Genomic DNA, 57,671 nt, shown 5'->3' on the forward strand with positions numbered 1-57,671 from the left:
ACGACAGCGCGGGATGTCGCTGTCGTTATTGTGCCTGTCATCCGGGAGCCGGAGAAGATGACAGTGGTGAAAAGAGTTGCAGGCGTTCACAGTATCTACCCGATCTGCCTCCCTCAGGCGCCGAGCCGGAAATCCCGGGTCGCGGCGTAAACGCCTTACCCGGGCTACTCTCCCCGCAGACGGCTGGAAACCCGTAGCCCCGGTAAGCGCAGCGCCACCGGGGAGAACGGCCGTTTACACTACCCGCGCGTACTGTAGCATCACCTGCAGCAGCACGTTCGCGCCGGCCTCAACGTGCTCCGGCGACGCATACTCGATTTCGTTGTGGCTGATCCCATCCTTGCAGGGGATAAAAATCATCCCGGTTGGCGCCAGGTAGCTCATATACACCGCGTCGTGTCCGGCGCCGGAGACAATCTCCCGCGCGGGATAGCCCAGACGCTGCGCGGCGTTGGCAATCGCCGCCTGGCAATTCGGGTGGAACGGCGCGGCCGGATAGTGGCTCACCTCTTTCAGCGCTATTTTCAGGCCGCTCTCCCGTTCAACGTCGGCGATAAACGCCCGCAGCTGACGGTCCATCTCATCCACCAGCGCATCGCTGAGATTGCGCATATCAATCGAAAAGGTTACCTCGCCCGGCACCACGTTGCGGCTGTTCGGATAGACCTGCACCATTCCTACCGTACCGCGCCCCTCGTCGCTGCGCCCGGCAATCGCCACCACCTCCTGCATAATACGGGTGGCGACCTGTAAGGCATCCTGGCGCAGGCGCATCGGCGTCGGTCCGGCGTGGGACTCCTGGCCGGTCACCACGCAGTCATACCAGCGGATCCCCAGCACGCCCTGCACGATACCGATCATTTTCTCTTCATCCTCCAGAATCGGCCCTTGTTCAATATGCGCTTCGAAGTAGGCGCCAATCGGATGATCGCCCGGCGTCTGGCTGCCGATATAGCCGATGCGCGCCAGCTCCTCGCCCACGGTTTTACCGTCCGCATCCTGAGCGGCATAAATAGTTTCCAGCGGGAAAACCCCGGCAAACACCCCGGAGCCCATCATCACCGGCACAAAACGCGATCCCTCTTCGTTAGTCCAGAACACCACTTCAATCGGCGCTTCGGTTTCGATATCCCGATCGTTCAGGGTGCGCACCACCTCCAGCGCCGCCAGCACGCCGTAGTTGCCATCAAATTTACCGCCGGTCGGCTGGGTATCAATATGGCTGCCGGAGACAATCGGCGGCAGCGCCGGATTACGCCCTTCGCGGCGCATAAAGACGTTGCCGATTTTGTCGACGGTGACGCGCATCCCCGCCGCCTGCGCCCAGCTAATCACCAAATCTCGTCCCTGACGGTCAAGATCGGTGAGCGTCAGACGACAGCAACCGCCCTTCGGCGTGGCGCCGATTTCCGCCAGCGTCATCAGCGAATTCCACAGGCGTTCGCCGTTAACCCGGCAGTCGGTGGTGTCGGTCATCGGGGTAAAAAGGACATCACTGCTCATTTCGGTCTCCTTGCATAAACGCGGCGGCCAGCTCGACCAGCAGACGATCGCTGCCGCGCGGCCCTAAAAATGAGATCCCCAGCGGCAGACCGCCCGTCTGGGCGACCGGCAGCGTCACCTGCGGACGTTGGGTCATCACGGAAATTAACAGCAGGTCATGGGACAGGCGGCGGACCGCCTCTATCTCCTCGGCCTGCGCCGTCAGCAGCGGCGCGCCGTCGGGAACGGTCGGCATCACCAGTACCGCATCGCCCAGCTGCGCGTCCCACCAGGCGGCAAAACGCACGCGCTGCTGGCAGGCGGCGTCAAACTGCGCGCGGGTAACCGCTTTGCCCCAGAAAAAGCGCTCGCGGACGTCCGGCCCTAGCTGCAGGCCGTAGCGCTCAATGGTTTCGCCCTGCGCCTGCCACGCTTCGTAGCCCTGAATCTGGCGAAAGGCGAGATAGATATCGTCCACGTCCGGCAGCGGCGCGGCGAGCGGGGTTACCGCGCCGAAAAAGCGCGCCAGCCGTTGGCGAACCGACTGCAGCGCCTGCTGGCTGCGCAGCGGCAGGCGGGAAAACAGCCCATCATGACAGGCCAGCCGAACGCCGCTCAGATCCGCGCGTTCATCGGCAAACAGGCAGGCGGCGACGGCGGAAAAGACCTCCGGCGAGCGGGCAAAGAAACCGCAGGTATCCATGGTGGCGCACAGCGGCTGGCAGCCGTCGAGGGAGAGACGGCCGTGGGTCGGACGCAGGCCGAACAGTCCGCAGTAGCTCGCCGGCGTCCGAACCGAGCCGCCGGTATCGGTACCGAGGGCAAAATCGCACACTTCGTTCGATACCGCTGACGCCGAACCGGACGAAGAGCCGCCGGGAATATGGTTCGGCGCGGCGCCGTTGCGCGGGGTGCCGTAATGGACGTTGTGCCCGCTCATCGAATACGCCAGCTCGCTGGTATGGGTTTTACCGATAAAGCGCGCGCCGTTATTTAACAACGTTTGCACCACCGGCGCGGTGCGGTTTTTAATCCCGGACAGCGCCAGCAGATGCGGATTGCCGCCGCCGGTCGGATAGCCCGCCACGTCGAACAGATCTTTGACCGCAAAGGTTAACCCGCTCAGCGGCCCGCTGAGCGCATGCGCCACCGGATGCGGCGGATAGGGCATAAAGGCGCGAAGGTCATCCTGCATCGTGTTTTCTCCTGGCTTCAGGCGTAAAGCGCCTGGTTTTCAACGGACGGGCTCAGCTCGCGCCAGCGATGGCAGCTCACCACGTGACGCGGCCCGGCCTGGTCGGTGGCCGGCTGGCTTTGCGTACAGGCGGGACGCGCGTGCGGACAGCGTTCGGCAAACGCGCAGCCCGGCGGCAGGCGCGAGAGATCCGGCGGCGAGCCGGGAATGCAGCGCAGCGCATCGCCCTTTTTCAACCCCTCTTTCGGACGGCTGCCCAGCAGCACCTGGGTATAAGGATGGCGCGGGCGATACAGAATCTCCTCAATCGACGCCTCTTCGACGATGCGCCCGGCGTACATCACCGCCACCCGGTCGGCGATCTCCACCGCCGCGCCAATATCGTGGGTCACAAATATAATCGACAGATCGCGCTGCTTTTGCTGCTCACGCAGCAGGATCAGGATCTGGATTTGCACCGTGGCGTCGAGGGCGGTGGTCGGCTCATCCGCCAACAGCAGCTGCGGGTTGCAGGAGAGCGCGAGGGCGATCATCGCCCGCTGGCGCATTCCGCCGGACATCTCGTGCGGGTAAGCATCCAGCCGCCGCTCGGGGCTCGGAATACGCACCTGGCGCAGCGCCTCCAGCGCCCGCTTCCGCGCCGCCTGCCGCGACAGGCCTTCATGACGACGCAGCCCTTCGACAATCTGTTGGCCCACGGTATAGACCGGGTCGAAGGCCAGCAGCGGCTCCTGGAAAATCATCGCGCAGCGCGCGCCGCGGTAGCGCCGCAGCTGCCCGGCGTTCATGGTCAGCACCTCTTCCTCACCGACCTTCAGGGTGCCGGAAAGCACGCTGCTTTTCGGCGGATGCAGCCGCATCAGGGCGCGCAGGGTCACGCTTTTCCCGGAGCCAGATTCGCCGATCAGCGCCATGACCTCGCCCTTTTGCACATCAAAGGAGACGCCGTTGACCGCGTTGACCGTCTGACCGTCGCGGCGGAACTCAACCCGCAGATCGCGGATATGGACGTAGGCTTCATGCGACATGGCTGACCTCCTGAATGGCGATATTTTGATGCCAGGGCGACGCGGGCTGCGCCATCAGACAAGCGCTCTGGTGCCCCTCGCCGACGCTTTGCAACGTCGGTTTCACCTCGGCGCACACCGCTCTGGCGTGCGGACAGCGGGTATGAAAGCGGCAGCCGGAAGGCGGCGAAATCGGGCTGGGCGGATCGCCGTTCAGCGCAGAGGTTAAGGTGCGATTATGCGGGTCCATCGACGGCATCGAGCTTAACAGCGCCCGGGTATAGGGGTGGGCCGAGGCGGTAAACAGCTGCTCCGCCGGGCCAATCTCCACCACCTCGCCGAGATACATCACCAGAATGCGGTCCGACAGCCAGCGCACCACGTGCAGATCGTGGCTGATAAACACATAGGTCAGCGCCAGCGTCCGCTTCAGTTCCTGCAGCAGCTGCAGTACCTGGGCTTCCACCGATTTATCCAGCGCCGAGACGGCCTCGTCGAGGATCACCAGCCGGGGCTTCATCGCCAGCGCGCGGGCGATATTCACGCGCTGGCGCTGGCCGCCGGAGAGCGCGTGCGGATAACGGTGGGCAAAACGTTCCGGTTCAAGGCCGACGTGCGCCAGCAGATAGCGGGCGTATTCGCTGGCCTCTTTGGCGCTGACGCCGTGTACCCGCTGGCCGAACGCGATGCTCTCTTCCATGGTCATACGCGGGTTGAGCGACGCGTAGCTATCCTGGAAGACCATCTGCACCTGGCGGCGATACGCTTTCATCGGCAGGCGCGATGAGCCCACCTCCAGGCCATCGAAGATCAGCTCCCCGCTATCCTGTTTGAGCAGCTGCATCAGCAGCCGCGCGGTGGTGGATTTACCGCAGCCCGACTCCCCCACCACGCCGAGGGTTTCGCCTTTAATCACCGCGAAGCTGACGTCGTCCACCGCCTGCACCACTTCGCGCGCTTTGCCGCCGCCGGCGGGAAAATGCTTCAGCAGGTTGTTGACCTTCAGCAGCGGCTGCGCCGGTCCGCCGAGATCGATATTGATAAAGGGTTGCATCGCTTACTCCTTAATCGCCATTGCCGCACGCAGGCGGTCCGCGAGGATATTGAACGAAATGGAGGTGATAAAAATCATCAGGCCGGGCAGCGCCGCTACCCACGGCTGGGTATAAATCGCCGTACGCAGGGTGTTCAGCATCAGTCCCCATTCCGGCTCCGGCGGGCGAACCCCGAGGCCGAGAAAAGAGAGCCCGGAGGCGAGGATCATGCACACCGAAATGAGCCCGGTGGAGAAGACGAAAATCGGCCCCAGTACGTTGCCCAGCACCTGCACGCGAATAATGGTGAACGCGCTGGCCCCGGTGGCCCGGGCGGCGTCGATGTAGTCCATATGCCGTACCTGCGCGGTGACGCTTTCGGCGATACGCGCCACCTGCGGCACGAACACCAGGGTCAGCGAGAGCAGCGCGTTACCGATGCCCGCCCCCAGCGCGCCGGAGAGCGCGATCGCCAGCAGCACCGAGGGAAAGGCGTAAAACACGTCCACGGTGCGCATAATCAGGGTATTGGTTTTACCGCCCGCATAGCCGGCGATAATGCCGATCGCCCCGCCGATAAAAAAAGCGAACACTACCGGGACAATCCCCATAAATAGCGACAGCCGGGTGCCGAGAATCAGCCTTGATAGCATGTCGCGCCCGAGCTCATCGGAGCCCAGCGGGAAGCCGTCGGTACCGATCGGCTTGAGGCGTAAAAACATCGACGTTTGGTACGGGTCTTTGACGATAAGCCAGGGGCCGAACAGCGCCAGCGTCAACAGCACGAGGATGATCGCGCCAACGAATACGCCGCCGGGGTCGCGCAGCAGGCGGCGAAACACGCCGCGCCAGTAGCCTTGTCTGGCGACCGTCGTGGCGGAGACGGCAATGCCTTTGGTCGTCACGGTATCCACCATCGTTAGCTCCTCTTAATTCGCGGGTCGAGACTGGTTTGCAGAATATCCACCAGCAGATTGAGCAGCACAAAGAACAGCGCCAGTACCCAGATGGTGCCCTGCAATAGCGGCAGGTCGCGCTGGAAAATGGCGGTGTTCAGCAGCAGGCCGGTGCCGGGCCAGGAAAAAACGGTTTCCACCAGAATCGAGCCGCCCATCAGATAGCCGACCTGCAGCCCCATCACCGCCAGCGCGGTCGGCGCGGCGTTTTTCACCACGTGCAGAAAGATCCGCGATTCGTTGAGCCCCCGGGCGCGCAGGCCGACGATAAACTCCTGGCTGAGAATATCCGCCACCTGAGAGCGAACGGTGCGGGCGATGATGCCGGTCGGGATCACCGACAGCGTGAAGGCCGGCAGCAGCATAAACTGCAGGTGTTCCCAGTCCCACTGCCAGCCCACTTCGCCGATTGGCCCGCCGCCGGTCGCCGGCAGCAGCGCGAATTTGACGCTAAAAACGATCACCAGCAGCATCCCCAGCCAGTAGTGCGGCACGCTGACGCCGAACACCGACAGCACCGAGGCCAGACGGTCAATAATGCTGTTACGAAAGTAACCGGCGACAAAACCAAACAGGCTGCCCAGAACAAAGCCGATCGCCGTCGCCAGCAGCGCCAGACGCAGAGAGTAAGTGACCGCCGTCATCACCTCATCGATGACCGGACGCCCGGTGGCGACCGACATCCCCAGATCGCCGTGCAGCGCCCGCCATAGCCAGTGCACAAACTGCAGCGGCAGCGGTTTATCAAAGCCGTAGGCCTGCATTAAGGTCTGACGCAGCGATTCCGAGGCGTCCGGCGGCATCACCGACACCAGCGGGTCGCCCGGCGCTATCTGCACCAGCATAAAACAGATCACCGCCACCCCGAGCATGGTGGGGACGGCCAGCAGGATGCGATATAGCAGGGTATTGATCATCTCTTGCTCCCGTGTCGATTACTCTTTTTTGCTCACCAGACTGAGATCGATAAACCAGCTTTGCGGCTGTACCACTCCGGTGACGGCTGGCGATATCGCCCGTGGTCCGACATCGTGGGCAACGAACAGGAACGGCACCTGATCGACCAGCGCGGCGTGCAGTTCGCCGGCGGCTTTATCCATTTCGGCCGGGGTAAACGCGTGCTTCACCGCCGCCGCCAGCTTTTCGGTTTCCGGGGTCGAGAAGTAGCCCCAGTTGGTCGCCACCGGCGGGAAGGCCTTCGCGGTAGAGAAGCGGATCATGCCGAAATAGGGATCGTTAACCGCGGCGCTAACATTGATCGCGTCGATCCCTTTCGCGGAGGGATCTTTCGCCCCGAGGCGCCAGTTAGTGAACAGGGTGTTCCATTCGTTGACTTTAATATCGACGTTAAAGAAGCAGCTTTTCAGGCTCTGCTGGATGTACTCGTTCATCGGCAGCGGCTGCATCTGCCCGGAGCCGGAGGCCGAGGTGGCGACCGTGACGTGCAGCGGTTTCCCGGCGCTATACCCGGCTTCGGTCATCAGCTTGCGGGCGGTATCCGGGTCATATTTGATCTGGAAGGTAGGTTTACCGCGCCACGGACTGCCGGCCTCGTAGACGCCGGTCGCTTCGGTCATATAGCCGCCGAGATAGCTTTTAAGCTCCGCGCGGTTCAGGCACAGGTTGGCGGCTTTGCGCACGCGAATATCTTTCCACGGCGAGCCCTCTTCGAAGGAGAACTGCCACGGCCACAGGTGCGGCTGGGTGTTGGCGTAGATTTTAAAGCCCTGGGCTTTAATCTGATCGACCGCATCCGGGGCCGGGGCTTCGATCCAGTCCACCTGCTTCGAGAGCAGCGCCGCGGTGCGGGCGTTGGCTTCCGGCAGCGGGATCAGCACCACTTTATCCACCCGCGGAATGCGATCTTTGTTCCAGTAGTCGGGGTTTTTATCGAGGATCAGCTGCTGGCGGGGAACCAGTTTTTCCATTTTGAACGGACCGCTGCCCACCGCGTGGGCGGCGAATTCGGTCCACGCCTGCTTACTGCGCGCGGCGGTATCGCCGGTGCCCGACGGCACCGCGTCGTACAGCTTCTGCCACGCGGTCGGCGACACGATAAACAGGTTAGTGAGGTTATATGGCAGCAGCGCGTCCGGTTCGGAGGTGGTCAGCGCCACGGTGTGGTCGTCAATCTTTTCCGCGCCGGTGAGAGTCGGCATGCGCGACAGCGTGTTGCCGATCTGGCCGGGCGCATACTGCGGCGCGGCTTTATTCAGCACCTTATCCACGTTCCAGACGATGGCGTCGGCGTTGACCGCAGAACCATCGTGAAATTTAACCCCCGGGCGCAGGGTGAAAATCCAGCGGCTTTGATTTTGCGGGTCAACGTGCCACTCGGTCGCCAGCCCCGGCACCAGGCCGCTGGGTTTCTCTCCCTGCGACAGATCCCATTCAACCAGGGCGTCGTAAAGCGGAATGCCGGTAAAGCGGTTGCCCTCAAAACCCTGATCGGGCTGTCCGAGGGTCAACGGGATATCGGCGGCGGTCATGGCGATCCGCAGGGTTGAGGCCTGAGTCGGCACAGAGGCAAACAGCGCCAATGCCCCGCTAACAGCAACGGCGAGATGGCGTTTACGCGAAAGTAATTTTGTTTTCAGCATCACATTGTCCCTGTTAAATAAAAGTCGCTATTTAACAGGCAAGATACATACCAGTTCTGAACGCGCGGAAAATAAGTGTGAAATGGCTTATAAAATAAGAATGACTTATAACATCCCTATGATTTTACTTGAAAAATAAAATCACCTTATCTTTTTGCACCGCCAGCGGGAATTCTGTTGCAGGATTGCACCAGCCTAACTTTTTACGCAAAGGAATCATCACGTGACGTCACTTTTTATAAAATAAATTCATAATCTTCGGCAAATCATCAGTTTGAGGCGTTGTCTTCTATACTTCTTGATAAAGAGAAAGAGGGAGTCGCCATGCCGTTACCTGATTTTCACCGCTCCGAGCCGTTTACCCTCGGCATCGAGCTGGAGCTCCAGGTCGTCAACCCGCCGGGCTTTGATTTAAGCCAGGACTCTTCCGCGCTGATTGACGAGATCCAGGGCACGCTGAAAGCGGGCGAGGCCAAGCATGACATTACCGAAAGCATGCTGGAGATCGCCACCGGCGTCTGCCGCGACATCCACCAGGCGACGGCGCAGCTGAGCGCGGTTCAGCAGGCGGTGCTTCGTGCCGCCGCCCGCCATCACGTACAAATCTGCGGCGGCGGAACGCATCCGTTTCAAAGCTGGCAGCGCCAGCAGATCAGCGATAGTCCGCGCTACCGGAAAACCGTCGAGCACTTTGGTTATCTGGCGAAGCAGGCGACGATCTTCGGTCAGCACGTGCACGTGGGGTGTCAAAACGGCGATGATGCCATTTATCTTCTGCACGGCCTGTCGCGCTTCGTGCCGCATTTTATCGCGCTGAACGCGGCATCGCCCTGGCTCGACGGGACCGATAGCGGCTTTGCCTGCTCGCGGCTTAACCTTTTCGCCGCCTATCCCGATAACGGTCCGATGCCGTGGGTCAATAACTGGCAGGCTTTCATCGGCCTGTTTCGGCGCCTTAGCTATACCAGCATGATCGACAGCATGAAGGATCTGCACTGGGATATTCGCCCCAGCCCGCGCTTTGGCACCGTCGAAGTCCGGGTCATGGATACCCCGCTGACGATTAGCCAGGCGGTGAATATCGCCGGTTTTATCCAGATCATCGCCTGCTGGCTGCTGACGGAGCGGCCGTTTAAGCATCAGCCCGAGGATTATCTGCTCTACCCCTTCAACCGCTATCAGGCCTGCCGCTATGGGCTCGACGGGATCAATACCGATGTGAACAGCGGCGAACAGCGAACATTGCGCGAAGAGATTTTACAGCTGGCGGATAAGCTGGCGCCCAGCGCCCATAAGCTCAATGCCGACAGCGCGCTGGAGGCGATGGTACGCCAGGCGAAGCAGCATCGCAGCGAGCCGCAACAGATGCGCGAGTTTGTCGCCAACGGCGGTTCATTGATCGGGCTGGTGCAAAAGCATTGCGAGATCTGGACGGCGTAGCGGCGATAAAAGGCTATACTGCACGCTCTCGTTGGTTGTCTGGAACCCTGCCGTGCGCTTGCCATCGCTTCTGCCGCTGTTGCTGTTATCTCTGCCCGCCTTCGCCAGCGGGACATGCTCGCTGACCGACCCGTCCCTGACGCTGCAAAGCTATACCGTCGATCCGCAGCGCGAACGCATTGTGATGTACTGGCAGAAAGAGGACGGTAAAGCCTGGGGATCGCTGCGCTCGCTGCTGGGGGATATCAACCGCGACGGGCAGGTGCAGATGGCGATGAACGGCGGAATTTATGATAAAGCCTACGCGCCGCTGGGGCTGTATATCGAGAAAGGTCGGCAGTTGACCCCGCTTAACCGCGCCTCCGGCGGCGGCAACTTTTTTATTCGTCCCGGCGGGGTGTTTTATCTGCGCGGGCAAAACGCGGGGATTGTCAGCATCAATAAATTCAGGCCGTCGCCGGCCATCCGCTACGCCGTGCAGTCGGGCCCAATGCTGATTGAAAACGGCAAGATCAACTGGCGACTGAAGCCATCCGCCAGCTCGCGCAAGCTGCGTAACGGCGTGGGCATCACCGGCGATGGCAAGGTGGTGTTTATGCTCAGCGCGCGTGAAACCAATTTCTACGATTTCGCCTGCTACGCGCAGGCGAAGCTCAACGTGCGCCAGATGCTCTATCTCGACGGCACCATTTCGAAGATGTACCAGAAAGGCGATAGCGTGCCGTGGCAGTATCATCCGTTCGTCACCATGATCGCGGTGGAGAGTAGATAGTCGACAAAACATCGTCTGCGGGGGTGTTTCGCAACCCGGCAATATTCTGCACCGATTTCCCCGGTGGCGCTGCGCTTACCGGGGCTACGGGTTTCCAGCCGTCTGCGGAGGAGTAGCCCGGGTAAGGCGTTTACGCCGCGACCCGGGATTTCCGGGCACCGTGCCCGAGGCATCTACATCCGGCGATGCCCCCACTCGCGCAGGCGCTGGAACAGCACGTACAGCGACGGAATAAACAAAATGCCGATGACCGTCGCCACCAGCATGCCGCTGAACACCGTGGTGCCGATAATCTGCCGACTCTGCGCCCCGGCGCCGGTGGCGAGCATCATCGGCACAATCCCGATGATAAAAGAAACCGCCGTCATCATCACCGCGCGGAAGCGGCGGGTGGCCCCTTCGCGGGCGGCGTCGACGATCGACATTCCCTCTTCGCGCTTCGCCCTGGCAAACTCGACGATCAAAATCGCGTTTTTCGCCGCCAGCGCGATCAATAGCACCAGCCCTATCTGCACGTACACATCGTTGGCGTACCCGGCCCACCAGAGCCACAGCAGCGACCCGCCGATGGCGAACAGCACCGACAGCATTACGCTCGCCGGCAGCGTCCAGCTCTCATACTGGGCGACGAGGAACAGCCACGCCATCGCTACCGCCGCCAGCACAATCCACACCGCCTGGTTACCGGTCTGCTGCTCCTGCCAGGAGATGCCGCTCCAGGCGTAATCATAACCGTGGGGCAGGTTCGCTTGTAAAATCTGCTCCATCACCGCCATTGCCGTCCGGCTGCTGACGCCTTCGGCCGCCGACCCGCTCACCGATACCGACGGAAACTGGTTATACTGCTGAATAAACGGCGCGCCCACCGTCGGCGTAATCGTCACCAGATTACTCAGGCGAACCCGCTCGCCGCTGTCGCTGCGCACGTACAGCTCGCTTATCTGCTCTGCCCGCTCGCGCCACTGCATCTCGTTTTGCATTACCACGTGGTAGACACGATTGTTAATGCTGAAATCGCCGGCGCGAGTGCCGCCAAACGCGGTTTGCAGGCTGCTGAAAATCCTCGCCACCGGTACGTTCAGCCGGGCCGCCTGGTCGCGGTCAACGGTGAGCGTCAGCTGCGGCACGTTACTGCTCCAGGTGGTAAATACCCGGCTCAGCTGCGGATACTGGTTGGCCGTCCGCAGCACCTGCTGCGTCACCTGCTCCAGCTCCGCCGGCGATTGTCCGGCCTGGGCCAAGATGCGTAAATTAAATCCGGAGGCGTTGCCCAGCCCCGGCAGCGTCGGCGGCGCAAAAGTCATGATCGTCGCCTCCGGTAGCCCCATCAGCTGGCCCTGCACTTTTTCCATCACCGCCTCCAGCGGCGGTCGCTGGTGCCAGTCCTTCAGCATCACCGAGATAAACCCGCCGTTTGAAGCGCTGGTACCGTTGAGAATATTAAAACCGGAGACCTGAATCACATCCTCAACCGCCGGATTCAGTTTCAGCAGCTCGCGCGCCTGGGCCATCACCGCTTCGGTACGCTCCAGCGAGGCGGCTTCGGGCAGCTGTACGCTGGCAAAGAAATAACCCTGATCTTCCTGCGGCAGAAATCCCTTCGGCATGGTGGTGAAGCTAAACACCACCACCCCGGCCGCCGCCGTCGTCGCCGCCAGCGCCAGCCAGGGGCGACGATTCATCCTCCCGACCAGACGCCCGTAGCCATCGCGCACCGTATCCAGACCGCGGTTAAAACCGCGCCAGATGGCGGCTGGCTGCTGCGGCCGCGGACGCAGCAGCAGCGCGCACAGCGCAGGCGTCAGGGTCAGCGCCACCACGCTCGACAAAGTCACCGCCGTCGATAGGGTCACCGCGAACTGGCGATAGAGCTCGCCGACGATCCCCGGCAGCATCGCCACCGGCACAAACACCGCCAGCAGCACCAGGGTGGTGGCGATCACCGGCCCGGCGATTTGCCGCAGCGCCTCGGCGGTTGCCGCGCCGCGCGCCAGCCCCTCCGCCATTTTGCTTTCCACGCTCTCCACCACCACGATGGCGTCATCCACCACCATCGTCAGGGCGAGAATGATTGCGAACAGGCTCAGGGTATTGGCGCTGTAGCCCAGCGCATAGAGCACGGCGAAGGTACCGATAAGCGAAACCGGGATCGCCAGCGCGACTATCAGCGTCGCCCGCCAGCTCTGCAGAAACAGCGAGACCACCACCACCACCGCCAGCAGGGTCAGCGCCAGCGACACGCCGATCTCTTTGATCGTCGCCGCGACAAAGCGGGTGGTATCAAACTTCACTTCCCAGGTGAGATCCGCCGGGAAACGCGCATGCAGCCGGGTCAGCTCGGCGCGCACCGCGCTGGCGACCTGTAGGGCGTTAGCGGTGGGCGTCGGATAGATGCCGAGATAGGCGGAGTCTTTGCCGTTGAGCTGCGCGCCGGAGCTGTAGCTGCGCGCGCCCAGCTCGATGGTCGCCACGTCGGACAGGCGCACCAGTTGGCCGCGGTCGCCGCTGCGAACCACAATCTGCCCGAAGCCGGCGGCGTCGCTCAGTCGCCCGATACCGTTGATGGTCAGCGTCTGCTGTTGGCCGTTAAATACCGGCGGCGTCCCTACCTGCCCCGCCGCGCCCTGCACGTTCTGCTCGCGCAGCGCCCTGGCAACATCATCGGTAGTGATATTCAGCGCGTTCATGCGGTCGGGCCGCAGCCAGATGCGCATGCTGTAGTCGCGCGCGCCGAACATCTGCACTTCCCCGACGCCCGGCAGACGCGCCAGCGCCTCGCGCACCTGGGTGCTGGCGTAGTTGCTGACAAACAGCGGCGACAGCGTGCCGAGCGGCGAGTAAAGACTGACGCCCATCAGCAGGTTCGTCGCCCGCTTGCGCACCTGAACGCCGTTTTGCTGCACGTCGGCAGGCAGCTGCGCCACCGCCTGCGACACGCGGTTCTGCACGTCGATCGCGGCTAAATCGGCATCGGTCCCGGCGGCAAAGGTCAGGCTCAGGCTGTAGGTTCCCTCATCGGAGCTGGTGGACTCCATGTACAGCATATGATCGACGCCGTTGAGCTGGGTCTCCAGCGGCGCGGCAATGGCTTCCGCCACGTCCGCCGCGCTGGCGCCCGGCCAGCTGGCGCTGACGTTGACGACCGGCGGCGTAATTTGCGGATACTGCTCAACCGGGATCAGCTTCAGCGAGACCGCGCCGACGAAGGTCATCAGCAGCGCAATCACCATCGCAAAGCGCGGACGACGGATAAAAAACGTAAGCATCCTCTCTCCCTCTTTAGTTGAGCAGTTGAACGGCTGCACCGTCACGCAGGCGCTGGGCGCCCTCCGTCACCACGCGCTCGCCCGGGTGGAGGCCTTCCGCCACCGCGAACTGCTGCCCCTGCTGCCCCGCGGGGGTCAAGCGGCGCATCGTCACGGTGTTGTCCGCCGTCAGCACCCAGCTGTAAAAGCCCTGCGCGTCCTGCTGCATCGCCGCCGCCGGGATCATCGGGCTCTCCTGAAGCTGCCGCGGGCGGAAGAAAATGGTGACGTTGCCGCCGGGCAGCAGACGGTGCTGCGGATTAGCGAATTCAGCGCGCAGCGCCACGCTGGCGGTGCGGCTATCAATACGGTTATCGACGGAGGTCAGAACGCCGTCTTCACGCCGTCCATCGACATCCACCTGCGCGAGCCACGCTTCCTTCAGTGCGGCAATATCCGTGTGCTGCCCCGCTTTGGCGAAAAAGGCGGTTTCATCCAGCGAGAACGCCACCCGAATCGGATCGAGCTGAACCACATCGACCAGCACGCCGCTGGCGGGGTTCACCAGGCTGCCGACGTGAAACGGGCTATGGCCGACGCGTCCGCTGACCGGCGAGGTAATGCGGGTGTAGCCGAGCGTAATCTGCTGGGCGGCAATGCGCGCCCGGGCCTGCTCCACGGCGGCAGCGGCGACATCGCGCTGCATCTGCGCGGTATCAAGGTCGTTGCGGCCGATCGCGTGGTTATTGATCAGCTGCTGGTAGCGGCTCAGCAGCTGCTGGGCCTGGCGTAGCGACGCCTGCGCGCTCTTCAGTTCGGCCTGGGCCAGCGCCAGCGCGGCTTTCGGCTGGGCGTCATCCAGCGTAAACAGCAGATCGCCCTGGTTGACGTACTGCCCATCCTGGAAGTGGCGCTGCACAATCTTCCCTTCGGTGCGGGCGCGAATATCGACGGAGTGAATGGCCTCGACGCGGCCGGAGATTTGCCGTTCGCCGGCGTGCGGCGCTTGTTCCACGGTGACGACGCGGACCGGAACGGCCGGCGCGGCGGCGGCGGCGAGCACGTAGCCTGCCAGGCCGCAGGCCAGCAGGGCGGAGCGGATGATCTTGTTCATGGGGAATTCCTTACGACGATGCGGCGTCCCTCCCCCGCAGGAGAAGGGACGCCGGGCGGGTCAGACACGCTACGCGGTTTTACGGAAACGACGGGTCAGGCGTTTCTCAACTTCGACCACCAGGAACATCGCGATACCGATGACCAGCGTGATGAACCAGTAGCGCGGCGGCAGCCCTTCGGTGCCAAACATCGTCTGCATCACCGGTACGTAGATGATGACCAGCTGCATCAGCAGCAGTACGCCGCTCACCAGCCAGATGCCTTTGTTACGCAGCAGCCCCATGTTGAGCGAGAAGCTGTCGCTGCTGCGGCAGTTAATCATGTACACCCACTGTGCGGTAACCAGCATCTGCAGCAGGACGGTGCGGATAAACTCCGGGCTGTGGCCGCGCGGCGCCAGCCAGGCTTCCAGAATAAAGGCAGCCACGGCAATCATCGTGCCGACGAAGGCGACGCGCCAGACGGCGAAGGCGTCCATAACATGCTGGCCGGTTTTACGCGGCGGACGGTTCATGGCGTTGCGCTCGGCGGCTTCAAACGCGAGGCCGAAGGAGAGCGTCGCGGAGGTGGCCATGTTCATCCACAAAATCAGCACCGGCGTCAGCGGAATGATGTTCCCCGCCAGCAGGGCGATGATAATCAGCAGCCCCTGCGCCAGGTTGGTCGGCATGATGAACAGAATGGTCTTCTTCAGGTTGTCGTAGACCCGACGCCCCTCTTTGACCGAACTGGCGATGGTGGCAAAGTTGTCGTCGGTCAGGACCATGTCGGCGGCCTCTTTGGTCACCTCGGTGCCTTTGATCCCCATGGCGATCCCGACGTCGGCCTGGCGCAGCGCCGGGGCGTCGTTGACGCCGTCGCCGGTCATGCCAACCACTTCACCGTTACCCTGCAGCGCTTTCACCAGGCGCAGCTTGTGCTCCGGGCTGGTACGGGCAAAGATATCGTACTCAACGGCGGCTTTCGCCAGCTCGGCGTCATCCATGTGCTCCAGCTGGTAGCCGGTCATCGCCTGGCTGCTGTTGGTGATCCCCAGCATCTGGCCAATGCTCATCGCCGTCTGCGGGTGGTCGCCGGTAATCATCTTCACGCGGATCCCCGCGTTCTGGCAGGCGTGGATAGCGTCAATCGCTTCCGGACGCGGCGGGTCCATCATTCCGGCAATGCCGAGGAACACCAGACCTTCGCGCAGATCGTCGTGGGTCAGCGTGGTGCTGCCGACGTTGGCCGGTTTGTAGGCGGCGGCGACCATACGCAGGCCCTGGCGGGCAAAGCGCGCCATCTCCTCTTCCCAGTACTGAGGCTCAAACGGCACCGCCCCCTGCTTGCTCAACTGCTGGCGGCACAGGGCAAAAATCACGTCCGGCGCGCCGGTAATCAGCACCTGCTCGACGTCGCCCATTTTCTGGTGGGTCGCCATGTATTTATACTGCGAGTCGAACGGTATCTTCGCGACCAGCCGCGCGTCGACGGGCGCAAGCCGCGCTTTCGCCGCCAGCACCTTCAGCGCCCCTTCCGTTGGCCCGCCGGTAATGCCCCACAGGCCGCGCTCGTCCTGAATCATCTGGCTGTCGTTACACAGGTCGATGGTGCGCAAATAGGTTTCCAGCACGCTGCCCGCTTTAATCTGCACCGGCTCGTTGCTGCCTTCCAGGCAGATGTTACCCTGAGGCTCGTAGCTGTCGCCCTCGACGCGGTAGCAGCAGTCGGCGGTGATGATCGCTTTGACGGTCATTTCGTTCATCGTCAGGGTGCCGGTTTTATCCGAGCACACCACGGTCATGGCGCCCAGGGTTTCCACCGTCGGCAGCTTGCGGATAATCGCCCGCTGACGCGCCATCGCCTGTACGCCCAGGGAGAGAATAATCGAGATAATCGCCGGTAAACCTTCCGGCACGGCGGCCACCGCCAGGCTAATCAGGGAGAGCAGCAGCTCGCCGAGAGGAATGTCGCGCAGCGCGAGGCTGAAGACGAACAGTGCGGCCATCATCGCGAGGATAATGACGAAAATCGCTTTGCCGAGCTTATCCATCTGCACCAGCAGCGGCGTACGGTGCTTCTCAATCCCCGCCATCATCTGGTTGATGTGGCCGAGCTCGGTCTCCTGACCGGTTGCGGTCACCACGCCAACGCCGCCGCCGGCGCTGATGGTGGTGCCGGAGAAGAGCATATTGGTACGGTCGCCCAGCGGCAGTTCGCCTTCCAGCGCGTCGGTGGTTTTATCCACCACCGTCGACTCGCCGGTGAGAATCGCTTCTTCAACCCGCAGATTATGGCTCTCAATCAGGCGCATATCGGCAGGGACGCGGTCGCCCGCGCGCAGAATCACGATATCGCCCGGCACCAGGTCGCGGGTGGGAATGGTTTCATGCTTGCCGCCGCGCTGCACGCGCGCGTCGCTGGAGAGCATATTGCGGATGCCCTGCAGCGATTTTTCGGCGTTGCTCTCCTGGATATGGCCGATCAGGGCGTTGATCACCGTGACGCCAAGGATGACGAGCGTATCGACCCAGTGGCCCATGACCGCGGTGAGCGCGGCGGCGGCCAGCAGGACAAAAATCAGTACGTCATTAAAGTGGGCAAGGAAGCGCAGCCAGGCCGGCTTGCCTTTTTTCTCCGGCAAGGCGTTGGGGCCGAAGGTTTTCAAACGCTCTGCGGCCTCGGCGGCGCTGAGGCCGCTGGCATGGCTTTTAGTCTGCGCCAGCACCGCATCAACCGTCTGCTGATATGCGCGGCGTGGCGCGACATCCCCTGAGGGGGTGGTATTATTAGTTTTGATCGTTTTGGTCAAAATATATCTCCCTTAAAATTCCGTGAGGCGGAAAGCCTGGAATCATTCCGGGCCAATGAGAAAAATTTTAAACAGCGGAGATAATTTAAGCTTGCGCAATATTTAATCTCTCGCAAATACAAAATTTATGGTAAGTTAATTCTATAAAACAACTATTGCAGAATATTAATAAACCAAAACTAAACGAGGTCTACTATGTTTGGAATCTACCGCGGACGCCGTCTGGTACTGTACATCCTGCTGGCCATTATTATCGCGACTCTGGTGGGATATAGCACCTATACTTTTGTAAAAGCGCTGGCTTAATAATGACGTTAATTTACATTACGGTGTAATTAACTTAATCACAAATAGTGCCAAAATAATTAACATGGGAATAAGCGAGGACGTTTAAATATAATACTTAAGGCGTAATATGATTGCGTACGAAACGATATTGCATTGATTCTCTTTTTACCGGACAATATGTTTTTAACTGATGATTAACAAATAATGAAACATCCGCTAGAAACGCTCCTCAGCGCCGCCGGCATTTTGCTGCTGGCTTTGCTCTCCTGCCTGCTGCTGCCGGCGCCCTCGCTGGGCCTGACGCTGGCGCAAAAGCTGGTGGCGACATTCCATCTGATGGATCTCAACCAGCTTTATACCCTGATCTTTTGCCTGTGGTTTTTAGCGCTGGGCGCGGTTGAATATCTGCTGCTGCGCTGGGTCTGGCGTCGCTGGTTTTCCGTTGAGCGCTAGGCCGGTCAGGTCACGCATGCCGCTGATCAGCGCTTCGCACCAGGCGGCGTAATCGTGGCCGCTGGAGGAGGGGTGGAAGCTCACCGTATAGCCCTTCTCTTTGAGCACCTGCTCAAATTCAAGCGTATTGGCATAAATGCCGCCGTCCGGCCCGTTGGTTTCGAATTTCCCCGCCTGCAGCCAGAAGCGCACCGGATAGCGCGGCGACTGCTGGTACTGGCGGGTCAGCCAGCTGGCCTCCTCCCCTTGCGGCGCCCACCAGTATGACCCGGACAGGCTCAATACGTTGCCAAACTGTCGCGGATAGCGCAGCGCTACCCAGGACGCGGCCAGCCCGCCGTAGCTGGAGCCGGCGACCACGGTTTTTTGCCGACTCAGGCTGAGTCCCTGGCGGCGCAGCCACGGCAGCAGCTCATGGGCCATAAAATCGGCGAAGTGCGGATTTGGCGGCAGCTCCTTCGCCCGTCGCGGATGATCGAGACTATCGATAAACACCACGTTGATCGGCGGCAGCCGATGGCTGGCGATCAGGGCATCCAGCACGTTGGCGAGGCGGTACTCGTGCTGGTAAGTTTTGCCGTCAAAGAGCAGTAGGGTCCAGCGCGCGGGCTGCGGCAACCGCGGGCGATAAATCAGCACTTCCCGCGTATTTTGCAGAAAGTCGCTGCGCAGCTGATGGCGGGTTAAGGTTCCGTAGCGGAGCGGCTGCGCCATCCGCTGGGCGGTGCAAAAACGCGCGGCGTTGAGGGCCAGCAGAGAGTAGCGATTCCAGCGGTCGTGGGCGGCATTGACGCTGTTCGGGTTGAGCGGGTCAGCCTGGGCGCTGACCAAAATCGCCCGCCGCTGCTCCCGCGCGCTGCCGGTTACCTGCGGCACGTCCGGGGCCAGCTTATACTGCATGAGGGTATCGGCGGGCACCACGTAGCTGCGAAACCAGACGTCAGAATCGCCGAGGCGAAACAGCGGATCGTGCTCCCCCGCCGGCGAACCCAGAATAAACACGTTGCGGCTCGCCCCGCGCCACAGGAAAGTTACCCGCTTATGGCCGGCGTCCACCGGTTCCACCATTGGCGTCCCTTCCCGCTCGAGCTCCTGCCAGAAATGCGCCGTTGAACCTCCCGCCGCCAGTTCACGCTTCAGCCGCTGCAGGCGCGGGCTGACCGGATCCAGCGGCTGAATTTTGGCCAGCGCGGTGGTTTCCCGCATCTGCCACTGAAAGCGCCAGCGCGCACCTTCTTCGCCGTGCAGCACCAGCGATGAGGCGCGGTGTACCGGCAGAGAAAACAGCAGGGTTTGCTCGCCGTCCGCCGGACCGCCCGCCAGCAGCGTGCGCAGACGGCGGTTATTGTCATCCAGCAGTCGGGCATCGGTGACGCCGGAGAGGGTCGCCGCGACGTAGTTCTCGCCCAATGTCGGCAGGTCAAAACAGACCTCGCCGCTGGCGTCGAATTTCCCCTGTAGTTCACCCTGTAACGAGGGAGATTCGCAGTTCATTGCCGCCGCCGGTAGGGTACTCATGCCAATCAGCAGGCCGCTCCACGCCGTCTTCATTAGCCGAAATTTCCTTGTAAGAATTTGTTAATAACGCTAATGCAAATAATAACTATTTGCAATAACATTAACGCCGTTAATGATAGGCGTCGGTCGATTCCCCTCGACGTGGGCGTTTTTTGATGGCGATTCAACCAAGGATAAAAAATAAACATGTTTAAATATAATAAGATAACAGCTTTCTGGGCCGCGGGCGTGGCGGCATCTCTGTTTGGCGGGCTGGCGCTGGCGGCGGAGGAAACGATCGTCGTCACCGCCGGCAGCGGCGAGGATCCCACCGCGCCGCTGAAGGGAATCGTGGCGACAAAAACGCTGTCGGCAACAAAGACCGCCGCGGAGATCGTCAAAACGCCGCAGTCGGTATCGGTGGTCACCCGCGATCAAATGCGGGCGCTGGACGTCATCTCGGTTTCCCAGGCGCTGCGCTATAGCGCGGGCGTTTTTACCGAATACCGAGGTTCATCTAACCGCAACGACGAGGTATTCGTACGCGGCTTCAGCTACGTGCCCAAATTCCTTGATGGCCTGAGCTACGGCGCCACCGCCTCGTCGCAAACCGGCACGTTCGACCCGTGGCTGCTGGAGCGCGTCGAGCTGGTGCGCGGCCCGGCCTCGGTGCTGTTTGGTCAGGTCAACCCCGGCGGGCTGATTAGCATGACCAGCAAACGACCGACCAGCCAGCCGATTCATGAGGTGCAGTTCCGTACCGGTAATAACCACCTCGCCGAAGGCGCTTTCGACGTTGGCGGTACGCTGAGCGATGACGGCCACCTGCTCTATCGCCTGAACGGGATCGCCCGCACCCAGAATAACCAGATCGATGACTATAAAGAGACGCGGATGGCTATCGCTCCCGCCCTCACCTGGTATCCTAATGACGCCACGCGCTTTACCCTGTTAACCAGCTATCAGAAAGACCCGGACGCCGGCTACCGTAACTTCCTGCCGCGTTACGGTACCGTGGAAAGCGTCGACGGCAGCTATATTCCGCGCGATTTTAACGTCAGCGATCCCAGCTACAACCAGTCGTGGCGTGAACAAACGATGATTGGCTATGAATTTGAGCACCAGCTCAACGATACCTTGACTCTGCGCCAGAATGCCCGCTACGCCACCATCAAACAGAAGTATCGCTACCTGGTTTACTCCACCAGCGCCGCCAACAGCTCGGTACTCTCCCGCCGCGCCCAGCATGAACAGCGCCAGACCGATGAGTTTGGCATCGATAACCAGCTTGAAGCGCAGTTCGCCAGCGGTCAGGTGGCGCATACGGTGATTGGCGGTGTGGATTACAAAACCAGTAAGGATAAGCAGTATCTTGGTCGGGCCGGCGGCTCGCAGTACGATATCGACTGGCGCAGCCCGAGCTACGGGGTTAACGTCGATGAAAGCGCCTTCAGTCCCGCCACTAATGAACAGCAAAATCTCGACCAGACCGGGGTGTATGTTCAGGATCAGCTGAGCTGGCGGAACTGGGAACTGTTAGTTTCCGGGCGCTACGACTGGGCGGAAGTGCGCACCACCGATTTTACCGACGCCAGCGGCACCCAGCAGAATGATAATAAGTTCACCTGGCGCACCGGCCTGCTGTACGCCTTTGATTCCGGTCTTTCCCCCTATATCAGCTACAGCACCTCCTTCGAACCTAACCTGCAAACCAACCGCGCACCGGGCGTCGGACCATTCGATCCCAGCGAAGGCAAACAGGTTGAGGTGGGTCTGAAATACCAGCCTGACCCAAACGCGTTGATGACCCTCGCGCTGTACGATCTGACGCAGAGCAACGTCGCGACCTACAACAGCGCGGCCGGGTGGTTTGAAAACAGCGGTAAAGTGCGCTCGAAAGGCGTTGAAGCCGAAGCGCACGCGACGGTTTTCGATAACCTCAATCTGATCGCGTCTTACACCTACACCGACGCGGAAACCGTCAATACCACCGTCGTCGGTACCGAAGGGAAAACGCCGGCACGCATTCCGACCCATATGGCTTCGGCGTTCACCAGCTATACCCTGCCGGACGGCGCGTTAAAAAGCCTGACCGCGGGCGTTGGCGTACGCTATATCGGCACCAGCTACGGCGATGCGAAAAACACGTTTAAGGTACCGGCAGTGGATCTGTACGACGCCATGGTCAGCTATGAGTTAGGCGAGCTGAATTCGAGCCTGAAAGGGGCGAAAGTGCAGTTCAACGTCAACAACCTCGCCAATACCAAATACGTGGCCTCCTGCGCCAGCGATAGCGCCTGCTTCTACGGCATTGGTCGGACGGTGACGGCGACGGTGAACTACGCCTGGTAAGAAAAACGTCCGCCGGTCTTCCCCCGGCGGACGCTTTCAGTGCGCGCGGCTGTGGTTTTCTTTACGGTAGGCGCCCGGCGGCAGGTTAAACGTGCGGGTGAAGATACGGGTAAAGGTTTGCTGCGAGTCAAAACCGTATTTCAGGCAAATATCGTAGACCCGCTGATCGGTATCGCGCAGATCGCGCGCCGCCAGCAGCAGCTTACGCTCGCGGATATAGCGCCCCAGACTCTCCCCTTTGTACTGTAAAAACAGCCGTTGCAAATGCCACTTCGAGTAACCGGCGTGGCGCGCAATATCGTCGATACGTAGCGGTTGATGCAAATTATCATCAATCCACTCGACGATAGTATCAATGACCTGAGCGGAAATAGTCATATGTCCTCTCTCCTCCTGAACCACTCTCATCGTTAGCGCCACCAGGCGTTAAATGATTGCGTTTTATCAGCGACCCAAACCGGCTCACCCAACATTGGCGTCAGCAGTCGCCACGGTCGCCCTGTGCTGGCCTCCGCCAGCCTTATGTACGGATCGTCCCATGTGTGTTTTGCCAGCACGAAGCGCCCGGCATGGCCCGGCAACACCGCGCGTGCGCGCACATCGTCAGCGGCTTGCGCCGTCTCTTCCGGCATCATGTGGATGTACTTCCAGTCCTGGTCATACTGACCGTTTTCCATGATCGCCAAATCCACCGCGCCAAACTGTTCGCCGATGGCTTTAAAGTGCGGGCCGTAGCCGCTGTCGCCGCTGTAGTAAATTTTCTGCTGCGGGGTGACGAACATGAAGCTGGCCCACAGGGTCTGGTTGCGCTTGAGGCCGCGGCCGGAAAAGTGGCGCGCCGGCAGGACGTGCACCGTCAGCTCACCGCTCACCTGAACCGACTGATTCCAGTCCGCCTCGCTGATTATCGCGCTCTCCATTCCCCAGTAGCGCAGATGCGACCCGACGCCCAGCGGCGTCACCACCCGCTTGACCTTCGGCATCAGCGCTTTAATGGTGGCGTAATCGAGGTGGTCGTAATGATCGTGCGAGATAATCAGCAGGTCGATCTCCGGCATGCCCTCAGCGTGCCACGGGTAATCCCCGGCAAAGGCCTTATTAATAAACGAGAACGGCGCCGCATAGCGACTAAACACCGGGTCAATCAGGATGCGCTGGCCCGCCAGCTGCAGATACCACGAGGAGTGCCCCAGCCAGACCATCGCGTCCTGCCCTAACGGCAGGCTGGCCAGATCGGTGTTCACCAGCGGCAGCGGCTGGGCAGGTCTGGCGTTTTCCCGTTTGGCGACCAGAAATTCCCACCACGCGGCCAGCATATTTTTTTGCCCGGTAAACCCAGGCGTCGGAAGCTGATTGTGAAACTGGCCGTCGCGATAGTGCGGAGACTGCTCCACCAGGCTGAGCTGCGCGCCCTGCGGCGCCTGACCAAATCCGGCATTTAACACAAACGGCAAAGTTGTTGCTGACGCTAATAACATGATGGCGACCACGCTGAAAGTGACACGGTTCATATCCTGACCTGGCGAAATCCTCCTTCCTGGAGGTTTTAGTTATAAGGCTTGATTATGAGTGAGTAAGCACTCATTATTAGGAAGAAGCTGAAAGTCGTCAAGACGATTTTCAAATTTTGACAGACAGCGTTGCAGTGCCCATGTCAGGCATGCTTAGATCGTGGTTTTATCATGTGTGAGGTAAAGTGTAGTGGCTCGTCCTAAGAGTGAAGATAAAAAGCAAGCGTTACTGGAGGCCGCAACCGCCGCCTTTGCCCAATCGGGAATCGCCGCCTCAACCTCCGCCATCGCCCGCAGCGCCGGGGTTGCCGAGGGTACGCTGTTTCGCTACTTTGCCACCAAGGACGATCTGCTCAACGAGCTTTATCTGACCATAAAAGCGGATCTGGTTAAGACAATGATCGCCGGTCTCAACCCGAACGAGACCGAGTCGAAAGAGAACACGCGCAATATCTGGAACAGCTATATCGGCTGGGGCGTGCGTAATCCCATGGAGCATAAAGCGATTCGCCGGATGGCGCTGAGTGAAAGGATCACCGACGAAACCCGCAACCGCGTCAAAGAGATGTTTCCCGAGCTCAATGAACTCTGCCAGCGTTCAATCAAGCCCGTTTTTCAATCCGAAGAATACCGCACCTTTGGCGATGCGCTGTTTCTTTCGCTGGCCGAAACTACCATTGAATACGCCTGCCACGAGCCGGAGCGCGCCGTACGTTTTGTCGAGCTGGGCTTTGAAGCGATGTGGCAGGCGCTTGCCGAGGACAATCGCTGATGGACCACCGCTCGCTGCATGACCACGCGCATCGTATCGCGCTGGAGCTCCCCTTTACCGAGCACTGCTGGCCGTTTGGCCCGGAGTACGATGTGTTTAAAGTCGGCGGGCGGATTTTTATGCTGACCGCGACGGTTCGCGGCCGCGCGCTGGTTAACCTGAAGTGCGATCCGCAGAAATCACTGCTTCATCAGGCGATTTACCGCAGCATCGAGCCCGGCTATCACATGAACAAAAAGCACTGGATCACCGTGGTTCCCGGCGAAGATATCAGCGTAGATCTGCTGGCGGAGCTGATCGATGATTCGTGGAACCTGATCGTCGATAAACTCAGTAAAAAAGAGCAGCAGCGGCTGCGCCCGCGGTGATTTTCAGCGCTGCGCGATAAGTGTTATCGCATTTTTGCCCCTTATCTTTTTTCCGTCATCGCTGTACTCTTCCTTCACGAAACGCACCCGCAAGGGGTTGTAAACAGTGAGGAAGAGTATGGATATCGTATCGGTTGCCTTAAAGCGCTACTCCACAAAGGCATTTGACGCCAATAAAAAGCTGACTGCCGAGCAGGCGGAAAACCTGAAAACGCTGCTGCAGTACAGCCCGTCAAGCACCAACTCCCAGCCGTGGCACTTTATCGTTGCCAGCAGCGATGCAGGTAAAGCGCGCGTCGCCAAAGCGGCAAGCGGCACCTACGTGTTTAATGAACGTAAAATTCTCGATGCCTCCCACGTGGTGGTTTTCTGCGCCAAAACCGCAATGGATGACGCCTGGCTTGAGCGCGTGGTCGATCAGGAAGAGGCCGACGGCCGCTTTGCGAACGCCGAAGCCAAAGCCGCGAACCACAAAGGCCGTACCTTCTTTGCCGATATGCACCGCAAAGAGCTGCACGACGACGACCAGTGGATGGCGAAGCAGGTTTATCTCAACGTCGGCAACTTCCTGCTTGGCGTCGCGGCCATGGGTCTGGACGCCGTGCCGATTGAAGGCGTCGATTTCGCGATTCTCGATGCCGAATTCGACCTGAAAGCCCAGGGCTACACCAGCCTGGTGGTGGTGCCGGTCGGCCATCATAGCGTCGAAGACTTCAACGCCGCCCTGCCGAAGTCACGCCTGCCGCAGGCGACGACGATTACCGAGATTTAATTCTCTGCTTTTCTTTTACGTCAGGATAATCCCCGGATTGCCGCTGTCGCCTTATCCGGGCTACAAAATTACACACTGTGGGAACCCGTAGCCCGGGCAAGGCGCATCAAGCGCCGCCCCCGGGAATAGCCCGCAGTATTTTGCAGCGAGGATACCCCCACGTGCCAGATGCGCTCCGCATAGCGACCAATGGCCGCCAGGCGTTGAGCGTACGCTGAATAATGCGCTGCTCTTTTCGGACCACGTTCATAGGCATTCCCTGTCGTTAATGTTTATCCAGCCACGCCAGCGCCTGCTCGCCCGTTTCATCCATCGGCAAATAGACCAGCAGGCGCGAACCGTTGCGCGGGGCCGAGTACCAGTACATCTGCTGCAGGCTGAAGCGGCCGAGCTGCGGATGGTTAAAGTGTTTCACCTGATTTTCCACCCCGCGCACCTCATAGCGCTGATGCCAGAGGGACTCGAACTCCGCCGACGCGGCGAAAAAGCGCGCCAGCTTATTTTCCCACAGCGGATCGCCGCGGTGCTCCGCCATCGCCGCGCGGAAATAGGAGACAAACGTCGCCAGCACGTCGCGATTCTCGATGCGGCTGCGCCAGGTTTCATTGGTCAGGTACAGATAAATGCAGTTGCGATCTTCCTCCGGGATGGTGGCGAAATCGATACCCATCAGGCGGCAGAAGCTGTCGTTCCAGGCCACAATATCAAAGCCGGGATTCTGAATACTGGCGGGCTGCGGCATCAGGCTATCGAGCATCCGCCGGGTGCCGGGGCTGATGCCTTCGCATACCGTCACCTGAGTGGCCTCAGGCGGAGTCAGCCCGGCCAGCACAAACAGATGCCGGGTCTCAAGCGGGCTGCACTGCAGCGCATTCGCCACCCCTACCAGCACCGCCGCCGACGGATTGACCTCCCGCCCCTGCTCCAGCCAGGTGTACCAGGTGACGCCGACGTCCGCCAGCATCGCCACCTCTTCCCGCCGCAGGCCCGGCGTGCGCCGCCGGCCAACGCGGGGCAACCCCAGGCGCTGCGGGTCGAGGCTCTCGCGGCGGGCGCGCAGAAACGCCCCCAGCTGTTTGCGGCCGTCATCGGGCGCGGCGAGGGTCATTTCACGTTGCAGCATGGTCGTCATAAAACCTCCAGCATGGTAGTACCAATACCAGTATAAGCAGGAACTGGTACCCGTTTAATTTATCGGTGATGCTACGGCTATCCGCTGAATGACGCAATGGAGAGATCCGATGAATTCGTCTGCTGTTTCACCCGGCCGCGCCGGTTTATTCCTTCTGTTGACCGGCCAGATGCTGCCGCTGATCGATACCTCGATCGCCAACGTCGCGCTGGACTCCATTACCCAATCGCTTAACGCCAGCGCCACTCAGCTGGAGCTGATCGTCGCGCTGTACGGCGTCGCCTTTGCCGTCTGCCTGGCGATGGGCAGCAAGCTTGGCGACAACTATGGCCGCCGTCGCCTGTTTATGTGGGGCGTGGCGATGTTTGGCGTCGCCTCCCTGCTGTGCGGGATGGCGAACTCCATCAATACGCTGCTGGCGGCGCGCGTGGTGCAAGGGGCCGGTGCGGCGCTGATCGTGCCGCAAATCCTCGCCACCTTGCATGTCACCCTGAAAGGCACCGCCCACGCCCGGGCCATCAGCCTGTACGGCGGCATTGGCGGTATCGCCTTTATCGTCGGCCAGATGGGCGGCGGCTGGCTGGTGTCGGCGGATATCGCCGGTTTAGGCTGGCGCAACGCCTTCTTTATTAACGTGCCGATCTGCCTGCTGGTGCTGGCCTTCAGTCCGCGATACGTCCCGGAGACGCGGCGCGAAGCGCATTCGCGCATCGACTGGCAGGGCACCTTTAGCCTTGCGCTGATCCTCTGCTGCCTGCTGTTTCCGATGGCGCTGGGGCCGGAACTGCACTGGCCGTGGACGCTGCAGCTGATGCTGGCTGCGGTGCTGCCGCTGCTGATCTGGATGCGGGCCAGCGCGCTGGGCAAACAGCAGCGCGGCGAGCAGCCGCTTTTGCCGCCTCGCCTGTTGAAGCTCACCAGCATTCGCTTTGGCATGGCCATCGCCCTGCTCTTTTTCAGCGCCTGGTCCGCGTTCATGTTCTGCATGGCGCTGACCATGCAGGCCGGTCTGGGGATGGCGCCGTGGCAGTCCGGCAACAGCTTTATCGCCCTCGGCGTGGCCTACTTCATCTCCGCGCTGTACGCGCCGAAACTGATAGCCCGCTACAGCATGGGACGCATTTTGCTGACTGGTCTGGCGGTGCAGATTGTCGGCCTGCTGCTGCTGAGCGCGACCTTTTATCGCCTCGGTATCCACACCACCACCCTGGCGCTGGTCCCGTCCACGGCGCTTATCGGCTACGGGCAGGCCCTGATCGTCAATAGTTTTTACCGTATCGGGATGCGCGATATCAGCGCCTGCGACGCCGGAGCCGGGAGCGCGATTCTCAGCACTCTGCAACAGGCGACGCTGGGTCTGGGTCCGGCGATTCTCGGCTCGCTATTCTTAGCTCTTGCCCAGCGCAGCGGCGGCGACTATCCGCGGGCGCTGATCGATTTCCTCGCGGTGGAAGTGGTGATGATGCTGGTACTGGGCGCCATCGCGCTATGGCTACGCCACCACCTTAACGTCCGCCCGGCGGTCGCGACCTCATAATCACATCCGCGTAACCTGCAATTTGCATAATAGACATCCAGCGGTCATCATAACCGCTGGATGTAAAGGAGACGTTATGCAGGAATTAATATCGCACATCGCCGCATTAGGCATCAAAATTACCCCCACGACCTCACTCATTATTATCTTCGGCATTATTTTTCTGACGGCGATTGTCGTTCACCTTATTCTGCACAAAGTGGTGCTGCGTACCTTCGAAAAGCGGGCGCAGGCCAGCAGCCACCTGTGGTTGCAAATTATTACCCAGAACAAATTGTTTCATCGTCTGGCCTTCACCCTGCAGGGGATTATCGTCAACGTGCAGGCGGTGTTGTGGCTGCAAAAAGGCAGCGAGGCGGCGGAAATCCTCACCACCTGCGCCCAGCTGTGGGTGATGATCTACGCGATGCTGTCCTTCTTCTCGCTGCTGGACGTGGTGTTCAATTTATCGCAGAAATTCGCCACCGCCTCTCAGCTGCCGCTTAAAGGCATATTTCAGGGAATTAAGCTGGTCTGCGCGATTATTGTCGGCATTCTGGTCATCTCCTTACTGATTGGCCAGTCGCCGGCGATTCTGATTAGCGGCCTCGGCGCGATGGCCGCGGTACTGATGCTGGTGTTCAAAGACCCGATTCTCGGCCTGGTCGCTGGGATCCAGCTCTCCGCCAACGATATGCTCAAACTCGGCGACTGGCTGGAGATGCCGAAATATGGCGCCGACGGCGCGGTGATCGACATCGGGCTGACCACGGTGAAGGTGCGCAACTGGGATAACACCATCACCACCATTCCCACCTGGTCGTTGGTTTCCGACTCGTTTAAAAACTGGAGCGGTATGTCGGCCTCCGGCGGCCGCCGCATTAAGCGCAGCCTGAATATCGATACCACCAGCATTCATTTTCTCGATGAACAGGAGCAGCAGCGCTTAATTCAGGCCCGGCTGCTGAAGCCGTATATGGATTCGCGTCATCAGGAAATCAGCCTGTGGAACCAGCAGAACGCCGCCGATCAATCGATATTGAATCAGCGCAAGATGACCAATATCGGCACCTTCCGCGCGTATTTGCAGGAATATTTGCGTAATCATCCGCGCATCCGCAAAGATATGACGCTAATGGTTCGCCAGCTGGCACCGGACGCCAACGGTTTGCCGATTGAGATCTATTGCTTCACCAACACGGTAGTGTGGGCAGAGTATGAGAGCATCCAGGCGGATATTTTCGACCACGTATTTGCGGTGGTTGACGAATTCGGCTTGCGGATCCATCAGTCCCCCACCGGCAACGATATTCGTTCGCTGGCGGGCGCGTTTACTCAGTAATATCCTCAGGCACTGGCGCGGGAAATGACGCGCCAGTCCATCATCACCCGCTCAACCGCGGCGTCGGGATTATCGATCCTTTTCATTAATAACGTCACGGCGGTACGGCCAATTTCGCGTGAAGGCTGTTCCACGGTGGTCAACTGCGGCGATACCACTTCGGCGAGTTCGGTGCCATCAAAGCCGACCACCGCGATATCTTCCGGTACCCGCAGCCCGGCCTGCGCAATGGCCCGCAGCGCGCCCGCCGCCAGCGAATCGGAAACCGCAAACACCGCATCCGGCTTCTCTTCCTGAGCCAGCAGCGTCTCCATCGCCTTTGTACCGGCTGCGGCGCTTAAGTCGCTGGCGTAGATCACCTGCTGATAGTCCAGCTCGCGAACGTGCAGCACGCTTTTATAGCCGCGCTCGCGCAGACGGGAATAGCGGTAGCTGAGATCGTGGTTGATTAAAGCAATGCGTCTGCGCCCGCCGTCGACCAGCCGGGAAACGGCGCCCTGCGCCGCGTCGACGTCGTTGATGCCGACGCAGGAGATACTGCCGTTATCGGCGTATTCCGCGCACTGAACCCAGGGCGCGTCGCCGATCATGGTGGTCAGTTCCGGCAGGCTGGAGAGCGCGTTCATGGTGATGATGCCGTCGACCATTTTGCCGGAAAGCAGCTGCAGGCCCGAGGTGGAACGGGCTAAATCCGAACCGGAATTACACAGCAGAATCCGGTAGCCGTTCTTTTCCGCCTCTTCTTCAATACCCTTGACCACTTCGGCGCAAAAGGGGTTGGCGATATTCGAGACCATCACCAGAATCATATTGCTGCGGGCCGTTCGCAGCTGGCGGGCCAGCAAATTCGGCTGGTAGTTACTCTCTTTGATCGCCTGCAGCACACGTTCGCGATTCTTCGCTTTCACGGTATCGCTGTTATTCAATACCCGCGATACCGTCGCCACCGAGACGCCCGCCAGACGAGCGATTTTCTGAATTGACATAGAGGCTGCACTTCCCGCATAGACGTTATATTTCGCAGGCTATCATAAATGAGCGCCGCCAGCCTGGTAAAGAAACGAGGTCGACCAGTCAGTAGAATAACCAGCAGATTATTTAGAAAAACAATAAATTATCAGGCCACTCTTCCTTTACGCAAAAGAGCAAGCTTTTACGGAGTATATCGGCATAATATAAAAATACGCGCAAGATGCTCACAAGGCATTTCTGCTCGTGTTGAAAACCAATAATTATGGATGATGATATCAATGAAACTCAAAATAGCGCTTATCGCGCTCGGCTGTTCGCTCGCCGCCCTTTCCGGCTGTACCTCCTCAAAATCTTCACCGGAACGCCACGCTTACTACTTTATTTCACACCGCAGCGATTTCGTCGGCGGTAACTTCGCCACTAACCGTCAGGAAAACTACCGCTTAAATCTGCCGAACTTTACTGAAATCTATGCCCGCGGCCAGCAGGACAGAAAATCGGGGATGAGCGAAAGCGACGCCCGCCGTACTGCCGACGCCATCAGGCAGCAGGTGGCGCAGGGCACAAAAACCCAGCACGCGTTCAACGGTAACGCCAGCGATAAATGGGACAACGAGATGGAAAATAAAGACGCCGTGCTGTTTGGTAATGAACTGGCCGGGACCTATCTCGACGGCTATTTTGGCGTGAAATAACACAGCGGGTGCGCGAAATGCGCACCGCGCCTTCTGCTTATCTTTCCACCTGCACCCAGCGCTGCTGCTGATGGCTTTTCACTATCGCATCAACGATGTACATCACGTCCGCCCCCTCATAGAACGAGGCGAAACGCCGCGACGACGCCGGCGGCATCTCACCGGCGCGCACCGCCTGATAAAAGCTGAGCATCATATTTTTAAACGCATCGGGCCAGCCTTCGTTATGCCCGCCGGGGAAATGGGCGCTGGCGGCGGCCTCGCCGAGCATCAGGCTCGGATCGTCGCTCAGCAGCTGGTTTGGCTGCTGGCGATGACCTACCCACAGCCGCTGCGGCACCTCCTGCTCCCATGCCAGCGAACAGTTACTGCCGTTGATCTCTACCGTCAGGCCATTTTTTCTCCCGGCGCTGACCTGCGAAACGGTAAAACAGCCCTTACTGCCGTCATCAAAACGGAACAGTACCGACCCCAAATCTTCGGTGTCGACGGGCCGCGCCTCATACGCGCCATTATCGCGATGCTGGCTAAAGGTCGCATCCCCGGCGACGGGCGCCTTACGCGTCGGCCAGACGATAGAGAGATCCGCCATCACCTCGACAATGCGGCGACCGGTCATAAACTGCACCGTATCGCACCAGTGGGAGCCAATGTCGGCCACCGCCCGCGAGGCGCCGCCCTGCGCTGAATCAACCCGCCAGTTATAGTCGGTTTCCAGCAGCATCCAGTCCTGCAAATAGCTGCCATGCGCCGCAAACAGCCTCCCGACGTCGCCGTTGCGCACCATCGCCGCCGCCTGCTGCACCATGGCGAACTGGCGATAGACAAAGCTAACCCCGTGGACCACGCCGGCATCCTCCGCCAGCGCCACCAGCTCACGCGCTTCTTCCGCGGTCATGCAGAGCGGTTTTTCTGAAAAAACGTGCAGACCGGCGGAGAGGATCTGGCGGTTAATCCGCGCGTGCAGGTGGTTCGGCGTACAGTTATGCACCACCTGCAATCCGGGGTGGGCCAGCAGAGCCTCGACGCTGCCGTAGGCGTGCGCCACGTTGAGCTGACGCGCCTTCTGCTGCGCCATCTCGAGGCTACCGTCGCACAGCGCCACCACCTCGATATCCCCCACCCGGCGCAGCGCCTCCAGGTGCGCCGGCCCGATAAACCCGGAACCAATAATGCCGACCTGGATCATTCTCTCCCCTCCTTGCCCGCGGCGAAATCATCAAACGCCCGCCCGGAGACCGGGATGATATGGCGGCGGATAAACTCGCTGCCTTCGCGCGCGCCAACCTCCGCGTCCTTCAGGCAGCACTCCCACTCCAGCACCGCCCAGCCGTCAAAATCATACTCGGTGAGCTTGCTGAAAATCGTTTTGAAATCGATCTGCCCGTCGCCCAGCGAACGAAAGCGCCCCGCCCGCTGCGGCCAGTTCTGATAGCCGCCGTAGACCCCGCTGCGCCCGTCGCGGCGGAATTCGGCGTCTTTGACGTGAAACGCTTTGATTCGCGCGTGGTAGATATCGATAAAGGCCAGGTAATCCATCTGCTGAAGATGAAGGTGGCTGGGATCATAGAGTATGTTGCAGCGCGGGTGGTTATCGAGGCGCTGCAGAAAACGCTCAAAGGTGACGCCATCATGCAGATCTTCGCCGGGATGGATTTCGTAGCAGAGATCCACGCCCTGTTCGTCGAAAACGTCCAGCAGCGGCCGCCAGCGCCGGGCCAGCTCATCAAAGGCCTCATCGAGAAGCGGCTGATTATGCGGCGGCCACGGATAAAAATAAGGCCACGCCAGCGCCCCGGAAAAGGTGGCATGCGCTTTCAGCCCCAGACGCGCAGAGGCCACCGCCGCCTGGCGCACTTTCTCTACCGCCCACTGCTGGCGCGCCTGCGGGTTACCGCGCAGCGCGGCGGGCGCAAAGGCGTCAAAGGCCGTATCATAAGCCGGGTGAACGGCCACCAGCTGACCCTCAAGATGGGTGGACAGCTCGCCGATCGCCAGGCCATGCTCCGCCAGCTTGCCGCTCACCTCATCGCAGTAGGTCTGGCTGGCGGCGGAGCGTTCAACATCGAAAATCGCCGGATGGTTGCAGGGGATCTGTAATGCCTGATAGCCCAAACCGGCAGCCCACTGCGCCAGGCCCTCCAGGGTATTAAACGGCGCCTGCGAACCGATAAACTGCGCCAGAAAAATGCCCGGCCCCTTGATTGTTTTCATACCACCTCCTGAAAAATTAACGCGACTCTTTCTCGTTGTACTGGAAAGAGAAAAGGAAAATCAGGGCGATGACCGCTGCGGCCACCGCCGGGATCCACCAGAAGGCGACCCACGCCTGCGGTACGCTCTGGCCTGCCACCAGGTGGTTATACAGCGCGCCGGAAATCTGCGATCCCAACAGCATGCCGATACCGTAGGTGAACATCACAATCATGCTCTGCGCCTGGCCCTTCACCTTTTCACCGGCCACGCGATCGGTATAGATAAAGCCGACAACAAAGAAAAAGTCGTAGCAGACGCCGTGCAGCAGGATGCCGAGATAAAGCAGGAACCGTCCCTCTTCGCTGACGCCCAGCGCAAAGAAGGCATAGCGTACAAACCACGCCGCCATGCCGATCAGCAGCATGTATTTCACCCCGAGACGGCGGAACAGCAGCGGGATCACCAGCATAAAGAAGATTTCTGACATCTGACCGAAAGACATTGCGGTGCTGACGTCCGCGATACCGGCATCCGCAAGATAAGACGCGGTGTAGGCGTAGTAGGTCCCCAGCGGAATCGAAATCAGCGTCGCGCAGAGGGAGAAAATCAGGAAGTGACGCGTTTTCAGCAGCGCGAAGGCGTCGGCGCACAGCAGGTCGCGAAACTGAACCGGGGTCCCTTTCGCCGGGGCCGGCGTGTGCGGCAGCGTCAGGCTATAAACGGCCAGCGCCACCGAACAGAGCGCCGCAACAGAGAAAATTCCTGTGGTATCGGAAATCCCCGTCACGCCGATAAAGATACCGGCGATGATCCAGCCGATGGTGCCGAAGACGCGCACCACCGGGAAGGTTTTATCGACGTTCGCCAGGCTATGGAAAGCGATGTTATTGGTCAGCGCCAGCGTCGGCATATAGCACAGGGTATAGCCGAACAGCAGGCCAATCAGCAGCGCGCCGTTTTGCGCCACCAGCGCCTGCGGGACAAACCATAGAATCACCGCGCCGGCCAGATGCATCACCGCCATCACCTTCTGCGAAGCGAAAAAACGATCGACCAGCATGCCCAGCACAAACGGCGAGAGAATAGACGCAATCGGCCCGGCGGAGAAAGCATCGCCGATCAGCAGCGACATCTCATAGCGGGTCATCACCAGCCCCAGCGTCACCGACCAGCTACCCCAGATAAAGAACTGCATAAACATCATTAACGACAGCCGCGGCACCAGAAAACGGTGGGCTACGCGGGGACTTTCACGACCTTCGGTTGTTGTGACCATTTCGACCGCCCTCAAAAAAGTAATCGATTACAAATACGCTCAAATAAAAAGTAATCGATTACAAAAAGAAGATCGCGAGCAAAATACGCTAAGCGCGAAGAAGATCACAATAAAAGTGGAAGATACCCCGCCGGACGGCGGGGCGATCGCGCGCTACGCCGTCCGGCGCAGGGTTTTAAAGGCCGCAAACAGGAACAGGATCCACACCGGCAGCAGAATCGCCGACAGACGCATCCCGTCGATGGTGCACATCAGCACCAGGATCAGCGCCAGAAAGGCGATACAGATATAGTTACTGGCGGGCGACAGCAGAGCTTTAAACTTCGGCTCGCGCCCCTTGCGCCGTTGGGCGGCGCGGAATTTCAGGTGCGCCAGGCAGATCATGATCCAGTTCAGCAGCAGCGTCGCCACCACCAGCGCCATCAGCAGGCCGAGGGCTTTCTGCGGCAGCAGATAGTTAAGCACCACCACCAGGGAGGTAATAATCCCGGAAAGCAGCAGGGAGTTGACCGGCACGCCGCGCTTGCTGACGCGGGCGAGAAACTTCGGCGCGTTGCCCTGCACCGACAGTCCAAACAGCATCCGGCTGTTGGAGTACACGCCGCTGTTATAAACCGACAATGAAGCCACCAGAATCACAAAGTTCAGCGCAGAAGCCACCACGTTGCTGTCAAGATTATGGAAGATCATCACGAACGGGCTGCTATCGGATTGGATTTCCACCCACGGATAGAGCGCCAGCAGAACCACCAGCGAACCGATATAAAACAGCAGAATACGGTATACCACCTGGTTAACCGCTTTCGGGATGCTCTTTTCCGGGTTCTGCGCTTCTGCGGCAGTAATGCCAATAAGCTCCAGTCCGCCGAAGGAGAACATAATGACCGCCAGCGACATAATCAGGCCGTGCCAGCCGGTGGCGAAGAAACCGCCGTGTTTCCACAGGTTATCGATTCCCGCTTTACTGCCGCCGTGGCCGCCGAACAGCATCCACAGGCCAAAGCCAATCATGCCGATAATCGCCAGCACCTTAATCAGCGCGAACCAGAACTCCGCTTCGCCGTAAAGGCGAACGTTTACGAGGTTCACGGCGTTGATAATGAGGAAGAAAGCGGCGGCCCAGATCCACGTCGGCACGTCCGGCAGCCAGTACTGCATATAGATGCCGGCGGCGGTCAGCTCCGCCATCCCCACCAGCACGAACATTACCCAGTAGTTCCAGCCGGAAAGAAAACCGGCAAACGGGCCCCAGTATTTATAGGCAAAGTGGGCAAAGGAGCCAGAAACCGGCTCTTCAACGACCATTTCGCCAAGCTGGCGCATGATCAAAAAGGCGACGATGCCGGCGACGGCATAGCCGAGCAGGACCGCCGGTCCCGCCATTTGAATCGCTGGCCCGATGCCGAGAAACAGGCCGGTACCGATGGCGCCGCCAAGGGCGATAAGTTGGATATGTCGGTTCTGTAAACCGCGGTGCAGCGTCGGGCCGCTTTCCTCTACGGTCTCCGACGACGTTGACGCGTCTTTCACGTCGATCCCCTGTGTATTTATATGAAGGGGCACCTTTTAACACTTATACTCGCCATACTTCAAGCGGCAGATGCGCAGGCTTCATACGTTCATTGATTTATCACAAGGGACGATCGGCCCTGCCCGCCTCTGCATTTTGGCTCAGAACGCGTAACCTACCGATACCTTGAACGTCCGCGGTTCGCCGCGGAACAGATAGGTTCCGCTGTCATCCGCGCCGGACCAGTAGTTCTCATCCGTTACGTTATCGACACCCGCGCGTACCGTCATCTGGTTTTGATTCTCGTTAAGCGCCAGTCGATAGCGCACGCCGAGATCGAGGGTGGTATAGCTATCAATCTTCTTGCTGTTCGCCTGATCGGCATACTGCGAACCCGAGTGGTTGAGGCGCGCGGTGGCGGTCAGACCGTCGATGGGCTTGATGTCATACTCTGCGCCAAGCACCGTGTAGAACCCCGGCACGCCGATCGCTTTCTTACCATCGTTCACACCCTTCGCGGTTTTCGACAGTTCGGCATCCAGCCAGGTAGCGCTGGCGTTAAGGCGCAGGCCATACAGCGGTTCGCCGAAGATATTAAATTCGACGCCGCGGTTACGCTGCTCGCCGTTAAGCCCGTAATAGCCGTTGCTGTCGAGGACCGCTGACGGCATTTTAATTTCAAACAGCGACAGCGAGCCGCCAATTGTGCCGAAATCGGCCTTCACCCCGACTTCGTTCTGTTTTGAGTGAATGATCCCAACGCTTTCACCATAGTTTTTAGCGGAGGTTGGCGCATTGCTGCCCGGCTGTAGCGCTTCGGTATGGTTGGCGTATAAAGAAATCACTTTCCACGGCTTATAAACCACGCCGTAAGTGGGCATCCAGCGGCTGTCATCAAATGCGTCATCGGTTTGCAGGCCGGTGGTTTTGTTGTAATTGCGCACCACTACCTTTTGATGGCGCGCGCCAGCGGTAAACAGCAGCGTATCGTCGAGCACGCCAAGGGTGTCGCTTAGCAGCCAGCCCTGGGAACGGGTGCGGCCGCTGGTCAGCGGATCGTCATAGTCGCCGCCGAATGAAGCGTTGGCCGGAGGCGCGACCTGCCGGGTATCGTAGATGTTCACCAGCGGATTATCCGCCGCCTTCGACATCCGCCATGCGGTTTTGTCGTTTTGAGTTTTCGCCGAATAGCCGACGTTGACCCTGTGCGATACAAAACCGGTGGCGAACTCGCCGCGAAGGCCCGCCATGCCGCTGGCGGTATCAATATAGCGGTTGGTATCGAGGCGCCCCGCCGTGGCGTTGCCCGCCCGGTCAATCAGCTTCGAGGCGCTATACAGGCCAATCTCATGGGCATGCTGCGCCCCTAACGAGGCGTAGGCGGTCCATTTATCAATAATGTCGTATTCCATTCTCAGCATACCGAACTCATTTTCGATATCGCTGTAAGCCCATTTTTGCGTGTAGTTATGGGTGTTATCCGGCAGACGCGGGATAAAATCCACGGCCGAAATATTGATCCCCATCGGGCCGCCGTGGAAGGTTTTCTTCTGATAGCCAAAGTCAAAAGAGCTGCGTAAGCGCTCACCGCGATAATCGAGGCCAATCGAAGCCAGAGTGGTTCTGCGCTTGTCATTGTCGACCGCCGCCTCGCCTTCGCGATGCACCAGGTTCACCCGCGCGCCGAACTGGTTATCGTCGCCAAAGCGACGGCCTAAATCCAGCGAGCCGCCGACCTGCGAATCCGAGGTATAGTCGACGCCAACGTTGGCGGTGGGGATATCTTCCGCGCGCTTAGGTTCGAGGTTAATCATCCCGCCGACGCCGGAGCTGGCGGCGCCGTTGAGCAGGGCGTTGGCGCCTTTAAAAATTTCGACCCGCTCAAGCATGGCGGTATCCACCACCTGACGCGGCACCACCCCGGCCAGCCCGCTCAGGGTCATATCGTCGCCGTCAAACTTGAGGCCGCGAATGCGGTAGGTCTCGGCATAGTTACCGTAGCCCTGCACCGGCTGAACCCCGGCATCGTTGCTCACCACATCGGTGATGGTTTTCGCCTGCTGGTCCTGAATCAGCTTCGAGGTATAACCGATGATGCTAAACGGAACGTCCATGGCGTTTTGCTCGCCGAGCATCCCGAGACGCCCGCCGTTCGCCACCTGTCCGTCGAGATAGGCAGGCACCACCAGATCGCCGCCGGCTTTAAAATCGCTGGCGGGCGTTGCCTGGACGACCATGGTTTCTTCGCTTTTCTTGCTTTCCGCCGCCGCGGCTGAATGGGTGATTGCGCCGATGGTTAACGCCAGCAGCGTTTTGCGTAGCGGGAAAACAGAAGAGTGATAGGTACGCATAATGAGTCCCATAGGTAAGAAAAAATAAAAAAAGATTAATTATTAATAAAATCAATAAATTAACATTTACTTCGCCGCCGATGTTCTCTTTTCGATCTTGCGCGAGCGAGCCCTATCCCGCTTTCGCAGTTTCCCCGTGAGCATCCGCTGAGGCAGGCAATCACCGAAAACATAAAAACAAAATAAGAATGAGAACTATACGCATTATCTTAACGTAATCAAGAAGGGCTTTTAGCGCATGAAAAAACGTTTCATTTTTCGCTGAAAAGTATTCAGAGCCGGGGAAGTGACTAAAAGAGAAAAGAAAAGGAATACAAAACGCTGATGGAAAAGCGCCGGAACCTGACAGGCTCCGGCATACAGTATTACGCGCTGGCGCTGTCCAGACGCGCTAGTTGGTCGGCGCTCAGGGTCAGCGCGGCGGCGCGGGCGAAGCTCTCCACCTGAGCGATGCTGGTGGCGCTGGCGATAGGCGCCGTTACGCCTTCGCGGCTCATCAGCCAGGCCAGCGCGACTTCGGCGGGTTTGGCGTCGTTTTGCTCCGCCACCTCAACCAGCGTATCGACAATGCGCAGCCCGCGCGGATTGAGATATTTGCCAATGCCGCCCCCGCGCTGGCTTTGCGCCAGATCGGACTGCTGGCGGTATTTGCCGGTCAGGAAGCCGGACGCCAGGCTGTAGTAGGTCACCACGCCGATATCGCGGCTGATGCACAGGTCGCCGAGCGCGCCCTCAAAAGCCGAGCGATGATAAAGATTGTATTCCGGCTGCAGCACCTGCCAGGCCGGCAGACCGCTTTTGCGCGACACTTCCAGCGCGCTCGAAAGCTGGCCGGCGTCAAGGTTGGAGGCGCCCATAGCGCGGATTTTCCCCGCCTGCTGCAGGGCGTGAAACGCCTCGAGGGTTTCCGCAACCGGCGTTTCCGGGTCCGGCCAGTGGGCAAAATAGAGGTCGATATAATCGGTGTTCAGGCGCCGGAGTGAATCCTCAACCGCCTGCTGGATCCACGCTTTTTTCAACCCTTTATGCCCGGGAAGGCCTAAATCGGCCCCCACTTTGGTGAAGATCTTCACCTTATCGCGCATGCCGGGCCGCGCCTGTAGCCAGCGACCGATAATGGTTTCAGACTCGCCGCCCTGATTACCCTCCGCCCAGCGAGAGTAAACATCCGCCGTGTCGATAGCATCAAAGCCGTGGTCTATAAACGCATCAAGAATGGCAAAACTGGTTTTTTCATCGATGGTCCAGCCAAAAACGTTGCCGCCAAACACCAGCGGGGCGATGGAAAATCCGGTTTTGCCCAAGGTACGTGTGATCATGCCGTTCACTCCTTATCGCTTATATTCAGTATCCTTCGGAACGCCGTGAGGGCCAGGAAAGGACAATTACGGGATAGTAAGAAAAGGAAGCTTGAAGCGGGCTAGCCGTGCCCGCTGAATGCATAACAACATTATGTCCCGGAATAGACGTCAAAGCTAAAATATTTCCCGGCTAACTTTTTATAAGTGCCGTCGGCGAGAATGCGGGCAATCGCGCCGTTAATCTCCTGGCGCAGGGCATCGTCCTCTTTGCGCAGGCCAATCGCCGCGCCGGCGCCGAACAGCTTGTCGTCCTTCAGATGGCCGCCAACGAAGGCAAAATCTTTACCCTGCGGCTGCTGCAGGAAGCTGTAGTCGGCCATCATCCCGGACAGCACCGCGCCATCAATACGCCCGGACTCCAGATCCTGAACCACGCGATCCGCCCCCTGATAGGCGACGATATTGATCCCCGCCGTGCGCCAGTGCTGGTTGACGTAAGTCTCCTGCGCCGAGCCCTGTTCCACGCCGATGGTTTTGCCCTTCAGCTGTTCGACGGTATTCCCGGCCAGGGTATTTTTACGCGCCACGAGGAACACCGGACCGTTGTAGAGCTTGTCGCTAAAGCCGATCTGCTCTTTGCGCTTCTCGGTCATATACATGCCGGAGAGGATCGCGTCGAACTTACGCGCCTTCAGCGCCGGGATAATGCCGTCGAAGTTGCTTTCCACCCACACGCACTTGGCCTGCAGCTGGGCGCAAATCGCGTTGCCGAGATCAATATCAAAACCCGCCAGCTTACCCTGCGGATCTTTCCATTCAAACGGCGCAAAGGTGGGATCGACGCCAAAGCGAATTTCCTTATTTTCTGCGGCCAGGGCTGAAGTTGAGGCCATCAGCGCGACCCACAGCAGAAGAGATTTTTTCATTATTTACGGACTCCAGAGATCAACGGCAGTGTGTTTCAACTAACCGGACGAACAGCGTCGCGCCGGTAGAAATAATGTCATCATTAAAGTCATAGCCGGGGTTGTGCACCATACAGCCGCCCTTCCCGCCTTTCTCCCCATTACCCAGCAGGAAGTAGCAGCCGGGGCGTTTCTGGAGCATAAAAGCGAAATCTTCGCTGGCGTTCATCGGCGAAATGGATTCCAGCACGCCCTCCTCGCCAAATACCTCCAGCGCCAGCGCTTTGGCGAACTCGGTCTCCTCGTCGCTGTTGGTCAGCACCGGATAGGAGTCAAAAACCTCAACCTCGCTGCTGGCGCCGTAGCTTTTGGCGGTAAAATCAGCGAGCGCCTTGATCCGCTTAATTAGCAGGTCGCGAATTTCCGGCTTCATCGCCCGCACGCTCAGCTCCATCACCACGTTCTCGGGGATGACGTTGGAGGCGATACCCGCCTGGAAAGTGCCGACGCTGACCACCGCGGTTTCGCCCGGCGGTACGTTACGGGCAACGATACTTTGCAGATTCATCACCAGCGCCGCGCCGGTCACAATGGGGTCGACGGTGCGCTCGGGGTGCGCGCCGTGGCCGCCGTAACCGGTAATGGTGATTTTGACCGTATCCGCCGAGGCCATAAAATTACCGGCGTAAAAGCCGAGTTTCCCCACCGGCAGGCCCGGCATATTGTGCAGGCCGAAGATGCGCTCGCAGGGGAAACGTTCAAACAGGCCGTCTTTAATCATTAAATCCGCGCCGCCGATAGCTTCTTCCGCGGGCTGGAATATCAGGTGTACCGTGCCGTTGAACTGGCAGGCCGGCGAGGCGATATATTTCGCCGCCGCCAGCAGAATGGTGGTATGGCCATCGTGGCCGCAGGCGTGCATTTTCCCGGCAACGGTGCTGGCCCACGGGAGATCGGTCGCTTCGAAAATCGGCAGCGCGTCCATGTCGGCGCGCAGGCCGATTGTGCGCGGAGAATCGCCTTTGCTTAAGGTTCCGACCACCCCGGTTTTCGCCAGCCCGCGGGTCACCGTATAGCCCCACTCGGTCAGTTTTCCGGCCACCAGCTCGCTGGTATTAAACTCTTCCAGGCTTAATTCCGGATGGGCATGTAAATAATGACGGATCGCAATCATTTCATCTTCGGTGGCTTTAATTTCAGGAATTACACAGTCGGTCATGCCGGTCTCCGGGAATAGAATCAGATGCAAAGCTTTAATAACTTAACGTGCTAAGGGTTTATTGCAAGCAGGATTTCTTATTCCGCAGGCAGTTTTCATCTGATTTATTCATAGTGATTTAACGGCGAAGCGGACGTCTTTTACTCTCGCCTGAACCAGGGCGCTTCTTGCATTCTCTGCTTTTTATTAACCATGAAGCACAATAACAATTTATAAAGTCTAAATACGCAGATAAAACATCAAAGAAGAGGCGCAAGGATGATATTTTCAACTTTGCGCTTTTTAAGTGAGAACAAGGGCGGGTGGGCATTGCCCGATAGCGCTACGCTGACCGGACTACCGTCCCTCAGACGCGGGGAAATCGGTAGCCCGGACAGGCGCGCAGCACCGCCTCCGGGGGAAGCGGTAGCGAGGTTAAGGCAGAAAAAGGTTAGTGACTCAGCGCGCCGTTAATCAGGATCGACGTAATAATCCCGGTCGCGGCGGCAATTAGCACATAGTTGCCATCAATATAGGACCAGTGCTGCCCGCGCGGCGGTGCCGGTAATCCGCGATCGTTCCAGTCGTTTATCCGGTAATCATTGCCGCGAAAACGTTCCGGCGCCGGATGACCTTTGCGGAAATCATGCCCGTTCCACGCAAAGTGGTCCTGCTCATGACGCGCCTGATGAGGGTTACCCTGCGGCCCCTTGTCACCATGCGCCGGGCCACGGTTATCGCCGTTGCCCTGATGGTTGTTAGCCTGCGGCCCCTGCTGACGGTTACCGTTCGGGCCGCCGCGCCCGGCGTCTTGCTGCCAGACCTGCTGCTGACCGTGGTTGTTGCCGCCAGGGCCATCCGCCCAGGAGACAGAAGTTAAAGCACAAGATAAAATAATCGCCAGTGAAAGAATCTTTTTCATAATACACCTCCTGATATATTTCCTTTGTACCAGGAGAATGTGGAGGAATAGTGAGTAACAATATAACCAGGACAATTCCTGGCATATCCGCTTAGTCTTCCAGGGCGCATTTTTATTGCCTGCGCTCATTTAACCCAGCCACAGGGTTTACTATGCCCCCGGGTATACCGCAAGCCGGCTCGATATCCATTGCGGATAATTATCCCGAGGCTGAACCATGGACGCTAAATAACAAAAAAGGCCGCTTTCGCGACCTTTTTTAGCAAAGAGTCAGTAATTACTCAGTGACTTTAGTTTTTAGCTCTTCGGCACCCTGCTTGGTTTTATCCCAGCCTTCTTTGCTGACCTCTTTGGTCTTATTCCAGCCTTTTTCGGTGCCTTCTTTAGTTGCGTTCCAGCCCTTCTCAGTCCCTTCTTTGGTCTTATTCCAGGTTTTCTGCGCGCCTTCGCTGACTTCGCTGCCTACGCTGTCGCTTTTGCCTTCCGCCGCGTGTTTAGCTTTGAGCTGCTGCTCTTCACCCTGGTGCTGGGCCTCGTGCAGTTTTTCCTTCGCGGTGTTCGCCCCTTCATGGGCCGCCGCGACGGTATCGTCGGTTGCGTGTGTCGTTGTTGCAGCAAAAACAGGAGCTGCTACCAGAATCGCAGATAACGCAATCATTGCTTTTTTCATAATATCCTCTCTCGCTAACGAACTTAATGTTATGAGTCGCATTTAGCATGGCACAAGATTTTGCCGTCTGGCTTTAGGGATTGTTCTTAAAACTGATTTCAGACTTTTCTATCGACTTTTGGTCTGCCGCCCCCCCCTTTGCACCTGTCCGGGCTGCCGCTTTTTACCGCTATAGAGTCCGCAGCCATTAGAAGTCTCTCCCGCTCAGCCGAACGGCCGCTCTTTTGCCAACCGGCTCACGTTTTTATACCCTGGTTCGCACTTTTCCGCCGCTGACGTTCCCCTGATCCTGTCGCTATGCTTTAATAAGCTAAACCGGTTTAACTAAGTTTAGCTATGGAGATTTTTCAGCATGATTGCAAAAGTTTGGGTTCTGGGAGATGCGGTAGTTGACCTGCTGCCGGAGAGCGAAGGCCGTCTGTTGCGCTGCCCCGGCGGCGCGCCGGCCAACGTGGCGGTAGGTATCGCCCGTCTTGGCGGCATCAGCGGGTTTATCGGGCGCGTCGGCGACGATCCGTTTGGCCGCTTTATGCGCCACACCCTGCAGCAGGAGCTGGTCGACGTCAGCCATATGCGCCTCGACGGCGAGCACCGAACCTCCACCGTCGTGGTCGACCTTGACGATCAGGGCGAACGCACCTTTACCTTTATGGTGCGCCCAAGCGCGGATCTGTTCCTGGCGAAAGAAGACCTGCCGCAGTTTGCCGCCAACCAGTGGCTGCACGTCTGCTCTATCGCGCTCAGCGCCGAACCCAGCCGCAGCACCACCTTCGCGGCTATGGAGAAAATCAAGCTGGCCGGCGGCCGGGTCAGCTTTGACCCCAATATCCGCCCGGACCTCTGGCAGGATCAGGAGCTGCTGCACGCCTGCCTCGATCGCGCCCTGCGCATGGCCAACGTGGTGAAGCTGTCGGAAGAGGAACTGGTATTCATCAGCGGAAGTGATGATTTAGCGCAAGGCATCGCCAGCATCACCGCGCGCTACCAGCCTGAATTGCTGCTGGTCACCCAGGGCAAAGCGGGCGTGCTTGCCGCCTTCCAGCAGCAGTTTACCCATTTCAGCGCCAAGCCTGTGGTCAGCGTGGACACCACCGGCGCGGGTGACGCTTTTGTCGCCGGACTGCTCGCAAGCCTTGCCGCCAAAGGGATGCCGACAGATATCGAAGGGCTGGAACCCACCCTGACGCTAGCGCAAACCTGCGGCGCTCTGGCGACAACGGCGAAAGGCGCGATGACCGCTCTGCCATACCAGCGCGATCTTAATCGCCAGTTTTGATTCTTCAGGCCGTCGTGCGCGGCCCACTTTGTTGCATCCATCACATTTATTAAACCGGTTTAGCAAAATCCATTTCCAAATGTTAAGGGTCATGCTTAACATAGCGCCTAAACCGGTTTAGCAAAAAACAACATTTCCAAATTTTACTTTCGGGATGCAACCAGCATGTATAAAAAAAGCACACTCGCGGTCCTTATCGCTTTGCTAACCGGTGCCGCCTCAGCCCACGCGCAAACGGACCTCAGCACCATCGAAGCCCGCCTGGTCGCGCTGGAAAAACGCCTGCAGGAGGCGGAAAACAGAGCGCAAACCGCGGAAAACCGCGCCGAGTCAGCGGAGAAAAAAGTCCAGCAGCTGACCACCCAGCAGCAAAAAAATCAGGACACGACGCAGGAAGTGGTTCAACGTACCGCCAAGCTTGAGAAAAAAGCCGATGAGAAAAGCGGCTTTGAGTTTCACGGCTACGCCCGCTCCGGCGTGATAATGAATGATTCCGCCGCCAGCACCAAATCCGGCGCCTATATGACGCCAGCGGGGGAAACCGGCGGGGCTATCGGCCGTCTGGGAAACCAGGCCGATACCTATGTTGAAATGAACCTTGAACATAAGCAGACCCTGGATAATGGCGCGACGACCCGCTTCAAAGTGATGGTCGCCGACGGCCAAACCAATTATAACGACTGGACGGCGAGCACCAGTGATTTGAACGTTCGCCAGGCTTTCGTCGAACTGGGCAACCTGCCTGCCTTTGAAGGGCCGTTTAAAGGCTCCACCCTGTGGGCCGGGAAACGCTTTGACCGCGACAACTTTGATATTCACTGGATTGACTCTGACGTTGTGTTCCTCGCCGGTACCGGCGGCGGTATTTACGACGTCAGGTGGAACGATAGCATTCGCAGTAACTTCTCTCTTTACGGACGCAACTTCGGCGATATTGCTGACTCGAGCAATAGCGTGCAGAACTATATCGTCAGCATGAACAACTTCATCGGTCCGGTGCAGGTGATGGTCAGCGGGATGCGGGCAAAAGACAACGATGAACGTCAGGATACCAACGGCAATCCGGTCAAAGGCGATGCGGCAAATACCGGGACGCATGCGCTGCTCGGGTTGCATAACGACACTTTTTACGGCCTGCGTGAAGGCACCAGCAAAACCGCCCTGCTCTACGGTCACGGCCTGGGCGCTGAAGTTAAAGGCATCGGCTCTGACGGCGCGCTACGCTCGGGCGCCAACACCTGGCGCTTCGCCAGCTACGGCACCACGCCGCTCAGCAAAAACTGGTTTATCGCCCCGGCTATCCTGGCGCAAAGCAGTAAAGACCGTTATGCCGAGGGCGACAGCTATCAGTGGGCAACGCTCAACATGCGTCTGATCCAGGAGATCAACCAGAACTTCGCCCTCGCTTACGAAGGCAGCTACCAGTATATGGATCTTAAACCTGAAGGTTATAACGATCGCCATGCGGTGAACGGTAGCTTCTACAAGCTCACCTTCGCCCCGACCTTTAAGGTCGGCAGCATCGGTGATTTCTTCAGCCGTCCTGAAATCCGCCTTTACACCTCATGGATGGACTGGAGCAAAAAACTGAATAATTACGCCAGCGACGACGCGCTGGGCAGCAGTGGTTTTAAATCGGGCGGCGAATGGTCGTTCGGTATGCAGATGGAAACCTGGTTCTGACGGGTAACGTCTGACGGCAGGAACATCCGGGGCGATTACGCGCGCGTTGTCGCCCCGGACACGATAATGACGCAGAAACTGCGCCCCCGTGAACACGGGACGACAACACGAAAATTTTACGCATTCAGAGGGTACTATGGATTTTGAACAGATTTCCCGCTCGCTGCTTCCGCTTTTGGGAGGCAAGGAAAATATCGCCAGCGCCGCGCACTGCGCCACGCGTCTGCGGCTGGTGCTGGTCGATGATTCGCTGGCCGACCAGCAGGCCATCGGCAAAATTGAAGGGGTTAAGGGCTGTTTCCGCAACGCCGGGCAGATGCAGATTATTTTCGGCACCGGGGTGGTGAACAAGGTCTACGCCGCCTTTATCCAGGCGGCGGGCATTAGCGAATCGAGCAAGTCGGAAGCCGCCGACATTGCGGCGAAAAAGCTTAATCCTTTCCAGCGTATCGCGCGCCTGCTGTCGAACATCTTCGTGCCGATTATCCCGGCAATCGTCGCCTCCGGCCTGCTGATGGGCCTGCTGGGGATGGTCAAAACCTACGGCTGGGTTGACCCGAGCAACGCCCTCTACATCATGCTGGATATGTGCAGCTCGGCGGCGTTTATCATTCTGCCGATCCTGATTGGCTTTACCGCGGCCCGCGAATTCGGCGGTAACCCCTACCTCGGCGCGACGCTCGGCGGCATTCTGACCCACCCGGCGCTGACTAACGCCTGGGGCGTGGCCGCCGGTTTCCATACCATGAACTTCTTCGGCCTCGAGATCGCCATGATCGGCTATCAGGGGACAGTGTTCCCGGTGCTGCTGGCGGTATGGTTTATGAGCATCGTTGAGAAGCAGCTGCGTCGCGCGATCCCCGATGCGCTGGACCTGATCCTGACGCCGTTCCTGACGGTGATTATTTCCGGTTTTATCGCCCTGCTGATTATCGGCCCGGCCGGTCGCGCGCTCGGCGACGGCATCTCGTTTGTCCTGAGTACCCTGATTAGCCACGCCGGCTGGCTGGCTGGACTGCTGTTTGGCGGCCTCTATTCGGTTATCGTCATTACCGGTATTCACCACAGCTTCCACGCCATCGAAGCCGGGCTGCTGGGTAACCCGTCCATTGGGGTTAACTTCCTGCTGCCGATTTGGTCCATGGCCAACGTCGCTCAGGGCGGCGCCTGCCTGGCGGTATGGTTTAAAACCAAAGACGTCAAAATCAAAGCCATTGCGCTGCCCTCGGCGTTTTCCGCTATGCTGGGCATCACCGAGGCGGCGATTTTTGGTATCAACTTACGTTTCATGAAGCCGTTTATGGCGGCGCTGATCGGCGGCGCGGCGGGCGGCGCGTGGGTCGTGTCAGTGCACGTCTATATGAGCGCAGTCGGCCTGACGGCGATTCCCGGCATGGCTATCGTGCAGGCCAGCTCGCTGCTGAACTACATTATCGGTATGGTCATCGCCTTTGGCGTCGCTTTCGTCGTCTCTCTGCTGCTGAAATACAAAACGGACGCTGAATAATGTCACTTCCATCACGTTTGCCTGCGATTTTGCAGGCCGTTATGCAGGGCCAGCCGCGCGCGCTGGCCGATAGCCATTATCCCCGCTGGCACCATGCGCCGGTCACCGGGCTGATGAACGACCCCAACGGCTTTGTCGAGTTTGCCGGGCGCTATCACCTGTTCTACCAGTGGAACCCGCTCGCCTGCGATCATAAGTTCAAGTGCTGGGCGCACTGGAGTTCAGACGATCTGCTGCGCTGGCGGCATGAGCCTATTGCGCTGATGCCGGATGAAGAGTACGACCGCAACGGCTGCTACTCCGGCAGCGCGGTGGATAACAACGGTACGCTCACCCTGTGCTATACCGGCAACGTGAAGTTCGACGATGGCGGCCGAACCGCGTGGCAGTGCCTGGCGACGGAAAACGCCGACGGCACCTTCACTAAGCTCGGCCCGGTCCTGCCGCTGCCGGAGGGGTATACCGGCCACGTCCGCGACCCGAAAGTCTGGCGGCATCAAGACCGCTGGTACATGGTGCTGGGGGCGCAGGATCGGCAAAAGCGCGGTAAGGTGCTGCTGTTCAGCTCCCCGGACCTTCATCAGTGGCGCAGCGAGGGCGAAATCGCCGGTGACGGCATTAACGGCCTGAGCGACGCAGGCTATATGTGGGAGTGCCCGGATCTGTTTGCGCTCGGCGACCAGCATATTCTGATCTGCTGCCCGCAGGGGATTGCCCGTGAAGAAGAGCGCTTCCTCAATACCTATCCGGCGGTGTGGATGGCCGGTGGTTTCGACTACGACCGCGCCGCGTTCAGCCACGGCGAACTGCGCGAGCTGGACGCCGGATTCGAGTTCTACGCCCCGCAGACCACGCACACCCGCGATGGCCGCCGCCTGCTGGTCGGCTGGATGGGCGTCCCGGACGGCGAAGAGATGCGCCAGCCGACGCTCACTCATGGCTGGATCCATCAGATGACCTGCCTGCGCGAGTTGGAATTTATCGACGGTCAGCTCTACCAGCGTCCGCTGCGCGAGCTGACCGCCCTGCGCGGGGAAGCGCACGGCTGGCAGGGGAACGCCCTGCCGCTGGCGCCGATGGAAATCGCGCTGCAAACTGCCGCCGACGACGCGCTAAGCCTTGATTTCGGCGGCGCGTTAACCCTCGAGCGCGACGCCAGCGGGATCCGACTGGCGCGACGCAGTCTCGCCAGCGACGAGATGCACTATCGCTACTGGCGCGGCGAGGTCCGCACGCTGCGGATTTTCATCGATCGGTCGAGCGTGGAGATTTTCATTAACGACGGCGAAGGCGTAATGAGCAGCCGCTGCTTCCCGGCTTATCCGGCGCAGCTGATTTTCTCCGGTAGCGCGCCGGATGCATTCTGCTACTGGCCGCTGCGCGCATGCATGGTAGAATAAGCGTTTTGCTTTCAGGCTCATGGCGTCGTAATGAAAACCAAACGCGTAACCATTAAAGATATCGCCGAACTGGCGGGCGTTTCCAAAGCGACCGCCAGCCTGGTGCTGAACGGGCGTGGCAAAGAGCTGCGCGTGGCGCAGGAGACGCGCGAGCGCGTGCTGGCGATTGCCCGCGAGCAGCACTATCAGCCGAGCATTCACGCCCGCTCCCTGCGCGATAACCGCAGCCACACCATCGGCCTGGTGGTGCCGGAGATCACCAACTACGGCTTTGCGGTCTTTTCCCATGAGCTGGAGATGCTGTGCCGCGAGGCGGGCGTCCAGCTGCTGATCTCCTGTACCGACGAAAACCCCGGTCAGGAGAGCATGGTGGTCAATAACATGATTGCCCGTCAGGTCGACGGGTTGATCGTCGCCTCCTGTATGCACGCCGATGCCGACTATCTCAAGCTCAGCGAACAGCTGCCGGTGGTGCTGTTTGACCGCTACCCGAATGAAAGCGCCCTGCCGCTGGTGATGACCGATTCAATTACCCCGACGGCGGAGCTGATTGCCCGCATCGCGCCTCAGCATCGCGATGAGTTCTGGTTTTTAGGCGGCCAGCCGCGCCTGTCGCCCTCCCGCGATCGTCTGGCCGGGTTTACGCAGGGTCTGGCCCAGGCGGGTATTGAATTGCGCCCGGAGTGGGTGATCAACGGCAACTACCATCCCAGCTCCGGCTATGAGATGTTCGCCGCCCTCTGCGCGCGTCTGGGTCGGCCGCCAAAGGCGCTGTTTACCGCCGCCTGCGGGCTGCTGGAAGGGGTGCTGCGCTATATGAGCCAGCACCATTTGCTCGATTCAGACATCCACCTGGCGAGCTTTGACGATCACTATCTCTACGATTCGCTGTCGCTGCGTATCGATACCGTCCAGCAGGACAACCGCCAGCTGGCCTGGCACTGCTACGATTTGATAAGCCAGCTGATTGACGGCAACACGCCCGAGCCGCTACAGCGCTACCTGCCGGCGACGCTGCAGTTTCGGCATCGTTGATACTACGGAGGTTTAAAAGGTTATCGAAACGCGTTAACGGACTATTTGTCTTGCCGCGTTGAAAATGCAGTGGCACCGGACGCGTTAAAGCCACGACTTACGTAGTCTCAAAATCTCTTCTGGCGCGCCTTCAAATATGAAAGGATTAAAAAACATCCTTCCCCAGAAGAGTTTTCTGTCCACTTCACTTAACCCCACCTCATCGCCGAGGGCTTTCCAGTTCATATGGACCGTATCGAGATAATGGGCAATAAGCTCAATGGCTTCACGTCTGCTCAGTAAAAAACGGTCGGCAGCCGACAGGCAAACCGCAAGGTTACTCATCCGATTTTCGCCTACGATCAGCATAGCCTGTGTGGCTTCATTGCCGGCTCTCCCTTGAGGACAAATGTCATATGCAGGCGTCAGGCTAAGCCTTTTACCATCCCAAAATGCCGCATGGTTTCTGGCATGATCGTCGGTATTACCACAAATAATGTTAAAAACAAGTCGCCCAAACAGCTCCCGCAGCGTCTCTTTAGGGGCACTAAAACGCTGACGTATAATGTCCGCCAAATCTTCATAGCTCGCATATCTTGCCATTATTTCATCAAGACCAAAGATAGTCAGCGCTGACACCATCAGGCGGCGTTGCCAACCGGTCTTGCTTTGGACGCGATCAAAACGCTCGATAAGCAAAACATCTTTACCAGTAGTATGGCGAAAGAGAACAGGCGCAACATTCAACCCAACGCAGCCTGCCAGGCGCATGGCGATATATTCGCCTTTAACAACATTATAGGTATCTGTTGAAGAAGAAAATTTAGCGATAAATTTACGATTCCCAAATTCGATCATCGCTTTTGGTCGTGCTCCACCGAGTGAAGTGCCGTGAAATAACGCCTGTTCAAGATCGACGGTTAACGGTATACCGTTTTCCACCATCGACGCTGCCTGCATAAGCTCTTCAAGCGATACTCCTCGGGCCGCGCGTGGAACGTACTCCGTCGCAGAGCGCTGAAAATCAAGACCACCAATCCGATCGGAACCGGACTCAAGTAAGTAGGTCATTTCATCCAGGGTGTTGGGATCGGTATCTCTGCCTTGTGCGCCCATCAGTCGGTTCAGAATAACTCGCCGCCCCCAGGCATCAGGAGCTCCATCGCGTAACGCGCCAGCCATTTGCAAACCAGGGGCAGGTACCATTGCGCCTCTGACTAAAGGAAGCTCCGGCACATAAACCGCTATCGCCTCTTTCCGCTCCAGATAACTGCGGCCGTAGTTGAAAATAAACCGACCGTTGTCTCTGCTTAACACTCCGGCGACAACGGGTTCTGTTGCTCCAGGCAGCCAGATCCAGACATACACTTGCTCAAGGCTATTTTCAGAAGTCATCATTTATCACCTTCCTTGAGTGATGAACCGCACGCGGCATTAATGACAGCGTTTTCTCTGCATTAGCAATATGTAACGCCAGAGCAGAACTATCTGGCGTAAACAGCGGCACGCCCACTATTGTCGCCAGTTCAAATACCGCGCCAATCGCACATCCCATATCGCCTTCCTCAGCACGATAAACCAGCCCACGCGACACGCCAGCACGTTCTGCCAGCTCCTCGATAGTGAGTCTGGATTCTATGCGCGCGGTGCGGATCATCATTCCCAGCAACCGTGCTGCATCGCGACTGTAACGAGAGTAGGTTCGGGTTGACGGCTTTGCCATAATGCTTCTCTTGTCTTATTAATAGAACTTAGTTAGCGATTATAACCTGTTTATAGAACACTACAAATGAGCCAACTCAGTCATTCCAAAGAGCTCATGTCCCATAAAAAAAACAGAAATGGCTATTACGCCCCATTAATAGAACACGTTCACGCATCCAGGCCCGCGATACGCACCAGATGAACGGTGAGCCATAACAGCTCGTTGCCGCCGAGGGTGATATCGAGCTGGGCTTTGACGTAATCGCGGATCAGCAGCGCGCAGCGGTACGCCTCCGGATACTCCTTAATCACCTGCACCAGCAGAAAACTGTCCCGCGCGCCGTCCAGCTCTCCCTCTTGTAGACGCTGGAGGAAAAACTGCATATGGACCAGAAAACGCGAGTAGTTAATCGAGTCGGTGTCTATCGGCTGTTTAAAGTGATACTGCACGAGATTAAAAATATCCTTCAGCATCTTCACCGACTGCATGGTTTGCGCCACGTCGTCGCCCTCGCTCTGGCCGTTTACCAGATGAAAGGCGATATTCCCGGCTTCCTCCTCCGGCAGTTCAATCCCGTACTGCTGGCGAATAATCGTTACCGCCTCGCTGGCGACGCGGAACTGCTGCGGATAAAAACGCCTGACTTCCGGCAGCAGGCGATTTTGAATGGCGATCCCTTTGCGGCTGCGCTCGATGGCAAAGGTCAGGTGGTCGGCGAGGGTAAAGAAAATCTGCTCGCGAACCTTGCTGGCGAGCTGCATATTGGCGCGGGAAATAATCATCGCCGCCATTTCAATGACCTCATCCGGAATGGCGGAGAGCGCCTCAAGATAGCCGCTGCGCGCGCCGAGCGCCTGGGTCACGAACAGCTTCTCAATCTTCTCCGGGGCGATCTCATCCCCGGGTCTGCTGTTGAAGCCAATGCCTTTCCCCATGACGATAACCTCCCTGCTATCGTCATCCATAGAGAGCACCAGGCTATTATTGAGCACCTTCTGAACAATCATCTCTGCGACTCGTCGTGGTTGCCGTTTTGCGCGATGACATCCTTATACCACCAGAAGCTGCGTTTGCGGATCCTTTGCAGGCTTTTCAGGTCATCCTCGCCGCGATCGACATAAATAAAACCGTAGCGCTTGGCGTATCCCTGATGGGTGCTGACCACGTCAATCGCCGCCCACGGGCAGTAGCCCATCAGCTCGACGCCGTCGGCTATCGCCAGGCGCATTTGCTCAATATGCGCCTGTAAGAAGGCGATGCGATAGTCGTCATTTACCGTCCCATCAGGCGCCAGCTTATCCGGCGCGCCCATGCCGTTTTCGCTAATCAGAATCGGCAGGCCGTAGCGTTCGCACACTTTACGCAGCGTCAGGCGCAGCCCCACCGGATCGACCACCCAGCCGTAGGGGGTTTTGCCAACCCACGGGTTTTCCGCCGGACGATAAACCCCCTCTTCGCCCAGCATAATTTGCTGGTCCCCGGCGCGGGGCGCAACGTCGCCGCCGTCGCCCCGGCTGGCGGCAATGGTAGCGGTCGAGTAGTAGTTAATGGCGATAAAGTCCGGCCTCCCCTGCTGCAAAATCAGCGCATCTTCCGGCTGCAGCTCCGGCGCGAGGCCGCGATCCTGCATATAGGCCCACGCCAGGGCGTTGTAGCGGCCATGCGCCGCAACATCCAGAAAGCTCCAGCAGCGCAGCGTCTCCCAGTTATGCGCGGCGATGGCGTCCTCAGGCTTACAGCTTTCGGCGTACATCGACGTGGTGTTTATCGCCGGGCCGATGCGCAGCCCGGGGAACTCGCGGTGGCACAGGGCGAAGATCTGCGCCTGGGCCAGCATCATATGATGATTCTGCTGGTACAGCGCCTTCTTGTCCGGCAGTTCGCGATCCGCTGGCACGCCAATCGCGCCGGGATGGAGGATCATGGTGTTCTGTTCATTGATGGTCAGCCAGAGCGGAACTTTGGCGGCAAATTCGCTGAACAGGAGCCTGGCATAGCGCACGAATGCCTCCCCGGTTTTGCGGTTCAGCCAGCCGCCTTTAAGCTCCAGCGCCCACGGCAGGTCGAAGTGGTACAGCGTGACGATGGGGGTGATGCCATGGCGGGTCAGGGCGTCGATCAGGCGGTGATAAAACGCCAGCCCGGTCGGATTCACCGGGCCATCGCCGTCAGGTATCACCCGCGACCAGGCCACCGAAAAACGGTAGGCCTTCAGCCCCATCTGCGCCATCAGCGCGACGTCCTCCTCCACGCGATGATAGTGGTCGCTGGCGATGCGGAAGTCCGCCGTTCCCGGCGGATGGCTGAGCATATCGACCACCGAAGGGCCTTTACCCTCTTCATTCCACGCGCCCTCGACCTGATAGGCTGAGGTGGACGCGCCCCACAGAAAACCGTCCGGGAACTGCGCTTTCTTTTGATAAATCATGCCTGCGCCTCCTTAGCGGATTGCACCATCAGTTGCTCCCCGTAATCGACCTGCGCGGCGGCAGTCAGGCGCAGTGAGTGCTGCTCGTCGCCGTTGACCACAATCACCGGGGTGATCAGGTCATACCCGGCCTGCTCGATGGCGGGAATATCAAAGCGGATTAGCTCCTGTCCCGCTTCCACCCTATCGCCCACCTTCAGCGTAGAGCTAAAGTGCTGGCCGTTAAGATTAACGGTGTCGATACCGATATGGATCAGCAGCTCAAGACCGCTGTCGCTCTGCAGGCCAACGGCGTGGCACGACGGCAGAAACATCATCACCGTGCCGCTAAACGGCGCGCGCAGTACCCCTTCCTCGGGACGAATCGCCAGGCCCTCGCCCAGCAGGCCGCCGGAAAAGACGTCATCGTTCACTTCGCTGAGCGCCACCACCTGGCCGCGCAGCGGGCTGAATACTTCCGTCTCCCCCTCGTTTTTCGGGCTCACCGCAGGCTGCGGCGCCTCGCCCACTTCCTCTTGTTCCTCAGGAACGTCTTTAAAAGCGATAAACCAGGTCAGAGTAAAGGTCACCACGATGGAGATCGCGCAGGTTACCAGCGCATGGACGATGTTCATCGGGTTTTCGCCGATAAACGCCGGCAGCGCCGCGAGGCCTGGCGAGACAAACGCGTAGCGCACCAGCCCGCTCACCCCGGCGTAGACCCCGGCGCAGCCGCCGCCGATCATCGCGGCAATCAGCACGCGGCGAAACTTGAGCAGCACCCCGTACAGCGCCGGTTCGGTGATCCCCAGCAGCGCGGTAAAGCCCGACGAAGAGGCCAGCTGGCGCAGGTTGCTATTTTTAGTTTTCAGCGCCACGCACAGCGTCGCCGCCCCCATCGCCACGTTGGACGCCAGCATCCCCGGTCCGTTAATCATCTCGTAACCGCTTTTACTCAGCTGTCCGGTGGCGATCGGCGTCATCGCCCAGGCGGTGCCGGTAATGATCAGGAAGGGCTGCAGGGTGCCCATCAGCATCGGGATCAACCAGCTAGCGTGGCGGTCGATAGCGCCCGCCCCCGCGGCCACCAGGTCGTTAAGCAAAATGCCCGCCGGGCCGACCACCACCAGCGCCAGCGGCGCGGTAATCAGCAGGATCAGCATCGGCTTAACAAAGAATTTAATAATCGACGGCGAGACTTTTTCGGCAAAGCGTTCCACCCACGACATCAGCCACACCGTCAGAATGATCGGCAGCACCGAACCGGCGTAATCGGAAAGCAGGACGTTGATGCCGACAAAATCGACCGCTTTACCGGCCGCCAGCATCTGGCCGATGCCCGGATGCAGCAGCACGCCCGCGAGGGTCATCGCCAGAATCGGGTTGCATTCAAACTTCAGCGATGCGCCGTAGGCCAGCAGCACCGGTAGGAAGAAGAAGGCGGCGTCGGCAATAATATTCAGCAGCTGATACGTCGAGCTGGTCTCGCTAATCACCCCGGTGAGCTTGAGAATAGCCAACAGCGCTTTAATCATCCCCGCGCCGGTAATCGCCGGGATCACCGGGGTAAAGGTGGTCGAAATAACGCTGATAATCCGTGCGACGATGCCGGCCGGCTTCGCATTTTTATCGCCGCCTGCCGGGACTTTTTTCTCCGGCAGCGCCTTATTGAGCCGCCGGTAAACCTGCTGCACCTCGTTACCGATCACAATCTGGAACTGGCCGCCCTTCTCCACCACGCTGATCACGCCGGGGAGGGTGCCAATCTGCGCATCGTTTACCTTTGCGCGGTCGTTGAACTCCATGCGCAGCCGGGTGGCGCAATGGGTGAGCATACGGATATTCTCCGCACCGCCCACCGCGTGGAGGATTTTGTCTGCTGTTTCGTTATAGTTCATAGTGTTCCCTGGTGTTGGGGCAAAAAAAAAGACCAAAACAGAGACGCTCCCCTTGGCGGGAGAGCATTTCTATTTTGGTCTTGCCTGCTTTCGCAGTAGCACGCCATCATAAAAATGGGTTATTTCGGCGGATTATCTAAGCGCCCCTGCGTAATGACAATGGCAACCGAACAAAAATGTGAGCTGGATTAAGTAAATTCTTAACTAAATATCAACCGAGGGCCTGCTGGCATAGCCAGCTCTGCAATAGCTTACCGTTGGGGGTCATATCACTATCCTGACGTACGCAAAGATAATAATCCCGGCCATCATCAATTGCCGCATCGAAGATTTTCACCAACTCGCCGCTCTTCAGATAGGGAGCGATCAGCGGCTCGCGCATGAGCGCGCAGCCCAGCCCGGCCTGCACGCCCGCGAGGGTCAACAGGCCATCCTCAAACAGCGGCCCGGTCGAGCGCGGCGGGCGCTTCACTCCCTGCTGTACAAACCACTGATTCCAGGTCGTGCGCTCCTCGTCGTGCAGCAGCGGCATCTGCAACAGCTGTTCCGGGGTATCAATATGCCCGTGCAGGCGTAAAAAGGCCTGGCTGCATACCGGCACCATTTTGCCGGAAATCAGCTTTTCGCTTTGATAGCCCACCCAGTGACCGTTGCCAAAGCGGATCGACATATCGGAAGCGTCGCTAAGATAGTTGCGATGGTTGGCGTAGACCACGTTGATTTCGGTATGCGGATTGGCGTGCACGAATGACGGCAGGCGGGGAATAAACCAACCCATGCCAAACAGCGGGATCAGGCTGATCGTCACCTGCTGGGTTTGCACCTGCTCGACCAGATGCTCGGTGGCCTGGCGCAGCACGTTAAACGCCGCGCGGATCGAGCGATAATACTCCCGCCCCTGCTGGCTGAGGGTCAGCCGTCGCCCCTGACGTTCGGTGAGCGGGATCTGCAAATAGCCTTCCAGCACTTTGAGCTGATGGCTAACCGCCGAGGGCGATATCGCCAGCTCCTGCGCCGCCAGGGTTACGCTGCCGAGGCGCGCGATCGCCTCGAAGGCGCGCACCGCCCGCAGCGGCGGATCGTTTACCAAAGTACTCTGCGACCAGCTACCCGGCGCCTCCGATTGTTCTGTTTTTTTCATATA

At 59.1% G+C, this 57,671-nt stretch carries 46 protein-coding genes; 15 read left to right on the plus strand and 31 right to left on the minus strand.

Annotated elements, in window-relative coordinates:
• Positions 1–234: 234 nt before the first annotated feature.
• The 7 genes from CMQ96_RS06565 to CMQ96_RS06595 are packed head-to-tail and all read right to left on the minus strand — an operon-like array spanning position 235 to position 8,274.
• A complete protein-coding gene (locus CMQ96_RS06565; RefSeq protein WP_049085988.1) occupies positions 235–1,503 on the minus strand; it encodes a Zn-dependent hydrolase in 1,269 nt (422 codons plus the stop codon).
• Positions 1,493–2,677 carry an amidase gene (locus CMQ96_RS06570; RefSeq protein ID WP_098066294.1) on the minus strand — a complete coding sequence of 395 codons (1,185 nt, stop codon included), beginning with the start codon at positions 2,675–2,677 and terminating at the stop codon, positions 1,493–1,495. Before CMQ96_RS06570 ends, CMQ96_RS06565 begins: the two co-directional genes overlap by 11 nt.
• 17 nt (positions 2,678–2,694) lie before the next feature.
• A complete protein-coding gene (locus tag CMQ96_RS06575; RefSeq protein WP_098066297.1) occupies positions 2,695–3,705 on the minus strand; it encodes an ABC transporter ATP-binding protein in 1,011 nt (336 codons plus the stop codon).
• Entirely contained in the window at positions 3,695–4,738 is a 1,044-nt protein-coding gene (locus tag CMQ96_RS06580; protein ID WP_004132154.1) for an ABC transporter ATP-binding protein, read from the minus strand. Before CMQ96_RS06580 ends, CMQ96_RS06575 begins: the two co-directional genes overlap by 11 nt.
• A gap of 3 nt (positions 4,739–4,741) precedes the next feature.
• Complete coding sequence (locus CMQ96_RS06585) at positions 4,742–5,635, minus strand: ABC transporter permease (RefSeq protein ID WP_004132151.1); 894 nt, start codon at positions 5,633–5,635, stop codon at positions 4,742–4,744.
• A 2-nt stretch (positions 5,636–5,637) separates the two neighbouring features.
• Entirely contained in the window at positions 5,638–6,591 is a 954-nt protein-coding gene (locus tag CMQ96_RS06590) for an ABC transporter permease (RefSeq protein WP_004100013.1), read from the minus strand.
• A gap of 18 nt (positions 6,592–6,609) precedes the next feature.
• The gene (locus CMQ96_RS06595; protein WP_004130238.1) at positions 6,610–8,274 is read right to left on the minus strand and encodes an ABC transporter substrate-binding protein; all 1,665 of its coding nucleotides are present in this window, start codon (positions 8,272–8,274) and stop codon (positions 6,610–6,612) included.
• Between the two features lie 324 nt (positions 8,275–8,598).
• On the opposite strand from CMQ96_RS06595, the gene CMQ96_RS06600 reads away from it, so the two are divergent.
• Both CMQ96_RS06600 and CMQ96_RS06605 read left to right on the plus strand, forming a co-directional pair.
• Positions 8,599–9,714 (plus strand): YbdK family carboxylate-amine ligase, encoded by a 1,116-nt coding sequence (locus tag CMQ96_RS06600; protein WP_049088995.1) that lies wholly within the window; start codon positions 8,599–8,601, stop codon positions 9,712–9,714.
• 52 nt (positions 9,715–9,766) lie between these two features.
• On the plus strand, positions 9,767–10,486 hold the full coding sequence (locus CMQ96_RS06605; protein WP_098066300.1) for a phosphodiester glycosidase family protein: 720 nt from the start codon (positions 9,767–9,769) through the stop codon (positions 10,484–10,486).
• Positions 10,487–10,659: 173 nt separating this feature from the next.
• On the opposite strand, the gene CMQ96_RS06610 is transcribed toward CMQ96_RS06605, so the two are convergent.
• From CMQ96_RS06610 to CMQ96_RS06620, 3 genes are all read right to left on the minus strand, one after another.
• Entirely contained in the window at positions 10,660–13,752 is a 3,093-nt protein-coding gene (locus CMQ96_RS06610) for an efflux RND transporter permease subunit (RefSeq protein WP_098066303.1), read from the minus strand.
• 13 nt (positions 13,753–13,765) lie between these two features.
• A complete protein-coding gene (locus CMQ96_RS06615; protein ID WP_098066306.1) occupies positions 13,766–14,845 on the minus strand; it encodes an efflux RND transporter periplasmic adaptor subunit in 1,080 nt (359 codons plus the stop codon).
• Between the two features lie 69 nt (positions 14,846–14,914).
• A complete protein-coding gene (locus tag CMQ96_RS06620; protein ID WP_049088992.1) occupies positions 14,915–17,638 on the minus strand; it encodes a cation-transporting P-type ATPase in 2,724 nt (907 codons plus the stop codon).
• Between the two features lie 492 nt (positions 17,639–18,130).
• On the opposite strand from CMQ96_RS06620, the gene CMQ96_RS06625 reads away from it, so the two are divergent.
• Positions 18,131–18,379 (plus strand): DUF1158 domain-containing protein, encoded by a 249-nt coding sequence (locus CMQ96_RS06625; protein WP_004135363.1) that lies wholly within the window; start codon positions 18,131–18,133, stop codon positions 18,377–18,379.
• On the opposite strand, the gene CMQ96_RS06630 is transcribed toward CMQ96_RS06625, so the two are convergent.
• Positions 18,308–19,930: an esterase family protein gene (locus CMQ96_RS06630; RefSeq protein WP_004135361.1), complete on the minus strand. Its 1,623-nt coding sequence runs from the start codon at positions 19,928–19,930 to the stop codon at positions 18,308–18,310. The genes CMQ96_RS06625 and CMQ96_RS06630 overlap by 72 nt on opposite strands.
• Before the next feature lie 153 nt (positions 19,931–20,083).
• Here CMQ96_RS06630 and CMQ96_RS06635 point away from each other — a divergent pair, with 153 nt between their 5' ends.
• A complete protein-coding gene (locus CMQ96_RS06635; RefSeq protein WP_098066309.1) occupies positions 20,084–22,228 on the plus strand; it encodes a TonB-dependent siderophore receptor in 2,145 nt (714 codons plus the stop codon).
• Between the two features lie 36 nt (positions 22,229–22,264).
• On the opposite strand, the gene CMQ96_RS06640 is transcribed toward CMQ96_RS06635, so the two are convergent.
• Both CMQ96_RS06640 and CMQ96_RS06645 read right to left on the minus strand, forming a co-directional pair.
• Positions 22,265–22,606: a RamA family antibiotic efflux transcriptional regulator gene (locus CMQ96_RS06640; protein WP_004130221.1), complete on the minus strand. Its 342-nt coding sequence runs from the start codon at positions 22,604–22,606 to the stop codon at positions 22,265–22,267.
• A 32-nt stretch (positions 22,607–22,638) separates the two neighbouring features.
• Entirely contained in the window at positions 22,639–23,739 is a 1,101-nt protein-coding gene (locus CMQ96_RS06645) for an MBL fold metallo-hydrolase (protein WP_049103412.1), read from the minus strand.
• A gap of 190 nt (positions 23,740–23,929) precedes the next feature.
• Between CMQ96_RS06645 and CMQ96_RS06650 the strand changes: the two genes are divergently transcribed.
• The 3 genes from CMQ96_RS06650 (at position 23,930) to nfsB (ending at position 25,651) form a co-directional block, all read left to right on the plus strand.
• Entirely contained in the window at positions 23,930–24,511 is a 582-nt protein-coding gene (locus CMQ96_RS06650) for a TetR/AcrR family transcriptional regulator (protein ID WP_004135355.1), read from the plus strand.
• Complete coding sequence (locus CMQ96_RS06655) at positions 24,511–24,879, plus strand: MmcQ/YjbR family DNA-binding protein (protein ID WP_004135353.1); 369 nt, start codon at positions 24,511–24,513, stop codon at positions 24,877–24,879. Before CMQ96_RS06650 ends, CMQ96_RS06655 begins: the two co-directional genes overlap by 1 nt.
• A gap of 118 nt (positions 24,880–24,997) precedes the next feature.
• On the plus strand, positions 24,998–25,651 hold the full coding sequence (gene nfsB / locus CMQ96_RS06660) for an oxygen-insensitive NAD(P)H nitroreductase (RefSeq protein ID WP_098066312.1): 654 nt from the start codon (positions 24,998–25,000) through the stop codon (positions 25,649–25,651).
• Positions 25,652–25,916: 265 nt separating this feature from the next.
• On the opposite strand, the gene CMQ96_RS06665 is transcribed toward nfsB, so the two are convergent.
• Positions 25,917–26,783: a helix-turn-helix transcriptional regulator gene (locus CMQ96_RS06665; protein ID WP_098066315.1), complete on the minus strand. Its 867-nt coding sequence runs from the start codon at positions 26,781–26,783 to the stop codon at positions 25,917–25,919.
• A gap of 109 nt (positions 26,784–26,892) precedes the next feature.
• On the opposite strand from CMQ96_RS06665, the gene CMQ96_RS06670 reads away from it, so the two are divergent.
• Together CMQ96_RS06670 and CMQ96_RS06675 are read left to right on the plus strand one after the other, a co-directional pair.
• Positions 26,893–28,320 carry an MFS transporter gene (locus CMQ96_RS06670; RefSeq protein WP_024358875.1) on the plus strand — a complete coding sequence of 476 codons (1,428 nt, stop codon included), beginning with the start codon at positions 26,893–26,895 and terminating at the stop codon, positions 28,318–28,320.
• Positions 28,321–28,396: 76 nt separating this feature from the next.
• Positions 28,397–29,641, plus strand: a complete 1,245-nt coding sequence (locus tag CMQ96_RS06675) for a mechanosensitive ion channel family protein (protein ID WP_024358876.1) — start codon at positions 28,397–28,399, stop codon at positions 29,639–29,641.
• A 5-nt stretch (positions 29,642–29,646) separates the two neighbouring features.
• On the opposite strand, the gene CMQ96_RS06680 is transcribed toward CMQ96_RS06675, so the two are convergent.
• On the minus strand, positions 29,647–30,627 hold the full coding sequence (locus CMQ96_RS06680; protein ID WP_024358877.1) for a LacI family DNA-binding transcriptional regulator: 981 nt from the start codon (positions 30,625–30,627) through the stop codon (positions 29,647–29,649).
• A gap of 264 nt (positions 30,628–30,891) precedes the next feature.
• On the opposite strand from CMQ96_RS06680, the gene CMQ96_RS06685 reads away from it, so the two are divergent.
• Positions 30,892–31,308: an Exc2 family lipoprotein gene (locus CMQ96_RS06685; protein ID WP_004135319.1), complete on the plus strand. Its 417-nt coding sequence runs from the start codon at positions 30,892–30,894 to the stop codon at positions 31,306–31,308.
• 37 nt (positions 31,309–31,345) lie between these two features.
• Here CMQ96_RS06685 and CMQ96_RS06690 read toward each other — a convergent pair whose 3' ends face one another.
• From CMQ96_RS06690 to CMQ96_RS06735, 10 genes are all read right to left on the minus strand, one after another.
• Entirely contained in the window at positions 31,346–32,497 is a 1,152-nt protein-coding gene (locus CMQ96_RS06690; RefSeq protein WP_024358886.1) for a Gfo/Idh/MocA family protein, read from the minus strand.
• On the minus strand, positions 32,494–33,522 hold the full coding sequence (locus CMQ96_RS06695) for a sugar phosphate isomerase/epimerase (RefSeq protein ID WP_098066318.1): 1,029 nt from the start codon (positions 33,520–33,522) through the stop codon (positions 32,494–32,496). Before CMQ96_RS06695 ends, CMQ96_RS06690 begins: the two co-directional genes overlap by 4 nt.
• Before the next feature lie 16 nt (positions 33,523–33,538).
• Entirely contained in the window at positions 33,539–34,780 is a 1,242-nt protein-coding gene (locus CMQ96_RS06700; protein ID WP_004135314.1) for an MFS transporter, read from the minus strand.
• Between the two features lie 153 nt (positions 34,781–34,933).
• Positions 34,934–36,310 carry a phenylalanine transporter gene (gene pheP / locus CMQ96_RS06705; RefSeq protein WP_024358888.1) on the minus strand — a complete coding sequence of 459 codons (1,377 nt, stop codon included), beginning with the start codon at positions 36,308–36,310 and terminating at the stop codon, positions 34,934–34,936.
• A 141-nt stretch (positions 36,311–36,451) separates the two neighbouring features.
• A complete protein-coding gene (locus CMQ96_RS06710) occupies positions 36,452–38,641 on the minus strand; it encodes a TonB-dependent siderophore receptor (protein ID WP_098066323.1) in 2,190 nt (729 codons plus the stop codon).
• A gap of 365 nt (positions 38,642–39,006) precedes the next feature.
• Positions 39,007–39,960 carry an aldo/keto reductase gene (locus CMQ96_RS06715; protein WP_098066326.1) on the minus strand — a complete coding sequence of 318 codons (954 nt, stop codon included), beginning with the start codon at positions 39,958–39,960 and terminating at the stop codon, positions 39,007–39,009.
• A gap of 131 nt (positions 39,961–40,091) precedes the next feature.
• A complete protein-coding gene (locus tag CMQ96_RS06720; protein ID WP_024358891.1) occupies positions 40,092–40,868 on the minus strand; it encodes an ABC transporter substrate-binding protein in 777 nt (258 codons plus the stop codon).
• Between the two features lie 19 nt (positions 40,869–40,887).
• A complete protein-coding gene (locus CMQ96_RS06725) occupies positions 40,888–42,066 on the minus strand; it encodes a M20 aminoacylase family protein (RefSeq protein WP_024358892.1) in 1,179 nt (392 codons plus the stop codon).
• A gap of 430 nt (positions 42,067–42,496) precedes the next feature.
• Complete coding sequence (locus CMQ96_RS06730; protein ID WP_004135302.1) at positions 42,497–42,967, minus strand: RcnB family protein; 471 nt, start codon at positions 42,965–42,967, stop codon at positions 42,497–42,499.
• Between the two features lie 277 nt (positions 42,968–43,244).
• Complete coding sequence (locus CMQ96_RS06735) at positions 43,245–43,637, minus strand: hypothetical protein (RefSeq protein ID WP_004130158.1); 393 nt, start codon at positions 43,635–43,637, stop codon at positions 43,245–43,247.
• 352 nt (positions 43,638–43,989) lie between these two features.
• Here CMQ96_RS06735 and CMQ96_RS06740 point away from each other — a divergent pair, with 352 nt between their 5' ends.
• The 5 genes from CMQ96_RS06740 (at position 43,990) to CMQ96_RS06760 (ending at position 50,538) form a co-directional block, all read left to right on the plus strand.
• On the plus strand, positions 43,990–44,913 hold the full coding sequence (locus tag CMQ96_RS06740) for an aminoimidazole riboside kinase (protein WP_024358893.1): 924 nt from the start codon (positions 43,990–43,992) through the stop codon (positions 44,911–44,913).
• Between the two features lie 165 nt (positions 44,914–45,078).
• The gene (locus CMQ96_RS06745; RefSeq protein WP_024358894.1) at positions 45,079–46,596 is read left to right on the plus strand and encodes a carbohydrate porin; all 1,518 of its coding nucleotides are present in this window, start codon (positions 45,079–45,081) and stop codon (positions 46,594–46,596) included.
• A gap of 136 nt (positions 46,597–46,732) precedes the next feature.
• On the plus strand, positions 46,733–48,103 hold the full coding sequence (locus tag CMQ96_RS06750) for a sucrose-specific PTS transporter subunit IIBC (protein WP_098066329.1): 1,371 nt from the start codon (positions 46,733–46,735) through the stop codon (positions 48,101–48,103).
• Entirely contained in the window at positions 48,103–49,503 is a 1,401-nt protein-coding gene (locus tag CMQ96_RS06755; RefSeq protein WP_098066333.1) for a sucrose-6-phosphate hydrolase, read from the plus strand. The genes CMQ96_RS06750 and CMQ96_RS06755 overlap by 1 nt, the downstream gene beginning before the upstream one ends.
• Positions 49,504–49,533: 30 nt before the next feature.
• On the plus strand, positions 49,534–50,538 hold the full coding sequence (locus tag CMQ96_RS06760; RefSeq protein WP_004135287.1) for a LacI family DNA-binding transcriptional regulator: 1,005 nt from the start codon (positions 49,534–49,536) through the stop codon (positions 50,536–50,538).
• Positions 50,539–50,622: 84 nt separating this feature from the next.
• Here the strand turns inward: CMQ96_RS06760 and CMQ96_RS06765 are convergent, their stop codons facing one another.
• The 6 genes from CMQ96_RS06765 to CMQ96_RS06790 all read right to left on the minus strand — a co-directional run bounded on the left by CMQ96_RS06765 (position 50,623) and on the right by CMQ96_RS06790 (position 57,668).
• Entirely contained in the window at positions 50,623–51,912 is a 1,290-nt protein-coding gene (locus tag CMQ96_RS06765) for a type II toxin-antitoxin system HipA family toxin (RefSeq protein WP_098066559.1), read from the minus strand.
• Positions 51,902–52,240 carry a helix-turn-helix domain-containing protein gene (locus tag CMQ96_RS06770; RefSeq protein WP_024358898.1) on the minus strand — a complete coding sequence of 113 codons (339 nt, stop codon included), beginning with the start codon at positions 52,238–52,240 and terminating at the stop codon, positions 51,902–51,904. The genes CMQ96_RS06765 and CMQ96_RS06770 overlap by 11 nt, the downstream gene beginning before the upstream one ends.
• A 149-nt stretch (positions 52,241–52,389) precedes the next feature.
• Positions 52,390–53,229, minus strand: a complete 840-nt coding sequence (gene licT, locus CMQ96_RS06775; protein WP_024358899.1) for a BglG family transcription antiterminator LicT — start codon at positions 53,227–53,229, stop codon at positions 52,390–52,392.
• Entirely contained in the window at positions 53,226–54,650 is a 1,425-nt protein-coding gene (locus CMQ96_RS06780; protein ID WP_049088982.1) for a glycoside hydrolase family 1 protein, read from the minus strand. The genes licT and CMQ96_RS06780 overlap by 4 nt, the downstream gene beginning before the upstream one ends.
• Positions 54,647–56,527 carry a beta-glucoside-specific PTS transporter subunit IIABC gene (locus tag CMQ96_RS06785; RefSeq protein ID WP_098066336.1) on the minus strand — a complete coding sequence of 627 codons (1,881 nt, stop codon included), beginning with the start codon at positions 56,525–56,527 and terminating at the stop codon, positions 54,647–54,649. The genes CMQ96_RS06780 and CMQ96_RS06785 overlap by 4 nt, the downstream gene beginning before the upstream one ends.
• Positions 56,528–56,738: 211 nt before the next feature.
• A complete protein-coding gene (locus CMQ96_RS06790; protein WP_098066339.1) occupies positions 56,739–57,668 on the minus strand; it encodes a LysR substrate-binding domain-containing protein in 930 nt (309 codons plus the stop codon).
• Positions 57,669–57,671: the final 3 nt, after the last annotated feature.

The organism is Klebsiella sp. MBT K-1, assembly GCF_002556465.1.
GTDB classification, from domain to species: Bacteria; Pseudomonadota; Gammaproteobacteria; order Enterobacterales; family Enterobacteriaceae; genus Klebsiella; species Klebsiella grimontii.

Coding starts and splice junctions, on each gene's coding strand:
- CMQ96_RS06565 (WP_049085988.1), bottom strand. CDS start 1,503: ATGAGCAGTGATGTCCTTTTTACCCCGATGACCGACACCACCGACTGC.
- CMQ96_RS06570 (WP_098066294.1), bottom strand. CDS start 2,677: ATGCAGGATGACCTTCGCGCCTTTATGCCCTATCCGCCGCATCCGGTG.
- CMQ96_RS06575 (WP_098066297.1), bottom strand. CDS start 3,705: ATGTCGCATGAAGCCTACGTCCATATCCGCGATCTGCGGGTTGAGTTC.
- CMQ96_RS06580 (WP_004132154.1), bottom strand. CDS start 4,738: ATGCAACCCTTTATCAATATCGATCTCGGCGGACCGGCGCAGCCGCTG.
- CMQ96_RS06585 (WP_004132151.1), bottom strand. CDS start 5,635: ATGGTGGATACCGTGACGACCAAAGGCATTGCCGTCTCCGCCACGACG.
- CMQ96_RS06590 (WP_004100013.1), bottom strand. CDS start 6,591: ATGATCAATACCCTGCTATATCGCATCCTGCTGGCCGTCCCCACCATG.
- CMQ96_RS06595 (WP_004130238.1), bottom strand. CDS start 8,274: ATGCTGAAAACAAAATTACTTTCGCGTAAACGCCATCTCGCCGTTGCT.
- CMQ96_RS06600 (WP_049088995.1), top strand. CDS start 8,599: ATGCCGTTACCTGATTTTCACCGCTCCGAGCCGTTTACCCTCGGCATC.
- CMQ96_RS06610 (WP_098066303.1), bottom strand. CDS start 13,752: ATGCTTACGTTTTTTATCCGTCGTCCGCGCTTTGCGATGGTGATTGCG.
- CMQ96_RS06615 (WP_098066306.1), bottom strand. CDS start 14,845: ATGAACAAGATCATCCGCTCCGCCCTGCTGGCCTGCGGCCTGGCAGGC.
- CMQ96_RS06625 (WP_004135363.1), top strand. CDS start 18,131: ATGAAACATCCGCTAGAAACGCTCCTCAGCGCCGCCGGCATTTTGCTG.
- CMQ96_RS06630 (WP_004135361.1), bottom strand. CDS start 19,930: ATGAAGACGGCGTGGAGCGGCCTGCTGATTGGCATGAGTACCCTACCG.
- CMQ96_RS06635 (WP_098066309.1), top strand. CDS start 20,084: ATGTTTAAATATAATAAGATAACAGCTTTCTGGGCCGCGGGCGTGGCG.
- CMQ96_RS06640 (WP_004130221.1), bottom strand. CDS start 22,606: ATGACTATTTCCGCTCAGGTCATTGATACTATCGTCGAGTGGATTGAT.
- CMQ96_RS06645 (WP_049103412.1), bottom strand. CDS start 23,739: ATGAACCGTGTCACTTTCAGCGTGGTCGCCATCATGTTATTAGCGTCA.
- CMQ96_RS06655 (WP_004135353.1), top strand. CDS start 24,511: ATGGACCACCGCTCGCTGCATGACCACGCGCATCGTATCGCGCTGGAG.
- nfsB (WP_098066312.1), top strand. CDS start 24,998: ATGGATATCGTATCGGTTGCCTTAAAGCGCTACTCCACAAAGGCATTT.
- CMQ96_RS06665 (WP_098066315.1), bottom strand. CDS start 26,783: ATGACGACCATGCTGCAACGTGAAATGACCCTCGCCGCGCCCGATGAC.
- CMQ96_RS06670 (WP_024358875.1), top strand. CDS start 26,893: ATGAATTCGTCTGCTGTTTCACCCGGCCGCGCCGGTTTATTCCTTCTG.
- CMQ96_RS06675 (WP_024358876.1), top strand. CDS start 28,397: ATGCAGGAATTAATATCGCACATCGCCGCATTAGGCATCAAAATTACC.
- CMQ96_RS06680 (WP_024358877.1), bottom strand. CDS start 30,627: ATGTCAATTCAGAAAATCGCTCGTCTGGCGGGCGTCTCGGTGGCGACG.
- CMQ96_RS06685 (WP_004135319.1), top strand. CDS start 30,892: ATGAAACTCAAAATAGCGCTTATCGCGCTCGGCTGTTCGCTCGCCGCC.
- CMQ96_RS06690 (WP_024358886.1), bottom strand. CDS start 32,497: ATGATCCAGGTCGGCATTATTGGTTCCGGGTTTATCGGGCCGGCGCAC.
- CMQ96_RS06695 (WP_098066318.1), bottom strand. CDS start 33,522: ATGAAAACAATCAAGGGGCCGGGCATTTTTCTGGCGCAGTTTATCGGT.
- CMQ96_RS06700 (WP_004135314.1), bottom strand. CDS start 34,780: ATGGTCACAACAACCGAAGGTCGTGAAAGTCCCCGCGTAGCCCACCGT.
- CMQ96_RS06710 (WP_098066323.1), bottom strand. CDS start 38,641: ATGCGTACCTATCACTCTTCTGTTTTCCCGCTACGCAAAACGCTGCTG.
- CMQ96_RS06715 (WP_098066326.1), bottom strand. CDS start 39,960: ATGATCACACGTACCTTGGGCAAAACCGGATTTTCCATCGCCCCGCTG.
- CMQ96_RS06720 (WP_024358891.1), bottom strand. CDS start 40,868: ATGAAAAAATCTCTTCTGCTGTGGGTCGCGCTGATGGCCTCAACTTCA.
- CMQ96_RS06725 (WP_024358892.1), bottom strand. CDS start 42,066: ATGACCGACTGTGTAATTCCTGAAATTAAAGCCACCGAAGATGAAATG.
- CMQ96_RS06730 (WP_004135302.1), bottom strand. CDS start 42,967: ATGAAAAAGATTCTTTCACTGGCGATTATTTTATCTTGTGCTTTAACT.
- CMQ96_RS06735 (WP_004130158.1), bottom strand. CDS start 43,637: ATGAAAAAAGCAATGATTGCGTTATCTGCGATTCTGGTAGCAGCTCCT.
- CMQ96_RS06740 (WP_024358893.1), top strand. CDS start 43,990: ATGATTGCAAAAGTTTGGGTTCTGGGAGATGCGGTAGTTGACCTGCTG.
- CMQ96_RS06745 (WP_024358894.1), top strand. CDS start 45,079: ATGTATAAAAAAAGCACACTCGCGGTCCTTATCGCTTTGCTAACCGGT.
- CMQ96_RS06750 (WP_098066329.1), top strand. CDS start 46,733: ATGGATTTTGAACAGATTTCCCGCTCGCTGCTTCCGCTTTTGGGAGGC.
- CMQ96_RS06755 (WP_098066333.1), top strand. CDS start 48,103: ATGTCACTTCCATCACGTTTGCCTGCGATTTTGCAGGCCGTTATGCAG.
- CMQ96_RS06760 (WP_004135287.1), top strand. CDS start 49,534: ATGAAAACCAAACGCGTAACCATTAAAGATATCGCCGAACTGGCGGGC.
- CMQ96_RS06765 (WP_098066559.1), bottom strand. CDS start 51,912: ATGACTTCTGAAAATAGCCTTGAGCAAGTGTATGTCTGGATCTGGCTG.
- CMQ96_RS06770 (WP_024358898.1), bottom strand. CDS start 52,240: ATGGCAAAGCCGTCAACCCGAACCTACTCTCGTTACAGTCGCGATGCA.
- licT (WP_024358899.1), bottom strand. CDS start 53,229: ATGATTGTTCAGAAGGTGCTCAATAATAGCCTGGTGCTCTCTATGGAT.
- CMQ96_RS06780 (WP_049088982.1), bottom strand. CDS start 54,650: ATGATTTATCAAAAGAAAGCGCAGTTCCCGGACGGTTTTCTGTGGGGC.
- CMQ96_RS06785 (WP_098066336.1), bottom strand. CDS start 56,527: ATGAACTATAACGAAACAGCAGACAAAATCCTCCACGCGGTGGGCGGT.
- CMQ96_RS06790 (WP_098066339.1), bottom strand. CDS start 57,668: ATGAAAAAAACAGAACAATCGGAGGCGCCGGGTAGCTGGTCGCAGAGT.